32 protein-coding genes are annotated in these 41,508 nt (G+C 59.9%); 18 read left to right on the top strand and 14 right to left on the bottom strand.

Annotated features, from left to right (window positions below; genetic code table 11):
* Positions 1-93: 93 nt before the first annotated feature.
* The 3 genes from ABI660_RS12170 to ABI660_RS12160 are packed head-to-tail and all read right to left on the bottom strand — an operon-like array spanning position 94 to position 3,510.
* Positions 94-1,014 (bottom strand): MBL fold metallo-hydrolase, encoded by a 921-nt coding sequence (locus ABI660_RS12170; protein WP_348068308.1) that lies wholly within the window; start codon positions 1,012-1,014, stop codon positions 94-96.
* A gap of 15 nt (positions 1,015-1,029) precedes the next feature.
* Positions 1,030-2,715 carry an AMP-binding protein gene (locus ABI660_RS12165; protein WP_348068306.1) on the bottom strand — a complete coding sequence of 562 codons (1,686 nt, stop codon included), beginning with the start codon at positions 2,713-2,715 and terminating at the stop codon, positions 1,030-1,032.
* Positions 2,716-2,775: 60 nt separating this feature from the next.
* Positions 2,776-3,510, bottom strand: coding sequence for a hypothetical protein (locus ABI660_RS12160; RefSeq protein WP_348068304.1), 735 nt, complete (start codon positions 3,508-3,510; stop codon positions 2,776-2,778).
* Between the two features lie 68 nt (positions 3,511-3,578).
* Here ABI660_RS12160 and ABI660_RS12155 point away from each other — a divergent pair, with 68 nt between their 5' ends.
* The 9 genes from ABI660_RS12155 (at position 3,579) to ABI660_RS12115 (ending at position 17,254) form a co-directional block, all read left to right on the top strand.
* Complete coding sequence (locus tag ABI660_RS12155; protein WP_348068303.1) at positions 3,579-4,085, top strand: hypothetical protein; 507 nt, start codon at positions 3,579-3,581, stop codon at positions 4,083-4,085.
* A gap of 8 nt (positions 4,086-4,093) precedes the next feature.
* Positions 4,094-5,719: a GMC family oxidoreductase gene (locus ABI660_RS12150; RefSeq protein WP_348068302.1), complete on the top strand. Its 1,626-nt coding sequence runs from the start codon at positions 4,094-4,096 to the stop codon at positions 5,717-5,719.
* A 29-nt stretch (positions 5,720-5,748) separates the two neighbouring features.
* Positions 5,749-6,672 carry an alpha/beta fold hydrolase gene (locus ABI660_RS12145; protein ID WP_348068300.1) on the top strand — a complete coding sequence of 308 codons (924 nt, stop codon included), beginning with the start codon at positions 5,749-5,751 and terminating at the stop codon, positions 6,670-6,672.
* A 74-nt stretch (positions 6,673-6,746) separates the two neighbouring features.
* Positions 6,747-7,865: a response regulator gene (locus tag ABI660_RS12140; protein WP_348068298.1), complete on the top strand. Its 1,119-nt coding sequence runs from the start codon at positions 6,747-6,749 to the stop codon at positions 7,863-7,865.
* 26 nt (positions 7,866-7,891) lie between these two features.
* Complete coding sequence (locus ABI660_RS12135; protein ID WP_348068296.1) at positions 7,892-11,323, top strand: response regulator; 3,432 nt, start codon at positions 7,892-7,894, stop codon at positions 11,321-11,323.
* 227 nt (positions 11,324-11,550) lie between these two features.
* Positions 11,551-12,207 (top strand): helix-turn-helix transcriptional regulator, encoded by a 657-nt coding sequence (locus ABI660_RS12130; RefSeq protein ID WP_348068294.1) that lies wholly within the window; start codon positions 11,551-11,553, stop codon positions 12,205-12,207.
* Between the two features lie 66 nt (positions 12,208-12,273).
* A complete protein-coding gene (locus tag ABI660_RS12125) occupies positions 12,274-12,933 on the top strand; it encodes a Crp/Fnr family transcriptional regulator (protein WP_348068292.1) in 660 nt (219 codons plus the stop codon).
* A 44-nt stretch (positions 12,934-12,977) separates the two neighbouring features.
* On the top strand, positions 12,978-14,036 hold the full coding sequence (locus ABI660_RS12120) for a M4 family metallopeptidase (RefSeq protein WP_348068290.1): 1,059 nt from the start codon (positions 12,978-12,980) through the stop codon (positions 14,034-14,036).
* A gap of 26 nt (positions 14,037-14,062) precedes the next feature.
* Positions 14,063-17,254 carry an AAA family ATPase gene (locus tag ABI660_RS12115; protein WP_348068288.1) on the top strand — a complete coding sequence of 1,064 codons (3,192 nt, stop codon included), beginning with the start codon at positions 14,063-14,065 and terminating at the stop codon, positions 17,252-17,254.
* Here the strand turns inward: ABI660_RS12115 and ABI660_RS12110 are convergent.
* The 6 genes from ABI660_RS12110 to ABI660_RS12085 all read right to left on the bottom strand — a co-directional run bounded on the left by ABI660_RS12110 (position 17,251) and on the right by ABI660_RS12085 (position 25,737).
* Positions 17,251-17,781 carry a class I SAM-dependent methyltransferase gene (locus ABI660_RS12110; RefSeq protein ID WP_348068286.1) on the bottom strand — a complete coding sequence of 177 codons (531 nt, stop codon included), beginning with the start codon at positions 17,779-17,781 and terminating at the stop codon, positions 17,251-17,253. The two genes, ABI660_RS12115 and ABI660_RS12110, sit on opposite strands and share 4 nt — an antisense overlap.
* Positions 17,782-17,962: 181 nt before the next feature.
* Complete coding sequence (locus ABI660_RS12105) at positions 17,963-18,448, bottom strand: hypothetical protein (RefSeq protein ID WP_348068284.1); 486 nt, start codon at positions 18,446-18,448, stop codon at positions 17,963-17,965.
* A 232-nt stretch (positions 18,449-18,680) separates the two neighbouring features.
* A complete protein-coding gene (locus tag ABI660_RS12100; RefSeq protein ID WP_348068282.1) occupies positions 18,681-20,648 on the bottom strand; it encodes a hypothetical protein in 1,968 nt (655 codons plus the stop codon).
* Between the two features lie 214 nt (positions 20,649-20,862).
* Positions 20,863-22,809 (bottom strand): hypothetical protein, encoded by a 1,947-nt coding sequence (locus ABI660_RS12095; protein WP_348068280.1) that lies wholly within the window; start codon positions 22,807-22,809, stop codon positions 20,863-20,865.
* Entirely contained in the window at positions 22,806-23,936 is a 1,131-nt protein-coding gene (locus ABI660_RS12090) for a phosphatase PAP2 family protein (protein WP_348068278.1), read from the bottom strand. The genes ABI660_RS12095 and ABI660_RS12090 overlap by 4 nt, the downstream gene beginning before the upstream one ends.
* A 28-nt stretch (positions 23,937-23,964) precedes the next feature.
* Positions 23,965-25,737 (bottom strand): adenylate/guanylate cyclase domain-containing protein, encoded by a 1,773-nt coding sequence (locus tag ABI660_RS12085; protein ID WP_348068276.1) that lies wholly within the window; start codon positions 25,735-25,737, stop codon positions 23,965-23,967.
* A gap of 458 nt (positions 25,738-26,195) precedes the next feature.
* On the opposite strand from ABI660_RS12085, the gene ABI660_RS12080 reads away from it, so the two are divergent.
* From ABI660_RS12080 to ABI660_RS12070, 3 genes are all read left to right on the top strand, one after another.
* Complete coding sequence (locus ABI660_RS12080) at positions 26,196-26,876, top strand: hypothetical protein (RefSeq protein ID WP_348068274.1); 681 nt, start codon at positions 26,196-26,198, stop codon at positions 26,874-26,876.
* Positions 26,877-26,902: 26 nt separating this feature from the next.
* On the top strand, positions 26,903-27,691 hold the full coding sequence (locus tag ABI660_RS12075) for a hypothetical protein (RefSeq protein WP_348068272.1): 789 nt from the start codon (positions 26,903-26,905) through the stop codon (positions 27,689-27,691).
* Positions 27,692-27,818: 127 nt separating this feature from the next.
* The gene (locus ABI660_RS12070; RefSeq protein ID WP_348068270.1) at positions 27,819-28,823 is read left to right on the top strand and encodes a hypothetical protein; all 1,005 of its coding nucleotides are present in this window, start codon (positions 27,819-27,821) and stop codon (positions 28,821-28,823) included.
* A gap of 184 nt (positions 28,824-29,007) precedes the next feature.
* On the opposite strand, the gene ABI660_RS12065 is transcribed toward ABI660_RS12070, so the two are convergent.
* The 3 genes from ABI660_RS12065 to hppD all read right to left on the bottom strand — a co-directional run bounded on the left by ABI660_RS12065 (position 29,008) and on the right by hppD (position 32,985).
* Positions 29,008-30,525: a tryptophan halogenase family protein gene (locus ABI660_RS12065; RefSeq protein ID WP_348068268.1), complete on the bottom strand. Its 1,518-nt coding sequence runs from the start codon at positions 30,523-30,525 to the stop codon at positions 29,008-29,010.
* 370 nt (positions 30,526-30,895) lie between these two features.
* Positions 30,896-31,738 carry a phenylalanine 4-monooxygenase gene (gene phhA, locus ABI660_RS12060; protein WP_348068266.1) on the bottom strand — a complete coding sequence of 281 codons (843 nt, stop codon included), beginning with the start codon at positions 31,736-31,738 and terminating at the stop codon, positions 30,896-30,898.
* 110 nt (positions 31,739-31,848) lie between these two features.
* The gene (hppD, locus tag ABI660_RS12055) at positions 31,849-32,985 is read right to left on the bottom strand and encodes a 4-hydroxyphenylpyruvate dioxygenase (protein ID WP_348068264.1); all 1,137 of its coding nucleotides are present in this window, start codon (positions 32,983-32,985) and stop codon (positions 31,849-31,851) included.
* 124 nt (positions 32,986-33,109) lie between these two features.
* On the opposite strand from hppD, the gene ABI660_RS12050 reads away from it, so the two are divergent.
* Both ABI660_RS12050 and ABI660_RS12045 read left to right on the top strand, forming a co-directional pair.
* Positions 33,110-33,583: an Lrp/AsnC family transcriptional regulator gene (locus ABI660_RS12050; RefSeq protein WP_300560062.1), complete on the top strand. Its 474-nt coding sequence runs from the start codon at positions 33,110-33,112 to the stop codon at positions 33,581-33,583.
* Positions 33,584-33,886: 303 nt separating this feature from the next.
* Positions 33,887-34,603 carry a GNAT family N-acetyltransferase gene (locus tag ABI660_RS12045; RefSeq protein ID WP_348068261.1) on the top strand — a complete coding sequence of 239 codons (717 nt, stop codon included), beginning with the start codon at positions 33,887-33,889 and terminating at the stop codon, positions 34,601-34,603.
* Positions 34,604-34,809: 206 nt separating this feature from the next.
* On the opposite strand, the gene ABI660_RS12040 is transcribed toward ABI660_RS12045, so the two are convergent.
* Positions 34,810-35,355, bottom strand: coding sequence for a MarR family winged helix-turn-helix transcriptional regulator (locus ABI660_RS12040; RefSeq protein ID WP_348068259.1), 546 nt, complete (start codon positions 35,353-35,355; stop codon positions 34,810-34,812).
* An 81-nt stretch (positions 35,356-35,436) separates the two neighbouring features.
* Here ABI660_RS12040 and ABI660_RS12035 point away from each other — a divergent pair, with 81 nt between their 5' ends.
* The 4 genes from ABI660_RS12035 (at position 35,437) to lnt (ending at position 40,595) form a co-directional block, all read left to right on the top strand.
* Complete coding sequence (locus ABI660_RS12035; RefSeq protein ID WP_348068257.1) at positions 35,437-36,447, top strand: tripartite tricarboxylate transporter substrate-binding protein; 1,011 nt, start codon at positions 35,437-35,439, stop codon at positions 36,445-36,447.
* A 4-nt stretch (positions 36,448-36,451) separates the two neighbouring features.
* A complete protein-coding gene (locus tag ABI660_RS12030) occupies positions 36,452-37,786 on the top strand; it encodes a sulfatase-like hydrolase/transferase (protein WP_348068255.1) in 1,335 nt (444 codons plus the stop codon).
* Between the two features lie 233 nt (positions 37,787-38,019).
* Positions 38,020-38,874: a transporter associated domain-containing protein gene (locus tag ABI660_RS12025; RefSeq protein WP_348068253.1), complete on the top strand. Its 855-nt coding sequence runs from the start codon at positions 38,020-38,022 to the stop codon at positions 38,872-38,874.
* Positions 38,875-38,897: 23 nt separating this feature from the next.
* Positions 38,898-40,595 carry an apolipoprotein N-acyltransferase gene (gene lnt / locus ABI660_RS12020; RefSeq protein ID WP_348068251.1) on the top strand — a complete coding sequence of 566 codons (1,698 nt, stop codon included), beginning with the start codon at positions 38,898-38,900 and terminating at the stop codon, positions 40,593-40,595.
* On the opposite strand, the gene ABI660_RS12015 is transcribed toward lnt, so the two are convergent.
* On the bottom strand, positions 40,592-41,508 hold a 917-nt coding region (locus tag ABI660_RS12015; RefSeq protein ID WP_348068249.1), incomplete at its 5' end, for a LysR family transcriptional regulator. The genes lnt and ABI660_RS12015 overlap by 4 nt on opposite strands.

Here is a 41,508-nt window from a genome sequence, read left to right as displayed (position 1 = left end):
CCGATGATAGTGCGGATTCCCGTGTGAAAGTAGGACATCGTCAGGCTCTTACAGCCTCAAAAGCCCCAGCAGAAATGCTGGGGCTTTTGTTTTTTACGCATTGAAAATAGTGTCGGCCTCAAGCCTCGCGGCGCCGGAGCGTGCGAGATCAAACGCCAACTCGCGAACCCATGATGCTGCTTCGACGTCGGGAAACCAGCGTTGCTGAACCAAAGTGAAATAGGGCGTCACCAAGGCCCAAGCCGTAAAGTCGGTCAGGGTCAACTGCTGCAACTCCAATAGCTTGAATTTCAGCAGCACTTTTGCGGCGTGGCGGGCATGGCGGGCAGGATCTTTCGCGAATCCTTCCAGTCGCCGACGCGCGGTTGATAGCGAGCGCTCACCGTAGCTGAACACCCTGCCATGCCCAGGGATGACAACCAAGGGATGCAGTGATTCGATCACATCCAGAGTGGCGGCCACTTCCTCAAATGCGCTCTGTCCTTCCAGTTCCGGGAAGACAACGCCAAAGCCATCCTCCCAAAAAGCATCCGCGGAAATCAATGTCCGGGACTTTGGCTCGAACAGGATGATTGAATGCGGATCGTGGCCAGGTGCCGCGAGCACATCCCATGGCAACCCGCCGAGCGTGATTGCCGCACCTGGCTCGAATACGCCACTTATCCGGAATTGCGGACATTGTTGGCCGGTTGGTACATAGGTCAATGCGACGGGATCCCAATGCTCGACGTATCGCGCCATTCCCGGCGGTATTAAGGTTTGCAGCTCCGGATAGCGCGACTGCAGAGCCGCATTGCCGCCACAATGATCACTGTGCAGATGGGTGTTCAGTAAAAAATCCAATGGCCGCCGATCCAGCGCGGCTTCGATCAATTCGAGCGTTTGCGCCGAATGCATGCAGTAGCCGCTGTCGACGAGCGCGCAGCCCTCTTTTCCGACAAACAGGACATTGTTGGATGACAGCCAGCCGCGTTCGAAAACCTGAACTCCCTCGGGCAGAGTCACGTCAACCATCCTGGCGAATATGGCTCACGCCGCGGCCCTTAGTTCGCGTCTGAGAATCTTCCCAACATTGGTTTTTGGCAGGTCGTCGCGGAACTCAATATATTTGGGGCGTTTGTAGCCGGTGAGATTTTGATTGCAGTACTCGGCGACTTGTTCTTCGGTGAGTGTGGGGTCATTCTTCACGATGAAAATTTTGATGGCTTCGCCCTGTTTGTCATCTGCAATGCCAATCGCGGCACATTCGACAACCCCCGGGCACAGCGAGACAACATTTTCAAGTTCGTTGGGGAAGACATTGAACCCGGACACGATGATCATGTCTTTCTTGCGATCAACAATCTTGGTATAGCCGCGCTTGTCCATGATGCCGATGTCGCCGGTGCGCATGAAACCATCGGCCGTGAAAGCCTTCTCGTTCTCGGCGGGCTGCTGGTAGTAACCGGTCATCACCTGCGGGCCTTTGACGCAGATCTCACCTGATTCGCCGACGGGCAGCGAGTGCCCTTCATCGTCCTTGATGGCGATATCAATGCCCGGCAAAGGAAGGCCGATCGTGCCGCTGAACTCTGTGCTGAGCACCGGGTTGTTGGTGCCGATTGCACAGGTCTCGCTCATCCCCCAGCCTTCGATCATGGGGCACCCGGTAACTCCAAGCCAGCGCTTTGCCGTTCCTTCCGAGGCGGCCATCCCGCCCGCCTGGGAGACACACAAGCTGGAGAAATCAACGGTCTTGATCTGCGGATGCAGCAGCAGCGCGTTGAACAGGGTGTTGACACCGGGCAGCATGTGAAACGGACGTTTTTTGAGTACCTCAATGAAGTTTCCAAAATCACGGGGATTCGGGATCAGTGTCAAATGAGAGCCCCAGCGGATCGCCAGAAAGCACAGGGTCAGTGCGAAGATGTGATACAGCGGCAATGCAGCGATGCCATTGGTTTTGCTGACATCTCCCAAGCGGCGCAAGGCCGGTGTGAACCATGCTTCGGCCTGCAAGATGGCCGCGACAATATTGCGGTGGGTGAGCACGGCACCTTTGGACAGGCCGGTCGTGCCACCGGTATATTGCAGAAAAGCGATGGAATCCAGGGTGCTCGGCGCGGGTTTGAGAGCCATGCGGGCACCATCGGTCATGACGCGTTTGAAGGGTGTGACCGTGCGGTCATCGCCAAGCGCCAATTTGTATGCAGGCACCATTTTCGCGAGATGACGCACCGCAAAAGTGATCCATTGGCCATACCAGAAGCCCAGTAAATCGCCCATCGATGCGACTACAACATGCTTGACCGGCGTTCTGTCTATGACTTCCTCGAGTGTGCACGCAAAATTCTCAAGGATCACAATCGTCGTGGCACCCGAGTCCTTGAGCTGGTGTTCGAGTTCACGAGCGGTGTACAGCGGGTTGACATTCACGCAGGTATAGCCGGCGCGCAGAATACCCGCCATGGTGACTGCAAACTGCGGCACATTGGGCAGCATGATGGCCACGCGCGCGCCGGGCTCTAGCCCCAGATGCTGCAACCATGCGCCCAGCGCCGAGGAGTACTCCTCAAGCTGCCCGTAAGACATCCAGCGATCCATGCAGACCGAGAAAGGGCGTGACGCATTTTTCCTGAAGGAATCCTCAAGCAGCTGGTTCAGTGAGCGGAATTGTTCGGGGTTGATGTCGTGCGGCACCCCTTCTGGGTAGCTCTTGAGCCAAAACTTGTCCATTAAAAACTCCTTGTAGGCCCATTGTGAAAGCACCGGAGCTGCAAGCGTATCGGGCTTGTCCTAATGCGGCTGTGTTCCGGCAAGAAGTTGAAGCAAACGGGTCTCGCAGGCGACAGCATCATCGTCGAACAAGGATGCGATCCAGGCCGACTCGCGGTCGTTCACCATCGCCAAAAACTCCCTGGCTCCCTTCATGTCGGCAAAAGCATCAAAGCCCGACTCCAGAAAATTCTGCAAGGCACTGAGCCCCGCGGCCGCTGCCGGTGCCCGCATCATTCTCAGCAGGCTGCGCACGCCGCGCATGCGTGTGAGGTGATCAAGCTCCTGTCCCAGATGCAAGACCACTTGCAATTGCCGGCCACGCGCCAGCCTATCGTCGACCGCGCGCCAGCACTGGATGTAGCGGGCCCCTATGCTGCTTGCCGAGGTGAGTAGCCATTGCCGAGCCATCCGGTCATCAAGCTGTTCGGTGAGCGCATGCACCTCCGCCAGGGCCGCCGCTGTTCCCACCACGGCTGCGGGGAAAAGTCGGGCGATGGTGTTCGCTATGCGTGCAAACTGCAGGTCCCGTTGCGCGTAGTCCTTGTCGCCGTACAACTCGTTCAGAAAAAAATGCGCAGCCCCCTGATAACGACGACTGACGAGCAGATCGGCATAGGTCGCCTGAAAGCGTTGCGCCTGGAAGCGTTTGACCTCCAGGCAGGCGGCATGGAGCGCCGGATTGGTCATGCGGCTTTGTCGCAGCAGTGAAACTGATTGCATGGCTTCGCGAATTCGATTGGCGGCAGGATCCATATAAACACCGAGTTTATCTAGATGCAGCGCCCTATTGAAACTGCCTGGCAGCATGAGAAACTTGGTCGATGCAAAGAAGGACCTTACTGAAGCTCGGCACAGTGTCGGCGGCTGTGCTAGCGGTTGCCGGCGGCGCCGCAGCGTTGATGTCGGCAGGTCTGCATGACGGCAGGCTGAGCCCGGCCGGTCGGGATGTCTTCAAGGCCGTTGGCCGTGCTGTGCTTGATCACAGTCTGCCACGCGACGAGAACCAGCGACGGGTGTCTTTGAACGGCTTGCTGGATCGCGTGGATGAACTGACGCTGGCCTTGCCTCCACATGCGCAGACGGAGCTTTCGCAACTGTTGTCTGTGCTGGCGACCACGCCAGGACGCCATCTACTGGCCGGGCTGAATGAATCATGGCCGCTGGCGACAGAAGACCAACTGCAGCAGGCTCTCCAGGGAATGCGGCTGTCTGGCCTGGCAATGCGCCAGCAAGCCTACGCCGCGCTGCATGACATCACCGCGGCGGCCTACTTTTCAGATGCATCTACCTGGCCGCAACTTGGCTACCCCGGCCCGGTCCGGATCTGAAAGAAAAAATGAGCCAAATCCGAGACCCGATTCGCGAAGGCTTGACGCGCGGCTGGCAAGTTCTGGGCGGCGCCTTGGGCACCGTCCCGGAAAAAGTAGTCTGCGATGTTGCCATCGTCGGCAGTGGTGCTGGTGCCGGCATCACTGCCGAGTTGCTTGCCAAGGCGGGCTTGAAGGTGGTGATGATTGAAGAGGGGCCGCTCAAAAGCAGCACGGACTTCCATCAGAAGGAGTCGGAAGCCTATCCGCAGCTCTACCAGGAAAGCGCTGCACGGAAAACCGAGGACAAAGCGATCAACATCCTGCAGGGCCGCTGTGTGGGAGGGTCCACCACCGTCAACTGGACCAGCTCGTTCAGGACACCGGGCCCAACACTGCAGTTTTGGCAGGAAAACTTTGGGCTGGCGGACTACAGCGTAGAAGCGCTTGCCCCCTATTTCGCGCAGGCCGAAAAGCGGCTGAACATCCTCCCATGGCTCACCCCACCCAACGAGAACAATGACCTCCTTCGCCGTGGCGCGGCCAAGCTGGGCATTCAGGCCGCGACCATTTCAAGGAATGTCAAAGGTTGCTGGAACATCGGTTCCTGTGGTCTCGGCTGCCCGACGAACGCCAAGCAATCGATGCTGGTGACTACCATCCCGGCGGCGCTGGACTTGGGTGCGCAGCTGCTGACCGAAACGCGCGTGGAGAGTTTCGAGCTGGCCAACGGCAAGGTAACCGCGCTCCATTGCCGATCTGTGATGCCAAATGGTGCTCCAGCCCTTGCTGGTCGGGCGCAATCAGCTACAAAAGTAGTAGCAAAACACTACGTGCTGGCAGGCGGTGCGATCAACTCCCCGGGGGTTCTGTTGCGCTCTGGTGCGCCCGACCCTCACGGCTTGCTGGGCGCCCGGACTTTCCTGCACCCGGTGGTCATGAGCTCGGCCGTGTTTGCGCAGAAAGTGGAGGCCTGGAACGGTGCGCCGCAAACCATCTACAGCGATCACTTTCTGGCCACGCAGGCCATTGACGGACCTATCGGCTACAAGCTGGAGGCACCACCGCTGCATCCGATTATTTTTGCGTCTACCGTTCCCGGCATGGGGCAAAGCCAGCAGGAGTTACTCAAGACCTTCCCGAACAACCACACCTTGCTGGCGCTGTTGCGCGACGGGTTCCATAGTGAGTCGCGCGGTGGAAAAGTCAAGCTGCGCGGCGACGGTTCCGCCGTGCTCGACTATCCGCTGACCGGCTACGTGATGGACGGGGCGCGCCGTGCCTTGCTGTCAATGATGGAAATCCAGTTCGCCGCCGGCGCCCGCCAAGTATTGCCCTTGCATGAAATGGCCCAGCCCTACACGAGCTGGGTGCAAGCCCGTGATGCCCTGAACGCCCTGCCCATGAAACCGATGCTGACCAAAGTGGTGAGTGCCCATGTGATGGGTGGCTGTGGCCTGGCTGGCCAGGAAAAGCTGGGCGTGATCCGGCCCGATGGTGTGCACTGGCAGCTCGAAAATCTGTCCATTCACGATGGCTCGATTTTCCCCACCAGCATTGGCGCCAATCCCCAGCTGTCCATCTATGGCACCGTCAACCGCTTGGCGCAAGGCCTGGCCAGGCGGCTGACCGGCCTCGACGTGGCGCTCGCCTGAGTCACTCCAGCGCTGACTGAACCCTGTCCATGCTGGCACGCCTTCAGCAATTCATTACTCTCTCGTTGCTGGCCACTGCTGGCGCATGGCTGACCTTCTTCTGGAGCAGTTCAACGGTATTAGCCTGCGCCGGTTTTGTCGTCGTGATCCTCGGGTACTGCGGCTTTCTCGCTCTTGAGTTTGTGACTCTGCGATTCGTCAACCGGAGTGATGCGGCCCCCCAACCTTCATGGCAAGAGCTCATGGCCGCCTGGCTGGGCGAAACCTTGACGGCACCCCGGGTGTTTTGCTGGCGCCAGCCTTTTCGCTCGCGGGCGTTTCCTGACCAGCTGTCACCGCCGTTTGCAGTCCGAGGGCGCCGCGGCGTTGTGTTCATCCATGGGTTTTTCTGCAACCGTGGTTTCTGGGCACCTTGGTTAAAGCAGCTTCAAGGTACCGGGCATGCCTACGCGGCGGTCAACCTCGAGCCCCCTTTTTCCTCCATCGATGCTTATGTTCCGCAGATCGAAGCTGCCATCCAGCAGGTGACGGCCGCCAGCGGGCTGCCGCCGCTGCTGGTGTGTCACAGCATGGGCGGGTTGGCGGCACGGGCCTGGCTCAAGGCCGCGGAGGGTGAAGATCGCATTCATCATGTGGTGACGCTCGGAACGCCGCATCGGGGGACCTGGCTGGCCCGTTTCAGCCGTGTTGCCAACGGCCGCCAGATGCAATTGTCTGGCCAATGGCACAGGGAACTGGACCAGGGCATGCCTGCCCATCGCCATTCCCTGTTTACCTGCTGGTATTCGAATTGCGACAACATCGTATTTCCAAGTTCTACCGCAACCTTGCCTGGCGCCGACAACCGGCTGGTACGCGGTGCGGCTCATGTGCAACTGGCATTTTTGCCACAGGTCATGCACGCCTCGTTGGCAATGACGGGCAGCGAATTGTGGAAAAATGCCCAAAACTAGTAACAAGGTTTTATCCAAAGTAACAAGTTGTGTAAGCTAGAGGTTTCTCGTTGGTTTGTACGCTTGGGATAAAAATGCCTCTGATAGTGGTCATGGAAGATGACGCGGCCACGCGCACACTGGTAGCTTCGGTACTCCGAAAAGACGGGTATGACGTCCTGTCGGCGGACAACGGCTTGTCCGGCCTCGAACTGGTGCGCCAAAACAAGCCGGATCTGGTGATCAGCGACGTGCAGATGCCCGTGATGGACGGATTTTCCATGCTGCAAGCCTTGCGTGCCGATCCGGCCATCCTGGCCATTCCCGTGGTTCTGCTGACTTCCTTGCAGGAGCGTGCTCACATGCGCATCGGCATGACCAGTGGTGCCGACGACTACATCACCAAACCCTTCAGGCCGGGTGAGCTGCGCGAGGCCGCTGCCGCCCAACTCAACAAGCGGAACATGCAGGCGGCCGTCCAGGTCATGGCTGTGGAAGCGGCTGTTCAGGCTGCCCTGGAAGACCAGAAGCAGCACCTGGCCCGCTTGTACGAGAAAAAACTGGCCTCCGAACTCAGTGAAAAATGGCCTGCTGCCAATGCGGCGGACCAAGATGAAAAGTACGCGAACGCCACGGTTCTATTTGTTGACGTGCTCAACTATGCGGGACTGGCCGAGAAGCTCTCCAGCGCCGAACTCAGTGATGTCGTCCGGCAGTTCTACAGCAATGCCGGCGATACCGTGCATCTGTTCGGCGCGCGCCACATGCAGTTTGTGGGAGAAGGCCTGCTGGTTGTTTTTGTGGAGACGACGGACACCACCTCCGTCAACCATGGCCTTCGTGCCGCGCGTGCCGCCCTGGGCCTGATCGATTCTGCAAAACGCGTGCAGCAGTTCCTCAACGCCCACTTCCCCGGGCACAGGCTGCCGCGCTTCGATGTCAGCGTGGCCTTGAACAGTGGCCCCGTGGCGTTGGCCAAGCTTGCGGATCCCTTGCACGGGGCAGTGCAGATCCTGCCGGTAGGCGATACGGTGAGCGCCACCTTGCTACTGCAGAAGCAGGCGCACAAGGCCGGATGGCGGATTGCTGCCAGCGTTGCCATGTTGCGTGGCGTTACGGGCGCAGTGAACATCGGGGGGCGGGCGCTGGTTTCCCTGCCCGGCCGCACGGCAGCGCTTGATGCTGCCGAGTTGCTTGGCCTTGCGCTGGCTTGACGACAGGAACCCCCGTCGCGAGCCTCATGACCAGCAAAAAGACGGTTTCCCTTCGCCGCGTTCTGGTGGCGAGCTTGCTGGTTTTTGCGCTCGTGCCGGCAAGCTTGGTGGCCTGGCTGATGGCGCGAAGCAGCGACCAGGCCGTTCAGGACCTTGCGGGTGGAATTCTCTTCAATGTCGCTGCGCGGATTCAGGCCGGTACAGAAGCCCATTTAGGCCAGGCCCACACTGCACTTAATGGCCTTTTCCCCGAGAATTTGAATGCCGCCCAAACCGAGCAAGCCCGCGAGTGGCTGCGCCAGGGCGTCCTCTTCGAGCCCATGGCATTTGCCTTGAGCCGCCAGTCGCCTCATGTGCCCAGCCTGTATTTCGGCAACAACCGAGGCGAATACTTCTCGGTGGAAAGCATCAGCGGCGGCGCCACCGTGCTGCTGCGCGGTCCAGCCGATACGAGCCTGCAGGCTTTCATGGCGCGCCGGCCAGGCGACCGCAGCCGGGCGCTGGCTGCTGCGCAGGCCCATTTTGAACCGCGGACCCGGGGCTGGTACCAGGGAGCCCTGGCTGCCAAAGGGCGCATTTTCTCGCCGATTCAGGCGGTGCCAGGCAAGTCACAGCTGTTTGTCACACTCTCCCAGCCTGTGTACGACAGCGATGGGGGCGCAGCCGGTGTGTTCGGGGTGGATCTGTATTTGCAGCATCTGGCTGATCTGCTGCAAACCCAGCGACTCAGCGCGCGCGGTGCGGCATTTATCGTGGACGAAGCGGGGTGGCTGGTCGCCGGGTCGGCGGGTGACACCCTGTTCGAAGACGTGCAGGGGCAGCCTGTGCGCCGAAGCCCACGGAGCAGCGCCAACCCCGTCATTCGGGCCAGCTTTACGGCGCTGCAGCTTGAGCAGGCGCGCAAACGCGAGGATTCGGTTGCCAACAACACCACTTTGCAGCGTCTGCCCATGCAGGGCGGTGGCACCCTGATGACGGTGCAGCGCCCTTTCGGCGAGTCCCTGGGGTTGCGCTGGACACTGGTCGTCGCCGCCCCCGAGAGCGATTTCACCGCCGAGATTACCCGGGCCTGGGAAGTGTCCTTGATGCTGATTGCCGCGCTGGTTCTGCTTGGCGCAGGGGCAGCGTTCTACGTGGCCAACCGCATCGGCCGCAGGCTCAGGCGCTTGAGTGTGGCGGCACAGAAGCTCGGCCGGGGCGAGGTTCCGCGCATAGACAGCGGCACTCATTTGCGCGAAGTAATGGAGTTGTCGAGGGTCATGCACGACAGCGCTGAGCAGCTCGGGAGTTACCGCGCAGAGGTGCAGGCCAAAACACAGGTGATCGAGGAAGCCAACGAGCTGCTGGAAGAGCGGGTGGCCCAGCGCACCGTCGAATTGCTCGCCTCCCGTGAGGAGGCCTTGCAGGCAGCGCGGGCCAAAGCCGCATTCCTCGCGACCATGAGCCACGAAATCCGCACCCCCCTCAACGGTGTGGTGGGTATGAGCACTCTACTTGCCGAGACTGCGCTGGATGACGAACAGGGCGACTACCTGCAAACCATACGGCTTTCGAGCGACCAGCTGTTGGCGGTGATTAACGACATTCTGGATTTCTCCAAAATCGAATCCGGCAAGCTGGACCTGGAGGCCGAGCCGCTGAGCCTGCGCAGCACCATCGAGGAGGCTTGCGACATAGCCGCTCCGCGCGCCCGGGAAAAAAACCTCGAGCTGATTGTCGACGTGCCGGAAGCCGCGGGGAGTGGCTCGCTGGTGCTGCCTGCCGCCATCGCTGGCGATGTAACCCGCATTCGCCAGGTACTCATCAACCTGATCAACAACGCCGTCAAGTTCACCGAGGAGGGTGAAGTCACGGTGAGCGCCCGGCCGATGCCCAGCCTGGATCCCGAGCGGGTGCGTGTGGAGTTCCGCGTAACTGATTCGGGCATCGGCATACCGGCTGATCGCGTCAGTGGACTGTTCCAGGCCTTTACCCAAGTTGACGCCTCCACCACCCGAAAGTATGGCGGCACCGGCCTGGGCCTGGCTATCTGCAAGCGGCTGGTCGAACTCATGGGGGGCGATATCGGCGTGGACAGCGAACCTGGCCAGGGTTCGAGCTTCTGGTTCACTGTGCAGGCGCCGCTCGCTGAGTTGCCCCCGGTTGCCGCAGCTGTTGATGCAGCGGCTTTACACGGAAAACGCGCGCTGGTGGTGGACGACCACCTGACCAATGTTCGTGTTCTGAGCCGGCAGCTTCAGATGTGGGGCATGCAGGTCAGCAAGGCCGAGTCAGGCGCCCAGGCCCTGCAGGCGCTGGCCCTGGCGCAGAGCGGCGGGGCGCTGCCGGACATTGTCATCACCGACATGCACATGCCCGGAATGGACGGCGTGGCGTTGGCGCGGTCGATCAAAGCCAAGCCAGGCATGGCCAAGCTGCCGCTGGTGCTGCTGACTTCCGGTTTCATGCCGCCAAACCATGAGGCCGCCCAGCTCTTCGAGGCGCGGTTGCTCAAGCCTGCCCGGCAGAGGCAGTTCTTCGATGCGCTGGCGCGCTGCCTGTCGGCACCAGGCAGCCACAAGCTGCCCCAGGAGGCCCCTGCGCGCGCTGAAGATGCAACCGTCACCAAAAACCTGACATTGCTCGTGGTTGACGACAATGCCGTCAACCTGAAAGTCGCTTGCGCCATGCTCGCCAAACTGGGGTACCGCGCCGCAACCGCGATCGACGGCCGGGAGGCGGTTCAGGCCGTGGCCCGTGTCCACGGCGCTGGCGGGAGGTTTGGCGCGGTGCTGATGGACATCAACATGCCGCGCATGAACGGTTTCCAGGCCACCCAGCAAATTCAGGCCATGATGGGCAAGAAGGCACCTCCCATTATTGCCCTGACTGCGGCGGCCTCGCCGGAAGACCGCGCACGCTGCGCCGCTGCCGGCATGGACGACTACCTGACCAAACCGCTTCATGTGGCCACCTTGGCGCAAGCCCTGGAACGCTGGTTGCCCGTCATGAAAGCCGCTTCAGAAAGTCCTGGCGGTTTTACGGCCCCGCTCCATGAGGCTGACCAGGCTGCGGATACCGAGTTGCAGGCGACGATGCCGGTTGTGAGCAGCAAATCCAGGTCTGCCGCCGAGCCAATGTTGATGGACCTCGAGCGGCTGGCCCAATTCAAGGAGTTCGATGACGATCAACTGAGCATGACCCGGGAGGTGATTGCCTTGTTTGTCGCCGATGCCTCTCAGCGCCTGAAGGCCATCGAGGAAAGCATCCGTGTCAACGACGCCGTTGCCCTGGCGTGGGCAAGCCATGCGCTGGTAGGCGCAACCAGCAACGTCGGGGCCGTCGCCATGCATGCCGTTTGCAGCGAACTTGAGGTGGTGGCCAAAACGGGTGTTGTTCCCGTCGATGCGCCCCAGCAGCTGGAAAGGCTTCAGGCCTACTGGGCCAAAACCAGTGAAATTCTTGATTCCTGGGCTTGAACGGACCTGATCCACCGAGGGGTTCCAGTCTTTGGCGGCTGACGGCCCATTTTCAGAGCCCAACTTCTGGCATAAGTCAGCCCGTACCTTCATAAGTGCGCGATTCCCTATGAGCAGGCGAATTTCCTATGGTGTGACTTTTATCACATTAATGAGGGCGCATATTTACTACCCAGATTTGAGCAGGCTTCATACGCTTAACAACCTGTAACACCTAAGCCTTGAAGATGAACACCCTGTTGAATGCCGGATTCATGGACTCCTCTCTGTCCCAGGATGCCGGCCGCCTGGCGCTGGGTCCGGATGCCCTGTCACTCTTGATTGACGTGCTCGGCCATGGTGTCATTGTGGTTGGTGAGCGCGGCCAGATCATTCATGCCAATCGTGTAGCCCGCACCGAACTCAACCGCCAGCGCGTGCTCGCCAAGGTCGGCGGCGAAGTTCATGCGGTCACGCCGGCAGACAGCCGAACGCTGCAGGATGCGCTTGGCAAGGCGGGGGGCGGCAAACGCAGCCTGATCAATGTGTCTGCCGGCAGCCTGAGTCTGACCCTCGCTGTAGTTCCCCTCAAGCTTGATGCAGATGCCTGGGAGACCCGGATTGCACTGCTTTTCGCGCGCCCGGAGGTCGGTGAATCGGGCATGTTCGGATTTTTTGCGCGCAGTTATGGGCTGACCCAGACGGAAGAACAGGTGCTTGCTATCTTGTGCCGGGGCTTGAGCACACCAGAAATAGCCGTCCAGATGAAGGTGGCGGTTTCTACCGTACGCAGCCATGTGCGCAGTCTTTGTGCAAAAACCGGCTCCAGCGGGGTGCGCGAGCTGGTCAACCGGGTCGCTGTCCTGCCGCCGGTAGCGCCTGTCCATTTGGCCCAGATTCACTGAAAAAATCAGTTGCCCCCTGACGCTGTGCACACCGGTGGCCCGCCGCGTGCTAGATTACGAGTCATCATGAGCACGTCAATCCCCTCCAACGAAGACCTTTACACCCCCCTGGTTCCGGAATTGCGCTCGTTGGCCCGCCGCGGCGTGCTGCGTACCTACCGAAAAAATGCGGTGCTGATCAATGAAGGCGAGTCCGGAGACAGCCTGTTTGTGCTGCTCAAGGGCAGCGTCAAGGTTTTCGCCATGGATGAAAGCGGACGCGAAATCACCTACGGCACGGTGGAAGCCGGCGACTATTTTGGTGAAATGTCCCTGGATGGTGGGCCGCGGTCTGCTTCCGTAATGACGCTGGAGCCCTGTACCTGCGCGGTCCTCAGCCGCACCGATGTCAGCGAACATCTGGTTGAAGAGCCAGAATTTGCCATCAACCTGGTCGTTCAGGTGATACGACGGGCCCGCGCTGCGACGGAAACCGCGCGAAACATGGCGCTGCTCGATGTCTACGGGCGCCTGGTCGCCCTGTTGGAAGAGCGCAGAGATGAAGCAGGTGAGGCCGACGGCGCAAGCACCACGCTGGAGTCGATTACCCACCAGGACATCGCCAACCGCGTCGGGGCCTCGCGCGAGATGGTCAGCCGCCTTCTTAAAGATCTCGAAAAAGGCGGCTATATCGAGCTGGGCATCCGACGTATCACTCTGCTCAAGAAGTTGCCCAGCCGCTGGTAGGTCTGGGACTGAAGTACCACGTTGCAACGCCTCAGGAGTTTACTATGAGCGCCAGGTATGGATGCGTGTGCTTTGCTGTTCCGAAAAAAATGCTGCAGCATTTTGCCAATACCTCGGAGGACGAGCACCGCGCGATGTTGTTGGAGCAACTCCAGCATTCGTCTCTGTTGCGTGGTCAGCGCGCCGCTACCAGTAGCCGTAAGGTAGCGGCTACCAAACTTGGCGCCAAGATGCTGCATCGCCAGGTATTCGACGCCCAAGGCCGAACATTCTTACCCGGCAAGATTCTGCGCGATGAGGACGATCCACCCGCCCACGACACGGTCGCCAACCAGGCGTACGACAACATCGGCATCGTGCTAGAGTTTTTTGCGAATGTTATGGGACGGGATTCAGTCGATGGCAAGGGTATGCGTATTGATGCCAGCGTTCACTACGGTTACAGCTTCGCCAATGCAATGTGGACTGGCGAGCAAATGCTTGTAGGTGACGGTGATGGCAAACACGTCACCAATCTGGCGGGCTCGCTGGGGATCATTGCCCATGAATTCTCTCATGGCATTAGCCAGCACATGGTCAAGGGTGGGCTGGGTGTGGTGCAGGTCCCCGGTCGGCCCCCCACGCTAAAAGGTGAGGCCGGTGCGCTAAATGAGTCCTTCTCCGATGTGTGCGCCAGCATGGTCAAGCAGTGGCACGCTGGAGAAGAGGTGCAGGCGGCGAACTGGTTGCTGGGCGAGGACATCCTGGCTCACCCCGCAGGCAAGGCTATCCGCTCACTGAAGGACCCAGGCAACACCACAATGACCTGGCCCGAGGACGACCAGATTAAAGATTTCAGACGTTTCAAGATCACAGACGACGCTCACAAGGCTTCGGGCATTGCCAACCACGCGTTCTACTTAGCCGCGACGAAGCTGGGTGGACGCTCCTGGGAAACACTGGGGCCAGTCTGGTTCAAGGGGTTCGATAGGTTGAGAGCGCGCGCAACTTTCCTCGACGCCGCCCACGCGACTCTAGCCGTTGCGGCTATGCTACATGGCAAGGGCTCCGAAACCCACGACGCAGTCAAGAGTGCCTGGAAAAAGGTCAATGTGCTCGCCTGAAACCGCTGCGGCGTACCATTTGGCTCATGCATTGCCCCACCTGCGCTGCTGTCAACGCCGAGACCAACCGCTTTTGTGAGAACTGCGGCATTGGGTTGGTGCAAGTCTGCGTCACCTGCGGCTACGAATGCGGGCCTGCGGCCAAGTTTTGTGGAAGCTGCGGTGCCGCGCAAAACCGATCGATCCTGCCCTCGGTGGTCACAGCGCCCACTACTAGTTGGGGCGAACTCAAACTTGCAACTATTCTGTTTGCGGATATCGTCAGCTCCACCGAGCGAATTGCAGGACTAGACCCCGAGCAGGCAATGGAACATTTCAGGCCGGCAGTTTCGAAAATGTGCGGTGCCATCGAACATTTTGGCGGTACCGTCGTCCGTACGCTCGGCGATGGCGTGATGGCTATTTTCGGTGTTCCCCGTGCGCTGGAGGGCCATGCCAGCCTGGCTTGCGAGGCGGCGCTTGCCATGCAGGCGGCATTCGCGGACCACCCGCAAGGACTGTCCATTCGTGTCGGGCTGCATTCGGGTCAGGTGGCATCCGATCCGCAGGCGGTCGACGCAAACATCGGGGGTGGCGTTCATGGCCGGGCAATTCACCTTGCCAGCCGGGTGGTTGGGCTGGCTGAACCGGGTGGTGTTTGCCTGACTACGGCGTGTCTTGCTCTTGTACGTCCAGCCTGCGAGGTACGCGCCATCGGTGTTCACGCCCTCAAAGGCATTGCAGAGCCCATTGAGATTTGTGCCCTGCTGAGGATGAAGAGCGATGTTGAACGCGCTCACTTCCATCAAGCGGTACTTTCGTCATTCCGGGGGCGCAAACGCGAGCTCTTGATGCTTCAGGATGCATTGCGCCGCGCCGAAACTGGGTTGGGCTCCGCCATTGGCCTATCAGGCGCTCCGGGCACGGGCAAGAGCCGACTAGGCCATGAGTTTGCCCATTGGTGCCGCGAACAGGGCATCACTGTTCATGAGGTGCGCACGCCGCTCTACGGTCATGCCACGCCGCTGCAACCGGTACTGGCACTCATGCGCACCTGTTTCTTCGAAATTTCTGCTGTGGACGGTCAGGCGGCCGTCCGGGCGCGCATCGCCCACCGACTTTCGGAGATTGGACCGGTGTCTGTCGACGATCTGGCGCTTCTGAGCGAATTCCTGGGTGTTGCGGCTGCCGATGCGCAGCCCTGCTCTTTGCCTCCCAAAGCCCGTCGCACCCGGCTGCTCGAGATGGTGCGGCAATTGGCAACGTACGCTGGATCATCCATCTCGGTTATTGTTTTTGAGGACCTGCACTGGCTGGACGAAGCAAGTGAGGAGTTTCTTCAGGTGCTTGTGGAGACTGTTGCAAGAGCGCGCACCTTGTTGCTCCTCAATTACCGCCCAAACTACCGCGCTCCTTGGGCAACGCTGCCTCATTTTCAGCAAATGAATCTCGGGCAGCTAAACGCTGAAGATACGCAGGAACTGGTGCTTGAGTTGTTGGGCCGGCATGGCGAATCAAGCGACGCCTTTTTGCCTATCGTTGAACGATGCGCCGGCAACCCATTTTTCGCGGAGGAGCTGGTTCATTCGCTCACGGAAAGCGGCATCCTGTCAGATCAATCCGATGGTAGAAAACCCACCGCCGAAACGATTGCGCAGGCGCTGCCTCCCACGGTGCAGGCTGTTATTGCCGAGCGCATTGATCGCTTGCTAGCAAGTCAGAAGGCGTTACTGCATATTTGTGCCGTCATCGGCAGGGAAATTCCGTTGCCGGTGCTGCAGCAGGTGGCTGTGTATCTGGCCAATCAGCTCGAAAGCGGACTTGACGGCCTGTGCGAGGCCGAGTTGCTGGAGTTGCTGCGGGAAATGACCGGCGGGCGCAGATTCGCATTTCGGCACCCTCTTATCCAAGAGGTGGCGTACAGCAGCCAGCTCAGGGTCCGGCGCGCCGGGCTGCATGCGGCCGTAGCCGTGGCCATCGAAGCCCACTATCGTTCGCAACCTGATGAGTTTGCTGCGTTGATTGCATACCACTACGAGGCGGCTGGGCAGCCTGTCAATGCGGCAAAGCACGAAGCCCGTGCGGCCCAGTGGCTGGGCGCCACCAATTCAACCCAGGCCATGAAACATTGGCGCAACGCACGCACGCTTTTGCTTGATCAGCCACCCTCTTCGGAAGTGGACAGATTGCGCGTGCGAATTGGAAGCGGGTTTGTTTACCTTGGGTGGCGGGAAGGATTGAGTCCCGAGGAAGTGCAGCTGATCGTGCGTGAAACCATAGAACTGGCGACCGAGGTCGATGGCCGGCTGATCCAGTTGCTTTATCTTGCCGAAGGACGAATATTGCAGGGTAGCGGAGGTCAAGCGGACTCTTATGTGCAGAGCATCAAAAAAGCGCTCGCATTGACTGTTCAGGAAAGTGACATCGGGCGGACCGCAACGATGAATGCGGTTCTCAGTCATGCTTATACATGGGCTGGACTGCTTGAGAAGGGGCTGGCTGCGAATGACATCGCTTTGCAGGGAGCGGCGAGCATCGACAAGCTTGATCGCGAGTTTTTTGGCTTCGATATCAAACAATGGGTGTTGGGTATCCGGGTGCGCTTGCTGATCCGGATGATGCGTCTTGAGGAGGCAGCCAGGTACTTGCAAGGTTTGTTTGAATCGATCGAACCCGGCCACGACCCCGTGATTCGACAGATGGCGCATCACCTGAAAGCGGAGCTGGCGTGGAGTCTAAAAGATACCGGCTTGGTGCTCGAGCAGGCTGAACATGTGGCCAGCATTGCCCAAACAAGCCGGAATGCATACTCTAGGGCGACGCACCTGTGGACGAACGGATTGGCACAAGCTGCTGCCGCAAACTTTGAGAAGGCTGCATTGGAATTTTCGGAGGCTTTGGCGTTGATCAGAAGCACCCAGGTTGCCGTTGAGTTTGAGGCAGAAATCCTGGCTAGCTTTGCAGAATGTCGATACGAGGCTGGAAATTTCGAGCAATCACTGGCGGATGCTCAGGCAGCCGTGGAAATTTCGCGTCAGCGGAGCAACCGCGTAACCGAGTGCCGGGCGCTGATCGTTTGGGGCGGTTCTCTGGCGCGGGGCGGTGCCAAGAACAGAGTGAGCGAAGCTCAAATCATTTTTGATCAAGCGCGGCAGCTGATCGACATGACGGGCGCCAAAATTTGTGAGACGGCCCTGTTGCGCGAAGAGGCGTACATCGCGCAACTCAGCGGAGACTAACGAGCGGGTCGGCCGGCGGAAGGGCGCACAAGCAATGTGTATTCCCGCATTCCGTAGCCCGTCAGTAGCGTGACCTCTGCACCCAGAGCGCGCTCGCAATAGTCACACCAGAGCTCCGGCTCAGCCCGATAAAGCTCAGGAAGGGGTTTCTCGGTGTATGTCAGCGGGGCCAGGAAGTTGACTGCGAAGCCATGTCGGCTATGGGCATGCATGTGAACCAATGTGGCCTTAATAAACCGCGTCCACTGAGGTTCTGGCTGTCGAAGTTTTACGTTGAAGATGCCGCTGGCTACCGTGTAGTCAGAGTAGCCACTCAGTTCATTACCAACCGAAAACTCAGTATCCGGTCGCTTTGCCCACAGCCGGCGCGCCTGGATAATCATGGCTGGAGACAGGTCCACCCCCTTGTAGCGTACTGGTTTGTCATGCAATCGCTCTGTCAGAAATTCCAACAGTGCGCCATAGCCGCAGCCCAGATCGGCGAGCGAAAACGATGACTCGAAATTGCAGACCTTCAGGACTTGCACAAATCGCAGCTTTTGTGTGGGCGCGCAAGACCAGTCCACCCCCAGTGGGCCTGGGCCGTAACGTTCTATTTTCCCGGTGTAGTACCGCTCGATATCCGAACACAAGCCCGCGAACCGAGATGAAGCAACGGACGCTTCGCCGGTCGCTGACGGGCTTCTATCCATGCTGCCTTGTTGACGGCTACTTGGCCTTGGAATCCAGCCCGAGCGGCAAGGAAACAACGAGATAATCCTGTTTCATATAAAAGAGAGGGCGGCCTTTTTCCGTGATGAGGACACGACCAGCGTCTTTGGAAACATTCAAGTCGTGCAGTTCAAAGTAAACCGGCAGCGGTTTTTTCGCAGCCAGGTTGCGCATCAATGCGTCCACGATAGCTGCATCACCGCTTTTCGTTCCCACATTGGACTTCACTTTTCTCAAACTGGTGAGGTAGCGCTGAAAGCGGTTCTTCGTCTCGGCATTGGAAAGACCCGTCAGGTTCAATGCTGCAATGCTGGTTGCAAAGCTTCTGCCTATCTTGAAGATCCCGAATTCCTTTTGGAGTTCTACCATTTCGTCCAATCCGCCATGCAACTCCTTGGTGCCGAGGGACGGTGCAAACCGCAGGTTCAGCTTCTCCTGCAGGCTGCCGACGTAGATATCGTGCTCTTTCATAAAAATGCCCATAAATACTCCTTAGTTCGGATAAATAAATCACCGGGTGTTGGTAACAATTGCAACGTGATGTTCGAGCTTGGCGAGTGTAGGCTCAAGTTTCCTGCTTGAAAAGGAAAATCCTGATGGGGGCATCGCTTTTCGCAGCGTTGTTGGAAGAGCTGCGGCAAGTACGCACTGTTTGTATCAGCATAAACTGCGGCTCTCTATGCTCCTCTTCCATTCTTCTTCCGTCAGGCATGTCTCATGCGTTCAAAATTTTCCGGGCCACCTGCGGCGACGCATCACTTGTTCCCCGGAGACGCACCGCAGCCCCGCTGCGCGTGCCAGCCGCGTTGACTCCGGTCATCGCCGGATTTTCGTCACTAAAAGCTTCCGTGTCGGGAGTATTGACGACGCCTGGCCGTTGTGGTCGGCCGGCATCAGGATCCGGCTTTTGCGGCGAATAGTGCGCCCAGCGCGGCCCGGTGATGCGGGTACCGCCTACCGACACTGTTTTGCTGCCAGTGGCAATGCTGTTGAAATTGCCGCTTCGGCGGATCAGGCTCGGATTGCCGGGGTGGTCAACGAACGAGCCCGGGTTGCCGCTGGTGTCGTACCACTTGTCTTCGAAGTGCGACTGGCGGGCTCCGCTGTGGCTACCGCTGACCACATCGTCACGCTCTATGTAGGCGTCTACCGTGATTGCCTTCTTGCCGGTATTGGTCAGTGTGATTTGCCACACGCCGCTTGGTGCAGTCGCTGTCTTCTCCTCAAAACTGAAGGTGGGCGCAAGCGCGAGCAGGGCGCAGGTGCCGCGTCGGCCGGTGGCGACTGTTTTCGGGTAGATCAGCGCGCACAGCGGCTGCTTGCCGCCGTCAGTCCACATTCTCGATTCTCCAAATGCCAATGAGGGCAGGGCGGCCCGGCCTGGCGGCGTGATTTCTATGGCAAGGCCATCGCGGTCTTCCTCGATCCACAATTCCACAAAGCTTTGAGTCGAATCATCGGGAGGTGCTTGCCAATGAAGCGCGGCGCGCTCATTTTTTGATAGCGTTGTATTGGCGTGCATGCGCAGCTGGTAGCTGTTGCCGGCGGCCAGTGCGATCTGCAGGTGACCCTGCCTCAGAGTGGTCAACTGGTCCATGGCAGCTTCAAGCAGCGACGTGCCGTCATGCGGACCTGCCAGCGTGCCGAAACTGATGTTGACGGTCACCTTGGCGCTGTCGGCGCAGCGCGACAGCACATACATCAGGCCATCAAGCACATGCACGTTCATCGAGCCCCCTGAGGTGTCCCAAACCGTGTCGTAATCCAGTTGCACGGCAATCAGCGGCGCGCGGCTGGCATCGTCGTTTGCTGGCGCCCAGCTGGGCGGTGCGTCAAACGTGGGCGGCAAATTGGTAACCTGGGCCAGCAGCGTGCGCGGGCCGGCCGCCAGGTCCATGACATGGGTGCCGTGGCTCACGGAGGTATCCAGGGCGTGAAAAAAATGCTCGCGCTTGGGCATTCTTTTGCCAAGCGTGGAGAGTCCCAGTGCAACGTAGACGGCGCCTTCGTCCACCAGGCCGTTGTAGGTATTGGCGTACATGGCTGCGTTGATGTCCGCCGCGGTCAGTTCGTGGCCATAGCCCAGGCCTTGGGGCACGCGGCCCTTGCCTTGTGCGTCTTGCCGCCAGAAGTAACGGGTGCGCGCCTTGCCTTGGTAAAGGAAGTTGGAGTGGGCCAGAGCCAGGCTGTCGTCGATCAGTGCCAAAACCTTGCCAGAAAGCAACTGCTCGGTTTTCATCTCTGCTTCGTAATACGGTCCGTTCGAATGCGGTGGCGGGCTGCCGTGCGAGCCTTCCGTCGGGTCATCGGCATATTCCGCCGCCGGCAAGCCTAATTCAAAGCGCAGCACCAGTGCGTGCAGACTGCCGCCAGGTTGAATGTGTTTGAAAAATGCCGGCCTGACCCGTGCCGTGCAAAAGCGCAGACCCTTGGGCGCAGCGCGGCTGGTGTAAACCGCTGGCACTTGCAGCCATTTGGGTGACGCGGCAGCAATGAGCTGTTGCACCGCAGTGCCGGCGGTGAGTTCCATGGCAATTGGCAGCCACTTGGGCGGCTTCTCGCCGTAGCCAGAGAAGTTGTCAGCCTCAGCCCAGATCAGGTAGGGGTCAAAGCCGGTGGTGGCATTGGGTTTGGCCCAGTCAATGCCCGTGAACTCGCCTTTCGGCAGTTTGGTCCAGGTCATGGCTGGCTTACTTGAGGGGCTGCCACTCTTTGTTGAGGGGCTGCCACTCTTTGGCGGCTTTGGTCCACATGAATTCAAGCAGAGGTGATGCGGCAATGTTCCAACATCTCGCGGCTGTTCGTGTGATAGATGAAGCGTCGAGTATTGCTATTCGTTGAGAGCCGAGATATTTGCTACTTGCCTGAAAGTAAGCGTTTTGGTGTACCTCTTCTGCTCAAAGCGGCAACAGGCCGCTTCCTTCGAGCTGGGGGTCTGGATGCAATGGAGGCACCGGCCCAGGAGGAGGCCGGCCATTGGCCACCCAGCGTGATACTTGGGGTGCGGCCACACTCGTACCTATCAGCCGAACTACCGAAGCCCCGCGTGTGCCCGCCGCCAGCAGCCCGGGAAGACTGCGGCTCTGATCGGTGACCGCACCGCAGTCGGGGCCCACTTTCGCGCCGCGAGTTGGTCCGGCTGAGGAGTAGCGAACGTGCTTGTGGTCGCTATGCCGGTATCCCGCAGCAACCAGGGCTCCGTTCCCTGTCGCGATGCCGGTCAAGGTTCCACGCCGGCGCACCAAGGCACCGCTGCCGGGTGTGTCGTCGGTAGCAGATTCCAGGTAGCGCAAGGGGTCGTACAGCGGATCTTCAAAATAGGACTGGCGCCCCCGGACCGTGGTGCCCAAATTGAAGTCATCGCGGTCTACCCAGGCATGGATGGGTTTGTTTAAGGCGGTGGCGCTCTTGTTCTTCACCTCAATACACCAGATGCCGTGCGGGACAAGCGGATTGGTGCCGAAACTTGAGCTGGGAGAAAGTGCAACCAGCACCATCGCTCCGTGATTGCCGCGCGAGGTGCGGGGAGGATATATCACGCCACAAGATGGCTTCGCTGTGCTGGGCGAAACCAGTGCGTCCCCCGGTTTGACCCAGGGGCTGGCCACCAAGCCGGGCGGGGTGATTTTGAGTTCCACCTGATGCGCGTCCTGCGGAAGCCAGAGTTGTACAAACGTAGGGGTTTCATCACCTGGCATTACCTGCCAATGCAAGGTTTTGCTGGCGCTCGCTTTGAGTTTGAACATTGCGTGTCCACGTGCTGAAAAGCTATTACCCGCCGCCGCAGTCAGTGTGAGGTTTGGGAACTCCATGCCGAGTTCGTCGAACGCTTTCTCAAGCATGGCTGTACCGTTGTTCGGCCCCCGTTGAGGGCCAAAGCTCAGGTTGATGACGATCTGTTCCGTCTCTTGATCCGCGCAGCTCAGGATGTAGCGAATCGCGTCCAGAACATGCACGTCCAGCCATGCGCCGGAAGGGTCTTGCAAGCAGGCGCGCGGAAGCTGGACAAATACGATGCCCGCATCGTCACTCGAGGCCGTGTCGTTGGCATCGGCCCAGGTTGGGGGCATGGTGGCGCTGCCAACCAGCGAGCCAACAGGAATCTGACCCGCAAATACATCGGTGATGTGCGCACCATGGGTGGCTGCACGTCTCAGGCGGTCATAGTTGACCGTGGCATAGCAGGCGTCTTCGTCCAGTGCATTGCCCTGTGTGAATCTGTTGATGACAGCTTGTATCTGGGTACCCGAGACTTCATGACCACGGCCGAAATCTCCGGGCACTACGCCCTGACCGGAAAAGGCACCGTTTTGCTCCTGGTCCCAGAGTCGGCAGACCCGGGTGTTTCCGACGGTGTCCCGAAGATGGTATTGAGCGAATGCGCAGCCATCGTCAATCACGCCGATGATGGTTTTGCGCTGTATACCGCGGTGAACCGAAGTGCCACAGTGTGGGGCACTGGGAGGTGCGAATTTGGGGCGCTCAGGCACGACGGGCAAACTGATTTCTGCTCTTGCAACAACGTCTTTAAGCGTGGTCTTCAATCTTTTGAAGAAAGCCGCAGTTGGCCATGCCGTCAGGAAGCGAGGCTGCGAACCGGGTGCCCGATACACCCCAGGGATATCAGTGAGCTTCACGCCTCCACCGGATTGCGCTACCAGATCAGCGACAGTCTTGCCATCCTTGAGCTCTATCAATGTGGCTATCTTCCCCGGTGGCTTCAGGCCACCATAGGGCGCAAAGTTTGTTCCGTCGGCCCAGACCAGATAAGGATCCAATCCACTAAGCGGGTCGGGTTGGGCCCAGTTGACATGGGCGCCATGCGCAATGGGCAGCCAGCTCATTTGAACCTCACGTCTTCCCATTCCTTGAGCGCTCTGTCCCACATATACTTCAGGATCCCCGTGCTTGCCGCCGACTCCTTGACACCAAACGGTTTGTAGTAGTCCGGAGCATTTGGGCCATCAAGCGGTTGCGTTGGTGGCATTAGATCTTCCTGACCTGTCATCACCGTGCCATCAAAGAAGCGCGGCGTCCACTTGCGCCCGGTTTTACAGCGCGCTACGAAGTATTCGCCCAACGTTTCGCCCAGTAGCCTGCCAGCAATACTGTCAGCCGGGAAATGCACGCCTGCGACCACGCGATTGGTAGCAATGCGCGCTGACTGGCGTTGCAGTTGTACGCTCACCGGGTGGGTGTCGGGCAGGTCAAGTAGACGTTGAAGCACGTGGGCAACGATGTACGCTTGTGTAGCGTGCCCACTTGGCAGCGAGCCATGGCCCGGCGTCGTAATGATGGGTTGGACTTGTGCAGAATATTCAATGGGACGCCAGCATGCGAGCGCGTGTTTGAACTGCATCTCTACATTCACCGCTAGCAGCAGTGCAATGTTCATCAACTCCAGCGTGCGCGGTGTGCGGGAAGGATGCAGATACACCACTGAACCCCAGAAAGCGAATTGCGGGTCCAACTGCGACACAATTTCCAGTGCTCGTTCTTCTCGCAGGTCCGCCCACGACAGCACTTTCTTTACCTGGTCCTTGAAGGCATGAACCGTGGGTCTGTTGAGTCGTGCAAGCGGCTTGGGCGTTGTCGTGAGTGTTGGAGGCGCGTCAGGAGGTCCGCCTACATTCGTCTCCACGTGCCAGATACCTGCTCCGTGCGCCCCAATTTTTGAAAAACTCAAGGGCTCAAGCAATGCCGCCTGGCTGACATACGCCCGCACCCAAGGCTCCCACCGTTGCATGGCTTCCGGGTCATCCACGGGCGGCAGTACGACGGGATAGGAACCCACATCGAGCGGAACCATGGTCGCGTCGCGGCTCGAGATAAGTGCCCCCGGATTTTGAGGGAAGCCCTGTGCCTGCACCAATCCGCCAAGTCCCCCCAAGCCACCCAACCCGCCAAGTCCTCCCAAGCCTCCGAGACCCCCCAAGCCACCCAGTCCGCCAAGACCACCTAAAGCGCTCATTTCCATTCCCCTTTACGCAACAAAAAAATCATTCAGGTACTCCCGCATCACGAAGTGCTTGCGCATATATCTGGCCCGCGGGGTAGTGTTCGCTGGGAGAGCGTCGTATGAACTCCCGCACATTAAAGTTGGGCTCAATTGTCAAAAGCTGCTGGGCCGTGTCTTTCGCCTCATCTGTCTGTCGGTTGAGGCTCAGGGCAATGGTTAGGGCGCGGTAGGTGGAACTGTGCGCCTTGTTTGCCCGCAATGACGCCTTCGCCAACGCTATTGCACTCTCATAATCCCCTGAAGCCAGCACGGCCGAAGCGGCAAGGGACTGGTAGAAGTACAGCATCGGATCAAGCGGCGACAGGCTGAGAGCTTTCTCAGCCGCCGCCTTGGCGGGATATCCAACGCCCTGGAACGCGTGTAAAACCCCTGAAAAGAGCCAAGCGAGCGAGTCGTTGGGATTGGCCGCCAGAGCCAGCTCGTAACGTTGGGCCGCCCCATCTAGGTCTTTGAGCATGTGGCAGTGCACAAAACCCTCTATGGCAAGGGCCAGCGAGCAGCTTGGATCCACATCCAGCGCTCGCTGGGTTTGCTCTAGGGCGCGTTTGGTTTCATCCTTGCCGCCGGAGGACAAGCCCCGTGTGACCTGCAGCACATGCCATTTGGCAAGCCAGGCGCGCGGCGTCGGTAGGCGGCGGTGCCGGTCAATCAAATATTCAAGCATTTCCCGCACGCGGTCAAATTCGCTCCGAGTGGATCGGTGCATCAGTGAAATAGCGCCCAACAACAGGGTCGAGCTTTCTAGGTTGGGCAATGGCCGGCTGGCCGCGCGCTGCATTTCCGTGTGCACCACATGTGCGCCCAGCTGCGCCACCACTTCAGATGTAATGCGGTCTTCCCCCCGCAGAACTTCCTGCACAGTGCTTCGCAGGCTTTCGCCCCATACCACGCGGCCCGTACGGGCCTCGATCAGCTCGGTGACCAGAATCAGCTGGCTGCCCGCGACACGATACGCGCCTGACAACACATAGTTGGCCTTCAGATGGTTTTGCAGCTCCGGCAGGCTGGTGTCGCGGCCGCGGAGCGAGGTCGTGGATAGCCGGGAAATGACGTTGAGGTCAGGTGTTCGCGACAGGGCGGCGATGATTTCTTCCGCCAGGATTTCGCCCAGTACAGAGTCATCGGGACCGGATGTTCGGGCGGTAAACGGGATGACAGCGATGGTGGGACGCAGTTCGGTCACGTCCGCTGGCGGGCTGATCATGACGGGAATCCTGCCTGGTGGCGCGATGCGATAGGCGTGGATTGGTTCCTCGACGTGCTTGAGGTAGCACTCGCCCATGTCCTCGATGTCGGCGTCCAGGGAGGGCACCAGGCGATCACGCAGTTCGGCGGAAATGACAATGTCGCTGGGGCCGGCCAGCGTACAGAACCGGGCGGTGAGATTCACGTCGGTGCCGTAGATGTCGTGCTGGTCCGTCACAAAGCTTGCTACATGGCCGCCCATGCGCAAGTGCATCTGGAGCGATGGGGCGACGTCCTGGTTGGCCGCTTCGCTGAAATACTGGATTGCGAATGCCGCTTTGACACAAGTTTGGGCGTCGGCGAACTCAAGCATCAGGCCATCACCCAAGCTTTTGACGATGCGCCCGCCATGCAGCGGCAGCACGTTTTGCTCCGCTTCTTCCACAAGTTGCTGCCACCGCCGTACAAAGCCATCCTGGTCCTGCTCCATGATCCGGACCGATTCCACAACGTCCATGACCAATAACACTTTCGTGTTTCTCGTCATTGCTGCGGGAAGTTCGATCAACGTGAGCCTCATCGTAGATGGTGTAACAAAATTTTACCTCCTCCATTTGTAGGAGACGCTGGGATGAGGTTGGCAGGTGATGAAAGGAGAGCTCCGAGAGCCCGTGGCGTTGCTTTAGTGCTGAATTATTACTTTCCCCAGAGGAGAGTCATCAAGACTGTGTAATCAGAAAGTTGTCCATCCAATGTTGGATGATGCCCACAAGTCTTGGCTGGAAGCAAGTTGTGGGAGGCGGCAAAGAGTGTCTTGACACAGAGCTACCGCCATGTAACCGAAAAGATTTGCGTGACGGGCAAAGCGCGCAGGTTGCACGCTACTTGGTCACAGTCCGCTGTCGTTGAATAACGACTGTTTGGTCGAGTGGTGAGGAAATATCTTGATTGAGCAGTGGGGCTGCGTGTTAGATTGCCTTCGGCTACTCGTCCGGGTGGCTATCAATCTTTTATCAGGAGAGTCAGATGCAGACGACAAAAGTGCAGTTTGGTGCGGGCTTTATTTTCCCGGCCGTCAAGGCGCATGTGCAGAAAAAGCCGGTGGTCTTGATGGGCGGAGGGGTGATCACTCCGGCCCTGGCGACTCATCTGGCGAAGAAAAAAGTGGAAATGGGATCTGGCTGGATCAGCCCAGCCATTAAAGCTCACTTCCAGAAAAAGACTGTGCAAATGGGTTCGGGAATGATATCTCCGGCTGTCAAGAAGCATGTCCAAAAGCGCGTAGTGTCGGGCGCGGGCACTATTTCCCCTACCGTGAAAACTCAGTTGCAGAAGAAAACGGTTCTCATGGGTGGAGGGTGGATCACGCCGACCCTGGCCGTGCATCTGGCGAAGAAAAAAGTGGAAATGGGAACTGGTTGGATCAGTCCAGCGGTGAAGTCTCATCTGCAAAAGAAGACCGTTCAGATGGGCAGCGGGTTCATCAGCCCTGCGGTGAAAGCACATTTGCAAAAAAGGACTGTGCAAATGGGGGCTGGTACCATCAACCCGAGCGTCAAAACACACGTTCAGAAGCGCGTGGTGTCTGGCTCCGGCTATATTTCTCCCGTCGTCAAAGCGCATGTGGCTCGTAAAGCGGTGGTCCTGATGGGCGGTGGCTGGATCACGCCGACCCTCGCTGCGCATTTCGCCAAGCGGCAAGCTTAAAAACAGACAGGTCGGGACAAGTACAGATGCAGCCGGATAACAATTACGAGGACGGGCCTACCGTCACCTTTCACAGTGTTTATCCGGCTGCCATTCCGCCCATGCGGGCGGACAAGGCGGCATTGGGCACCATGCCGACCATGGCTTTCCGGCATTGCGAGCCGATGCGCACCGCATCATCGTTTGGCTGGTACATCTTTCCGCCAGAAGACATTTCGCTCAAGTGGAATGGCGCGGACGTCTCCTATCTGGATCTTGAGACCCAGGAATGGACGCCGCTTTCCCAAGCCTACCTGCCTGGTTTTTCCGACTACTGGGACGAGCACGCACCGGAAGACATCAAGGGCCTGGCGCCCCCCTATCTGTCGGTTTTACCGATGCGGGGCTTTGTTCAGATCTGGTCAGGTCTCTTGTGCGCCACGCGGGCAGACTGGAGCGTGCTGATCCGTCCACTGGCCAATATCCGCGCCAGCCACCAGTTCTCGTGTTTCGAGGGCTTGCTTGAGTCTGATCGATTCCAGCCTTTTCCCCTGTTCATCAATATCCAGTTGCTCGCCACCGACGTGCCGATCAATATCCTCAAGGTCATGCCGCTGTTTCAGGTGCAGCCTTTGATCCGCAACACCTATGGTGAACGTGCCCACAAGTTTGCTGAGCGCGATGGCCTGGGCCTCATGCCCAACGGAGAGCCCGCGATGACCGCTGAAGACTGGGTAGGCTATCGCAAAACGATTCGGGTGGAAGTACCCAATGAGGCCCCGGAGTCGGGGCAGTACACCGCTGCCACGCGTAAACGTACAAAGCACGAAGAGTAAGCGGGTGGTGTTTCCCGTTTTCGGCGCCAGCCTCCTTTCCGCGGCTGCCTCTTTGCCGCTGCATCTCATGCCCCTGCTTGTGGTGGCATTGGTCGCGGAGTCCCGGCTTCCGTTTGCACAGGCCGGGTTGATCGCCAGCGCCTACATGCTTGGCCAGATGGTTACCACCTTGGGATTGCCCGCGCTCAAGTTTGTCCGGTTGAGCCGGGCTCATGCGATCGCTGCGGTGAGCCTTCTGATGGCTAGCGTGCTGGTATCGGCCAGCTTGTATTCGCAGGCCATGCTGGCTTGCTGGTTTGTGATCGGTGCGGCCTGTGGAGCATTGCAATTTCTGGGCGCCACCACGGCCGCCGCTGCGGCCAATCGGCATTCTGCCTTTGCTTTGCGGCTGGCCGTGACTTTGCTCGTCAGCGGCTTGGCGATTGTGGCGGTGCAATTGACAGGAGGGTTCGCTGGCTATGCATTTTTGATGCTGCAGCTAGGCGTCGTTTTTCTGGCGATTACTGGCGTCGGGCTTGTGCTCTATCGAACCCCTGCTGTGGCCTCGCCAGTACACCCGCCTGTGGCTGGCTCCGCCAAACCCGCCGTACGACCGGACCGACTGGTGGGCCTCGTGGTGATCTTTCTGCTATTCGTAGGCCAGCCGGGATTCCTGGCTTACGCCGTGCAAAACGTTCAGCAGCGCGGTGTGGTGCTTGAGCATCTCGCGTATGCCATTGCCTTTTGCAAAACTGCGGCAGGGCTTGTTTTGCTCGTCAGTGTTGTGCGCCCGCCGGACAAAGTAAAAGACGATCTTTTCTTTCCAGGCGTGGTGGTGGCGGTGGGCGTGCTCGGCATGGCGGTGACCAGCGATGCCGTCAGTTTCATGTTGAGCCTGTTGCTGTGGGAACTTGGGCTGAATGTGCTGTCCGCAAGGCTGCAGGCGGCCGTAGTGCAGGACAACCCGGCCACCGCAGGCCCTTGGCTGGTCGGCGCGATCTTCCTTGGCGCGGCGGCCGGGCCTTTGCTGCACGGTTTGGCGATTCAGGCGCGGATTCCAATGGTTTTTGCTGTCTACGCCAGTCTGTCTGCGCTAATTCCTGCCGCCTGGATCTACGTACGAGGCCAAGCAATACAGACTAAAGCATCGTAGACATGTCAAGCACGGAAGGTTGTTGATTGGCTGGTCGGCACTATTGCTATCGTTTGCATAGCTGTTCGCGCCCATATTTATTGGGCTGAACCCGATTTTCCTTAATAAATTACCTGCCTCCAAGGCTCGCCATGCGTGGTGCTTTGACCTTGCATTAATCGCTTAAAGTCCGGCCCGTGTGAGATCAGGCAACTGGAGCGAGGTCTTTTCGGGAGGGCTCGTGCGCAGGCGGCCGCACGGTTGCGACGAAGCGGCTCAGCTTGTCCAGTTCCTCTTTCGACAGGCCGATCAGGTCCTTATCTGCGGTGTTAGCAGGCATGATCCCCATGGGGGCTCCGACAGAGACCCAGCTTGCAAGCCCGAAAAGGTGCTTTCCAAACAGCTCATATGGAAGCAGGTCCACTTCGCGCGGCAATCGTGTCTGGAACAAGCGTTTGAGTTCGATGTACTGGGCTGGCCTGGGCAGAGCCTGAACGTCTTTCCAGAACTGCGTGTCAGACCTTGCGGTGTCATAGTGCAGCACCAAAAAGTCGAGAATTCCATCCCAGTAGGACGCAACTTTCTGATTGAAGACATCCCTCATGTGGTCTGTCACCCGGTACTGCCCCTCCTGCATGAGGTCGCCAAAACTCATGAGTTGGTCAATGGTTTGACCAATCGAGGTGGCTTCCAGAGGCTCCACAAAGCCTGATGACAGGCCCACGGCCATGACATTTTTGAACCAGCATTGCTCCAGGCGGCCAGGCGAAAACTTGATGTGATTTATAGGCTCGACATCGGTGCCCCAATACGTTGACACCTCCGCCAAGGCCTGCTCCCGGGACACATGTTTGCTGCTGTAGACATAACCGCAGCCGAGACGACCGCCCGTCGGAATGACCCACATCCAGCCGGCGTCCAGCGCCACCGAACGGGTCACAAGTTGGGGATGGGGTTGGTTGTGTGGCAGCAGAAAAGGCAAAGCCGAGTCGAGAATCAGGTAGTCGGAAAAACTCTTCCAAGGGATGCCCAGTTTTTTCAACAGGATCAAGCGAGCCATGCCGGTGGCGTCGACAAAGAAGTCGCCTTCAATGCGGCCCTTGTCCGTCAGCACGGCGGTAAGCGATCCGCTCGAGTCGAGCTCAACGTCGGCTACGGTAGCGTTGTGGCGCCGCACACCTTGGGATTCAGCGTGTGCCCTGAGAAATTTCGCCACGAGCGGCGCGTCGAAGTGATAGGCGAACCCTTCCAGCTCGGACGCGCCAAGCCGCTCCTTGACCTCCGCCTGGCTGGCTTGGTCACGAATCCATTGCGCCGATGCCGGGAATTCGCCGAGCGGCACGCCAGCGGCTACCAAGGCAGACATGAACGGATAGGCTCCGTTGGTGCGCCAAGAGGCCAGGTCAACCGATTCGTTGTGAAACGAGAACAGGTGGTGATAGATATGCCTCGCTTCCCGCCAGCCTTCAAATTCAACGCCGAGCTTAAAGGTGGCTTGGGTGGCGGTCATGAACTTATCCTGCTCAATGCCATACCGCTGCAAGGCCGAAAGTATGTTTGGAACCGTTCCTTCACCCGCTCCGAGGATGCCTATGGCCTCCGATTCAACAAGTACGACCTCCACCGAAGTCGCAAACGTGTGTCGCATCTCCAGGGCGGATAGCCAGCCAGCGGTTCCGCCACCGACAACGACAACTCTTGAGACAGCTGAAAGATCAACCATGACGACTTTCTTGCGTTAGGAAAGGCAAATGAGGATGCACCGCAGGGAGCTAATGGCCTCGCTTAAACCGTTGCAGGTAGAAAAAAAGCCGCTGAAGGCGGCCTTTTTCAATAGGAAGAGCGGCTCAAGATGCCTTTTCGGGCCCCGTAGGCACGTCTTGGCGGGAGGCTGCGCGCTCCTGCCCTTGCCGCACATGTTCCTTCACATCCGGAGGGGAGACCCAGCCGCCGCCGAAATGGACTCTCTGGTCGACTTGCTGCGGCTTGGAATTGCAGGAAAAATTCCATTTCGAACCTAGGTTGACAGTTTGCACGGTGAGTTCCTTCGAAATAGTTATGGAGAAGTCACTATACCGAGTTGCTACGTTTCCTCAAAATTTCTCCAGAACACCTTTGTTCATAGCATCTGCAGTCAACTCCGGCATCCCTTTCAGCCGCTCATAAACCGGCGTGAAATCCGGCGCTGTTTTATCGAACAGCTCCTGGAAGCTGTTGATCACAAAGTAGGTCTGCTGATAGCTGTCGATTTTGTAGCGGGCGCGCATGACACGTTCGATATCCAGCGGCAGGCGCTGGGGCTCTGGGCTTTGCACTGAATACTGAAGCTCGCCCGACGAGCTCAAAATGCCTGCACCATAGGCGCGCAGGCCGTTTTTTTGCTGGATCAGCCCGAACTCGACGGTGTACCAATAGAGCCGGCTCAGTTGCTCGCAGGCGCCCAGGCTGTGCGCCTTGAGTCCGCCCTTGCCGTATTCCTGCATATGGTCGGCAAAGACGGGGTTGAAAAGCAGGGGCACATGGCCGAACAGGTCGTGAAAAACATCGGGCTCGACGATGTAGTCGAACTCTTCCGGCTTTCTGATCCAGTCGGTCACCGGAAACTTGCGGTTGGCCAGCAGCGTGAAGAAAGGCACCTCGGGAATCAGCCCGGGCACGGTGACGATTTCCCAGCCGGTTGCTTTGCGCAGGCGTTGGTTGATATCTTCAAACCGCGGAATATGGTCGCTGGCGCCCAGCGAGGGCAGGGCGGCGATGAACTCGTCGCAGGCCAGGCCGGGTAGCAGCGCGGTCTGGCGCTCATACAGGCGGCGGTAGGTGTCGTGGTCGGCGGCGGTATAGCTGTCGTAATCCTGTGGGCAGGTGTAGTCGGCGGCCGCGCGTGAATAATCGCCGCGCGGCGGGCGCTCACTGGCCCCGTAGGATGTGACCCCCACGCTCCCCACTGCGTGTGGTTCGCTGCCCCCCGAGGGGGCCGTCGCTTGCTCGGGGCGGCCCTTCGCGGCGCGTGCCCCGGCGTTTGTTTCCTCCTGTGGCATGCTGTTCTTCATGCCTTCTCGAGCCCGCCGCGGCGCATCTGGTCCAGCTCAATGCTTTCAAACAAGGCCTTGAAGTTGCCTTCGCCAAAGCCCTGGTTGCCCTTGCGCTGGATGAACTCAAAGAAGATCGGACCAAGCTGGTTTTCGCTGAAGATCTGCAGCAGCAGCTCACCGGGCGTGCCGTCCACCAGGATGTTTCGCGCCTGCAGCTCAGCCACGTTCTCTCCGTGCCCGGGGATGCGCTTGTCGAGTAGTTCGTAATAGGTGTCGCCGGTCGACAGCAGCTTCATGCCGCTCAGTTGCAGGGCGTCCACCGTGGCGTACAGGTCGTCCGAGCCCATGGCGATGTGCTGGATGCCTTCGCCCTGATAGCGGTCCAGATACTCCTGGATCTGGCCGGCTTTTTCGTTGCCCTCTTCGTTGATCGGGATGCGGATCTTGCCGCAGGGGCTGGTCATGGCCTTGCTCTTGACGCCTGTGGCTTCGCCTTCGATGTCGAAGTAGCGCACTTCACGGAAGTTGAACAGGCGCTCGTAAAAGCCCGACCATTCGGCCATGCGGCCACGGTGCACGTTGTGGGTCAGGTGGTCGATGTAGGTCAAGCCGTGGCCCACGGGGTTCAGTTCGGCCCCTGGCAGGGGCTCAAAGTCCACATCGAAGAAACCGATGTTGCCGATGTCGCCGTCCTTGGCGCCGTTCTTGCCGCGCCAGCGGTCGATGAAGTAAATGATGGAGTCGCCAATGCCCTTGATGGCGGGGATGTTCAGCTCGCCCGGTCCGGCGGTGTGGGCATAACCCCAGGCGCCCAAGGCTATCGCGCGCTCGGAAGCGGCTTTGGCGTCCTGCACGCGGAAGGCGATGGCGCAAACGCTGGGGCCATGCTGGCGCGCAAACCGCTGGGCAAAGGAGTCGGGCTCGGCGTTGATGATGAAGTTGATGCCGCCTTGGCGGTACAAGGTCACGTTTTTGTGGCGGTGTTTGGCAATCGGCTTGAAGCCCATGCGCTCGAACAAGGCGCCCATGGCGGCCGGATCAGGGGCGGCGTATTCAATGAACTCGAAGCCGTCGGTGCCCATGGGGTTGTCCCAGGCGACCGCGGCGGGCGGCGCTGAAGAAGGGGTGGGTTTGGTAATGGCTGCGTTCATGGTGTGTCTCCAGGCGGTTCAGAAAATACAGGCACATCCAGCTTAAACGCGTGAGTGATCAATTTTTATGCAAATCGTGGCGCCATCATTGATAAACACGCAGTAAAGCTGCAGAATGTACGCTATGGAAGCATTAGATAAGCTGGACAAGCTCATACTGCGCAGCCTTCAAGCCGACGGTCGGGCCACCTATGAGCAGATTGCCGAGCAGGTCAGCCTGTCGCCCAGCGCGGTGCTGCGGCGCGTCAAGCGGCTGGAGGAAAGCGGCGTGATCGACCGTTATGTGGCGCTGGTCAAGCCCGAGTCAGTGGGACTGGGGCTCACGGCCTATATCAATGTGCGGCTCGAAAAGCACACCGAATCCCACAAGCGCAATCCCATGGACCTGTTTCGCGCCAGCGTGCAGACCTGGCCGGAGGTGGTGGAATGCGCTGCGCTGACCGGCGAGATGGATTACCTGTTGCGCGTGGTGGTCGCCGACATGGGCCACTACAGCCGCTTCATCATGGACACCCTGCTCAAGCACCCCAGCGTGCAGGACTGCAAGACCAGTTTTGTGCTGGACCGCGTCAAGACCACCACTGCGGTGCCGGTTTAATGTATGGAAGCGCCGCAGGGCTTCAACGCTTCCTTTAGCGTTGACCCGCTTGCGGGGGTGGCATGGCCGGCGCCTAATCCCCCAGACAGAGGCTAATTTAGGGGCTGGCCTCCCTTTCGGGTCGATTAATGCCAGCAAGGCAGCCACCGGTGCAGCATAGTGCTACGTTTTTAATAGCCTCTAGTGCCCGTGGATAAAAGGCTGGATGCCATTTTTGCTTGAAATTGGGGCAAGCTCCCTCATCCGCTGGCCCGAATGGCCTTCAAGACTGGATATTCTAGGGAAAACCCTTATATTTAACCCATGGTTACCCCTGGCACTTTGTTCAAAGCATCCCTTTCCGCAGGCAAGGAGTTCTTCCGCGCGCCTGTGGAAGCTTCCACGCGCGCCCCGCACAGGGCGCCCGTGATGGTGCCCATCCGCTCGATTGGCCCCAGCCACGGCAAGCGCATTGAAAAACATCTGCTGGCACTCGACGCGCATGACCGTTACCTGCGTTTTGGCTACGCCGCCAGCGACGAGCAGATCCACCGCTACGTTGCAGGCCTGAACTTCGAGCGCGACGAGATCTTTGGCATTTACAACCGCAAGCTGGAACTCATTGCCATGGCGCACCTGGCGCTGTCCATCGACCCTGAACTCAAAAGCTGTGCCGAATTTGGCGTGTCGGTGCTCCAGCACGCGCGCGGGCGCGGCTACGGCGCGCGCCTGTTCGACCGAGCCGTGATGCATTCGCGCAATGACGGCGTGAGCATGATGTTCATTCACGCGCTCAGCGAAAACACCGCCATGCTCAACATCGCCCGCAAGGCCGGCGCAGTGATCGAGCGCGATGGCTCCGAGAGCGAGGCCTACCTCAAGCTGCCGCCGGCCGACCTGGATTCGCGCATGACCGAGATCGTCGAAGAGCAGATCGCCCAAACCGACTACCGCCTGAAAGTCCAGGCCAAGCAGTTTTGGGGCATCCTCGCCATGGTTCAGGAAGTGCGGCAGGGTGTGCGCGACAGTCGAAAGGTATAGAGCCCCCACGGGCGCTCACTGCGTGTAGCTCCCTGCACCTTGCAGGCCGCCGCTCGCCAGAGGCTTCGCTTCTGTCGCCTGTCCAAACCTGCCCAAGCAGGTTTGGAGCCGCAGGCTCCAGCCCCTCGGGGGCCGCTGCGCCTGCGGGCCGGCAAAGCCGGACCCGCGGCCCCTGCTTAAATGGAGAGGGCCTCCAGGCTCAAAAGTCAATCTGCAGCGGGTTTGTAGCGCCGCGCGCTGCTGCCATGGCGCCGGTCGGCAAGTGGAAGGCCGTCCTGCTCAGCCATGACGTCGGCGCGTTGCTGCAGGCGTTCCAGCATGTCACCGAGCATTGCCGTTTCCTGGGGCGTCAGGGCCGCAAGCACGTCGCGGTTGATCCGGCTGACCAGTGGAAAAAGCTCACCGTGCAATGCAACACCCGCAAGCGTGAGCGCCAGCTGGATATGCCGTGCATCCCCGGCCCGGCTGGTGCGGCTGATCAGCTTTTTGCCGGCCAGCCCCGTCACGGCCTTGGAGGTGCGCGGGCGATCCAGGTGCGCCTGTTCCGCAAGCTCGGACGAGCCCATGGGTCCGCGCGCAGCCAGCACGGCCAGGACGCGCCACTCGCGCCGGGTGATGCCGAACTGGCCTTCGCAGTAGCGAACCACGACGCCACCGGCCGCCGCCTGCAGGCGGCTCAGCCGGTACAACAGGAGATCGTCAAGAGTTTCTGGTTGCGCCAGGCGCGGCACGGCTGGAGAGGGGCTGGGCATCAGGGTTATTACCGGGAATGATTGATTTCCGCAATCAATGGTTGCGCCGGGACAATCGCGGCTCAAAACCGGAGAATCATCATGCCACAGCCCCTTCTGCCCGCGTCGCTTGTGCTCAACCGCCGCAAAGTCCTGGTCCACACCGCCGCCGCCGGGGCGCTGGCTGCCAGTGTTGCCTTGCCACGCTGGGCGCGTGCCCAAAGCGGACCGATGCGTATTGTGGTGGGTTATCCGCCGGGCGGCGGTACCGACCGCGCGGCCCGGCTGGTGGCTGACCGCCTGCAGCAGTTGCTCAAACGGACGGTGATTGTGGAGAATCGCGTGGGTGCGGGTGGCCGGTTGGCTGCGCAGCAACTGGTCAATACACCGCCGGAGCAGACGGTGTTGCTGATCGGCAACCCCGCCATGATGAGCGTGTCGCCGCTCATCTATAAAGACCTTAAGTATGACGTGCAAAAGGACTTCGTCCCGGTCGCGGCAGTCACGGATTACGATTTTGGCGTGGCGGTGGGTTCAGCCCTGCCGGTCAAGGAGGTGCAGCACATGCTGGCGTGGATTCGCGCCAACCCCAACAAGGCCAATGCCGGCGTGCCCGGCACCGGCAGCCTGCCGCATTTTTTCGCATTGATGCTCAGCTACATGGCGCAAGTGAAAATCGAGGTGGTGGGTTACCGGGGCTCCGCTCCGCTGATCACTGACCTGATCGGCGGGCAGATTCCGCTGGCGTTTGACACGCTGGATTCCTTGCTGCCGCAGCATGAAGGCGGCAAGCTGCGCATCCTGGCCACCTCGGGCGTCAAGCGTTCGCCGTTTTCGCCCACTGTGCCCACTTTCAAGGAGCAGGGGCTGCCGCTGAGTGCCGTCGGCTGGAACACGTTTTTTGCCCCGTCCACGACACCCATGGCCACGGTGGAGCTGCTGAGCAAGACGGTGTTCCAGATCATGTCCGAGCCCGAAACACGCGCCAAATTCACGGCCGCCAAAATGGTGCCGGTGGCCATGACCCGGGCGCAGACGCAGGCGTCGTTCGAGGCCTTCAACAAACAGTGGGCGCCGGTGATCCGGCGCTCGGGCTTCAAGCCCGAATCCTGAGCGGGTGAACACAGCTTTGGCCGCCTCGCCACGCCCCAACATCGTCTTCATCGTCGCAGACGATCTTGGTTACGCTGACCTGGGCTGCTACGGCGGGCGGGCACCTGTCTCCCCCGTGCTCGACAGCCTGGCCGCCGGAGGAGTGAAGTTCACCCAGGGGTATGCTAACTCCCCGGTATGTTCACCCACCCGCTTTGCGCTGATGACGGCGCGTTATCAGTACCGCCTTCGCGGTGCTGCCGAAGAGCCGATCAACAACAAAAGCCGTGGCAGCACCACGCTGGGCCTGCCGCCCGAACACCCCACGCTGCCCTCGCTGCTGAAGGCGAGTGGCTATCGAACGGCCTTAATGGGTAAATGGCATCTCGGCTATCCGCCATCTTTCGGGCCCTTGCGTTCGGGCTATGAAGAGTTTTTTGGCCCCATGTCCGGCGGGGTGGACTACTTCACGCATTGCTCATCGAACGGCAGCCACGACCTGTGGTTCGGCGAGGAAGAAAAAAAGGAAGACGGCTACCTGACAGATCTGATCTCGCAGCGCTCGGTGGACTACATAGCCCGCATGGCCGGTGGCGCCCAAGCCGGCACGCCTTTCTTTCTGAGCATGCACTACACCGCACCGCACTGGCCCTGGGAAACGCGTGACGACGAGGCACTGGCACAGGACATCAAGCACAACCTGTTTCACCTGCACGGCGGCAACATCCACAGCTACCGCCGCATGATCCACCACATGGACGAAGGCATCGGCCAGGTGATGGACGCGCTGCGCCGGCATGGGCTGGCCGACAACACGCTGGTGGTGTTCACCAGCGACAACGGCGGCGAACGTTTTTCCGACAACTGGCCGCTGGTCGGCGGCAAGATGGACCTCACGGAAGGCGGCATCCGGGTGCCGTGGATTGCACACTGGCCGGCGCAGATAGCCGCGGGCCTGGTTAGCGAGCAGCACTGCATGAGCATGGACTGGTCGGCCACCTTGCTGGCCGCGGCCGGCGTAGCGGCCGACCCCGGCTACCCGCTGGACGGCATCTCGCTGCTGCCGGTGCTGCAGCAGCCCGGGCAGGGCTTTCACCGGCCGCTCTACTGGCGCATGAACCACCGGGGCCAGCGGGCGTTGCGCGACGGCGACTGGAAGTACCTGCGGGTGGACGGCAACGACTACCTCTTCAACATCCCGGCCGACGAGCGTGAGCGCGCCAACCTGGCCGGCCGCGAACCCGAGCGGCTGGCGGCGATGCGTGAAGCGTGGGGCCGCTGGAATGACAGCATGCCGCCGATTCCAGCCGATGCCACTGTGAGCCTGGGTTACTCGGTCAAGGACATGCCGCAGCGGTAGGCTGTCGGCCCCCACGGTCGCTCGCTTCGCGTAACTTCCTGCCCCGAGGGGGCCGCTGCGCCTGCGGGCCGGCAAAGCCGGACCCGCGGCCCCCCGCTTGAATAGAGATGGCCTCACGCTCGCTCAACCTTTTACCCGTTCTTCCCGAGCCTGTCGAAGAATGCCTGTGACGCCGTGCTGCGCGCCACTTGAATACGTTATCCTTGGCAGCTTGCCAACTACCGAACACTTCCGTGTCCGACACCCCCCCCAGTAGACCGCCCAAGCCCGAAGACAAACGCGGCTTTCTCCAGAAGCTGGCCGAAATGCTTCACCCCGGGCCTGACTCCAAAGCCGAGTTGATTGAAACGCTGGTCGAAGCGCAGGACAACGAGGTCATAGGCGCGCAGAGCCGCGAGATGCTCGAGGGCGTGATCCGCATGGCCGACATGACGGCCGGGGAAGTGATGGTGGCCGCCCCCCGCATGGACGCCATCAACATCGATGCGCCCTTTGACGAGCTGCTGCACCTGGTGATCGACACCGCCCACTCGCGTTTTCCCGTTTACGAAAACGAAAAAGAAAACATCATCGGCATACTGATGGCCAAGGATTTGCTCAAGCTGCAGCGCGCGCCCGAGCTCAACATCCGCGCGCTGCTGCGGCCGGCGGTGTTTGTACCGGAGAGCAAGGGCCTGAACGACCTGCTGCGCGAGTTTCGCGGCAACCGCAACCACCTGGCCATCGTGATTGACGAGTTCGGCCGTGTCGCGGGGCTCATCACCATTGAAGACGTGCTTGAGCAGATCGTCGGCGAGATCGAAGACGAGTTCGACATTGCCGAGGACGACGGCGACATTTTCGGCCTGACCGACCACACCTACCGTGTCAGCGGCGACACCTCCATTGAGCGCGTCAACGAGGCCTTTGGTGTTGAATTGCCCGAAACCGACTTTGAGACCATAGGCGGCCTGGTCGCCCACGAGATGGGCCACGTGCCCAAGCGTGGCGAGCTTTATGCGCTGGCCGGGCTGCAATTCACCGTGCTGCACACCAAGGGTGGGGCGGTGCGCTGGTTCAAGGTGTCGCCGGTGACGGCGAGCGCCTGAGGCACTTCAGGGAAAACGCATCCATGGGCAAACATTCGATCCATAGCATGATGTCTTCGTTGCCCACCATGCCGGCATTGCTGGAGCATATCGGGCACCCCAAGCAGCGCAAGGGACTCTCCTTCCTCGATTACGCTCTTGTATTGATAGCTGGCTGTGCCCATGCCTTGAGCCTTGCATGGCCTTTTTCCGTCGGGTTGGCGCAGGGCCAGCCGGTCTGGTGGCTGCAACTGCTGAGCCTGGCCGTGCTGGCCTGGCAACTCGACCGTTGCGCCCGCTTCAAGCAGGGCTTGTGGCTGGGATGGCTGTTCGCCAGCGCCTGGCTAGGTGGGATCTTCTGGTGGTTGTTTATTTCGCTGCATGTGTATGGTGGCCTGGCCGCGCCGCTGGCGGTGCTGGCGGTTGGTGGCCTGGCGATTTTTCTGGCGAGCTACTACGCCGTGGCTTGTGCTGTTTATGTATCGGTGGCGCCGGGCGGGGGCACACGGCGCGCTATTGTTTTTGCAGCGCTCTGGCTACTGGCGGAGTTGGCCCGGATGGAGTTTTTCACCGGCTTCCCATGGGGCGAGGCTGGCTATGCTCATCTGAGTGGCTGGCTGGACGACTACGCGCCATGGGTGGGTGTTCATGGCATCACGTTTATGGCGGCCTTCCTCGCTGCCGGCCTGGCTGGGGTGAGCCGTTCGCAGCGCCAACTGGTGCTGTTTCCGCTGGTTGTAGTGGCCATCGCGGCCGGGCCGTTGTTGGCGGGAAAATCGGCTTCAACCACGGCAGGCAGTCTGCAGGTCACGCTGCTGCAGGGCAATATTCCGCAGGACGAGAAATTCCAGCCGGGCACGGGCCTGGCAACGGCGCTGCGTTGGTATGGCGAACAGCTGCAGGGTGCCAAAACTCCTCTGGTGGTGGCCCCCGAAACCTCACTTCCCTTGCTACAGCAACAATTGCCTGAAGGGTACTGGCGTGCGCTGCAGGCGCGCTTTTCCACGGGCCAGCAGGCCGCGCTGATCGGCGTCCCGTTGGGCAGCTACGGCACCGGTTATGCCAATTCGGTGGTCGGGCTCAAGCCGTTTTCCGCCGGGCCGCCCCAAGGAAAATCAGCCCCCTCGGGGGGCAGCGAAGTACGCGAAGCGACGAGCATGGGGGCTTCAACATTCGCTCAGGCACAGGCTTTCCGCTATGACAAGCATCACCTGGTGCCTTTCGGCGAATTTGTGCCGCCGGGTTTCCGCTGGTTCATCGACCTCATGAAAATCCCACTGGGTGACTTCTCGCGCGGCGCGCGCGGCCAGCCGCCGTTTGAATGGCAGGGCCAGCGGCTGGCGCCCAACATTTGCTACGAAGACCTGTTTGGCGAAGAGCTGGGCGCCAGCTTCCGCGATGCCTCCGTGGCGCCGACCGTGCTGGTCAACTTCAGCAACATTGCATGGTTCGGCAACACCATCGCCATTGACCAGCACCTGGCTATTTCGCGCATGCGCGCGCTCGAGTTCGAGCGCCCCATGCTGCGCGCCACCAACACCGGCGCCACGGTGATCATCGACCACCGTGGCAAGGTGACGCACGAGCTGCCGCGCCACACGCGCGGCGCACTGGTGGGCGAGGTCGAGGGGCGCAACGGCATCACGCCTTACGCAAAGTGGGTGTCGCGTTACGGGCTGTGGCCGCTTTGGGCACTGGGCCTGGCGCTGGTGGTGCTGGCCGCCGCGCTACGCCGCCGTTAGATCTGATTCACCGGCAGGCCCGCCCCCATCACCTGGTGCAACAGGCCGGGCAGCATGTCCAGCATGCGAAGCGCGTCCTGGCCGGGTGGCGTGCTGCTTGCGAAGTAAAGGTACAGGGCAATCGGCGCAAAGTCATGCAAGGGTACCGCCGTGAGTGTGGATGTATCAAGGTTGCTGGCTGTCAGAAAATCAACCACGGTCCATCCCATGCCCCGCCTCACCAGCTCCAGTGCCAGCCGTGAGGTGTGCACCTGCAGGTTGGCGGGTGCCGTCAGGCCCAGGTTGCGGGCCAGCTCGTCAATCGACTGGCACATCGGGTCCTCACCCACCAGTCGAACCAGCGGCATGCTGGAAAGAAAAGTCATCGGGTTCTGGCGCCGCGCCCGCACCGCGCGTTGCCAGATATCGCGCGTGACACACAGATAAAGCGGGCCGCTCACCTGCATGGTGCTGGTCAGCAGCGGGTGAGGGTGCTCGTAAAAGCCCAGCGCAAAGTCGACGCTTCGTGTCAGCAAGGCCTGCACCATCTGGTCCTGGTGCAGGGTGCGTACCTCCACACTGACGCGCGGATGGCGCGCCATGTGCTTTTCCAGCACCAGCGGCAGGAATTCATGGCTGATGGAGGGGATGGCGGCGAGCCTCACTTGTCCATCGTCGGCCTGGCGCAGGTTGACCGCGATGCGTTTGAGTTCGTCGAGCTTGCGGTGAATCAGGGTCGACTCTTCAAACAGCACCCGCGCCTCGGGCGTGGGTGCCAGTGTGCCTTTGGCCCGGGTGAACAGCTTGTAGCCAAGCTGCAGTTCCGTGTGCGAGATGGTTTTACTGACCGCCGAGGGGGTGATGCAGATCAGCCGCGCCGCCGCACTCATGTTGCCGGTTTGCATGACCGCCTGGAAAACTTCAAGTTGCCTGA

The organism is Polaromonas sp. (genome assembly GCF_039930745.1).
GTDB lineage: Bacteria > Pseudomonadota > Gammaproteobacteria > Burkholderiales > Burkholderiaceae_C > Polaromonas.
The sequence above is the reverse complement of the archived record's forward strand: the minus strand, read 5'-3'. Positions and strand labels throughout refer to the sequence as shown.

Bases quoted from the DNA above. Each gene is read 5' to 3' on its own strand.
- ABI660_RS12125 (WP_348068292.1), top strand. From the start codon at position 12,274: ATGAGCACGTCAATCCCCTCCAACGAAGACCTTTACACCCCCCTGGTT.
- ABI660_RS12155 (WP_348068303.1), top strand. From the start codon at position 3,579: ATGCAAAGAAGGACCTTACTGAAGCTCGGCACAGTGTCGGCGGCTGTG.
- ABI660_RS12160 (WP_348068304.1), bottom strand. From the start codon at position 3,510: ATGGATCCTGCCGCCAATCGAATTCGCGAAGCCATGCAATCAGTTTCA.
- ABI660_RS12140 (WP_348068298.1), top strand. From the start codon at position 6,747: ATGCCTCTGATAGTGGTCATGGAAGATGACGCGGCCACGCGCACACTG.
- ABI660_RS12095 (WP_348068280.1), bottom strand. From the start codon at position 22,809: ATGAGCTGGCTGCCCATTGCGCATGGCGCCCATGTCAACTGGGCCCAA.
- ABI660_RS12050 (WP_300560062.1), top strand. From the start codon at position 33,110: ATGGAAGCATTAGATAAGCTGGACAAGCTCATACTGCGCAGCCTTCAA.
- ABI660_RS12100 (WP_348068282.1), bottom strand. From the start codon at position 20,648: ATGACCTGGACCAAACTGCCGAAAGGCGAGTTCACGGGCATTGACTGG.
- ABI660_RS12040 (WP_348068259.1), bottom strand. From the start codon at position 35,355: ATGCCCAGCCCCTCTCCAGCCGTGCCGCGCCTGGCGCAACCAGAAACT.
- ABI660_RS12120 (WP_348068290.1), top strand. From the start codon at position 12,978: ATGAGCGCCAGGTATGGATGCGTGTGCTTTGCTGTTCCGAAAAAAATG.
- ABI660_RS12150 (WP_348068302.1), top strand. From the start codon at position 4,094: ATGAGCCAAATCCGAGACCCGATTCGCGAAGGCTTGACGCGCGGCTGG.
- ABI660_RS12115 (WP_348068288.1), top strand. From the start codon at position 14,063: ATGCATTGCCCCACCTGCGCTGCTGTCAACGCCGAGACCAACCGCTTT.
- ABI660_RS12130 (WP_348068294.1), top strand. From the start codon at position 11,551: ATGAACACCCTGTTGAATGCCGGATTCATGGACTCCTCTCTGTCCCAG.
- ABI660_RS12135 (WP_348068296.1), top strand. From the start codon at position 7,892: ATGACCAGCAAAAAGACGGTTTCCCTTCGCCGCGTTCTGGTGGCGAGC.
- lnt (WP_348068251.1), top strand. From the start codon at position 38,898: ATGGGCAAACATTCGATCCATAGCATGATGTCTTCGTTGCCCACCATG.
- ABI660_RS12170 (WP_348068308.1), bottom strand. From the start codon at position 1,014: ATGGTTGACGTGACTCTGCCCGAGGGAGTTCAGGTTTTCGAACGCGGC.
- ABI660_RS12075 (WP_348068272.1), top strand. From the start codon at position 26,903: ATGCAGCCGGATAACAATTACGAGGACGGGCCTACCGTCACCTTTCAC.
- ABI660_RS12065 (WP_348068268.1), bottom strand. From the start codon at position 30,525: ATGGTTGATCTTTCAGCTGTCTCAAGAGTTGTCGTTGTCGGTGGCGGA.
- ABI660_RS12035 (WP_348068257.1), top strand. From the start codon at position 35,437: ATGCCACAGCCCCTTCTGCCCGCGTCGCTTGTGCTCAACCGCCGCAAA.
- ABI660_RS12105 (WP_348068284.1), bottom strand. From the start codon at position 18,448: ATGGGCATTTTTATGAAAGAGCACGATATCTACGTCGGCAGCCTGCAG.
- ABI660_RS12145 (WP_348068300.1), top strand. From the start codon at position 5,749: ATGCTGGCACGCCTTCAGCAATTCATTACTCTCTCGTTGCTGGCCACT.
- ABI660_RS12045 (WP_348068261.1), top strand. From the start codon at position 33,887: ATGGTTACCCCTGGCACTTTGTTCAAAGCATCCCTTTCCGCAGGCAAG.
- hppD (WP_348068264.1), bottom strand. From the start codon at position 32,985: ATGAACGCAGCCATTACCAAACCCACCCCTTCTTCAGCGCCGCCCGCC.
- ABI660_RS12090 (WP_348068278.1), bottom strand. From the start codon at position 23,936: ATGAGCGCTTTAGGTGGTCTTGGCGGACTGGGTGGCTTGGGGGGTCTC.
- ABI660_RS12165 (WP_348068306.1), bottom strand. From the start codon at position 2,715: ATGGACAAGTTTTGGCTCAAGAGCTACCCAGAAGGGGTGCCGCACGAC.
- ABI660_RS12080 (WP_348068274.1), top strand. From the start codon at position 26,196: ATGCAGACGACAAAAGTGCAGTTTGGTGCGGGCTTTATTTTCCCGGCC.